The organism is Massilia phyllosphaerae, assembly GCF_034659755.1.
GTDB lineage: Bacteria > Pseudomonadota > Gammaproteobacteria > Burkholderiales > Burkholderiaceae_D > Telluria > Telluria phyllosphaerae.
Map to the genome: position 1 here is coordinate 1,535,666 of NZ_JAXSQX010000001.1, position 57,671 is coordinate 1,593,336.

The following is a 57,671-nucleotide window of genomic DNA, read 5'->3' on the forward strand; positions in this document are numbered from 1 at the left end:
GCGCACCGCCGTGAACAGGCCGACGAAGATCGAGATCTTGATCGACTCGTACAGGAACAACTGGGGCAGCGCATCGTGGGTATAGGTCTCGCCGGCCAGTCCATACACGCCGTGGCGCAAGCCGAAGGCCAGCGGCACGAAGGCGATCCAGTACATCGGCAGGAACAGCGCCTGGCGCGCGAACCAGCGCAGCGGGGTGGCGAGCAAGTGTGCATCGCCGCGCGACAGGCGCAACTGTACCAGTGTCAGCAGCGTGCATACCAGCGCCGACGAGCCTTCCCACAGGACCGGCTTCCACAGTTGGAGAATGTGGCCGTTACGGATGAAGTCCTGGACGGCGACCCAGATCTTCATGGTCCAGAACAGGACCCAGGCGGAGGCGAAGACGAGCTTGGGGTATGGGGTCGGCATGCGAAAATCATGGGCCATGCGTGGTGGCTTGTCAAAAAAGCTTTCCTGTTCGATATAATCTGTCGCATTTCGCGCGACAGCGCGGAGGCCATGCCGTTAGAATCGGCCTCATCCATGATCTGAATGACAACTCCATTGACTACAATGCTCAAGACCGGCTTGCCCGCGGTCGCCGGCCTTGTCAGCGCCCTCATCGCCATCTGCGCGCTGGCCGGCTGGGCGCTCGGCATCGGTTACTTAACCTCGGTCTTCCCCGGCCTGCCCACCATGGTGCCGATGACGGCGCTGCTGACCCTGCTGGCCTGCGCATCGCTGTGGCGCCTGCGCGAGAGGAGAAGCCGGCGCGCGCGCGTGTCGGCGGTGCTGCTGACGGCGGCGTCGCTGGCGATCCTGCTGGTGCACGCGACCGGGGCACCCTTGCCCATCTTCGTGCGCGGCAGCGCGGCGGGTGCGCGCGGCCTGTCCTCGCCGGTCACCGCCCTCATGTTCTGCGCGCTCGGCGCCGGCCTACTGGCGATGGGTCGCCCGCGCCACGTGCGCCACGGCCAGGTGCTGGCGCTCGGGGTGCTGCTGCTGGCGCTGCTGACCCTGGCAGGCTACGTGTTCCGCGACACCTTCCTGTATCAGCTGCTGCCCGGCAAGGGCACCTCGATCCTGACCACCACGGGCCTGATCCTGCTGTCGATGGCGGTGCTGGCCCTGCGTCCCAAGGAAGGGATCATGGTGGCGCTGGCGGGGCCGGATCCGGGCGCCTGGATCGCGCGCCGCCTCCTGCTGTCGGCACTGACCATGCCGCTGCTGCTGGGCATGGCCGTCGCGGTCATGCTGCGGGTGAAGGCGATCGACGTCCCCACCGCGATCGCCTTCCTGGTATGGGGCATGGTAGTGCTGTTCACCGTCGCGGTGTGGCGCTTTGCGCTGATGCTGTACCGGATCGAGGTGGCGCGCCGCCTGGCCGAGCTGGAACGCCAGACCGCGCTCGCATCGCTGCGCGAGGCCGACGCCAACAAGGATGACTTCGTCGCGCTGCTGGCGCACGAGCTGAGGAATCCGCTGGCGCCGATCCGCGCCGCGGCCGAGCTGCTGCGCATCAAGAACGGCGCCGATCCGGCCCAGCTGCGCCGCACCGCCGACATCATCGCCCGCCAGAGCGACCACATCGCGCACCTGGTCGACGACCTGCTGGACGCCTCGCGCGTGCGGCGCGGGCTGATCACGCTGACCCGGGTGCCGGTCGACCTGCACCGGGCCGTGTGCGATGCCATCGAGCAGATCAAGCCGCTGGTCGCACAGCGGCGCCACGCGCTGCAGGTCGAGCTGGGCAAGGTCCGTCCGTCCGTGCTGGGCGACCACAAGCGCCTGGTGCAGGTGGTGGCCAACCTGATCGGCAACGCCGCCAAGTACACGCCCGAGGGCGGCACCATCCGCGTCGAGATGCGGCCGGGACCGGACAGCGTCGAGGTCAGCGTGGCCGACAACGGCATCGGCATCGATGCCGCGCTGCTGCCGCGCGTGTTCGATTCCTTCATGCAGGCCACGCGCACGGCCGGACGCGCCGACGGCGGACTCGGCCTCGGGCTGGCGCTGGTGCGGCACCTGGTCGAGCTGCACGAGGGCCGGGTCGAGGCGCACAGCGCCGGAGCCGGGCAGGGCAGTACCTTCATCGTCACCCTGCCGCTGCTGCAAACCTGAGCGTCGTCCCCCTTCAATTCTCGATCTCGTCCTCGCCCGGCTTGCGCCCGCGCCCGCGGTCCAGCCCTTCCTGCATGCCGTCCACCTCGCGCATGAACTGGTCGATGCCGTGGTCGGGACTGACCCGCACCTCGGGCGGCAGCAGCACCCACATATAGAGTTCGTCGGAAAAGCGTCCGCTGCGCTGCACGTTGGCGACAAGGATCAGGCCCGAGCCGAGTACCGCCATCGCGGCGCAGATCCAGCGGTAGCGCAGGCGGTGGCCCGGGCGGATGGTACACAGGTGGAAATAGATCACGCCGGCCAGCAGCAGCGTCGCCGCGTGCGAGGCGTAATGGGTGAAGCCTTCGAGCGACAAGGCGTAGCCCAGCAGGCTGGCCAGCAGCGCGCATAAAGTCAGCGCCAGCAGGCCGCAGCCGAACACGAACAGGTGGCGTCCGAGGCGCGCGTGGCGCCCGAACAGGCGGTTGGCGAAGGCCCAGGCGCCGCTCCACAGCAGCGCCGCGCCGAGGCCCCAGGCCAGCGCCTCGAAGTAGCGCACCAGCTCGAAGTACTGGATGTCGCTCAGCCAGCGCGCGAACAGAGTGGTGGCGCCTACCAGCAGCGTGCCGGCCGCGCCCGGCAGCGCGCCTTCCCAGCGGTGCAGGGTGCGGTCCGCCAGTTCCGGCGCGACTTCGAAGCCGGCCGCGCGGATGCGCAGCGCGGTGTGGCCGATGCGCACCACGGTGTCGCCGTCCAGCGCCAGTGCGGCGTGGCGCCTGCCGCGGTGGTGGATGCCGTTGCGCGAGCCGAGGTCGCGCAGCACCAGGCGGCCACCGGCGTCCAGCTCGGCCAGCGCGTGGGCGGCGGCGGCGTAGTCGTCGTCGAGGATCACGTCGTTGCCGTAGCCGCGCCCGAGCCGGATCGGCAGCGCGTCGACGCGATGGCGCTGCAGCACTTCGCCGGCCCGGGTCAGGATCTCGACGAACCAGGGACCGGTTGCCGGCGGGGCACTCGCCGCCGCTGCGCCGGCCGCAGCGTCGGCTGCCGCAGGATCGCCTGGCGCAGGATCGCTTGGCGCAGGATCGCTTGGCGCAGCATCGCCTGGCGCAGCATCGCCTGGCGCGACCGAAGCGATCGGCGGCCCGTTCATCGCCGCGTGCTCCGCCCGAGCGCGGCCAGGAAGGCGCGCGTGGCCCGGGTGCCGTTTTCGTAGGAGACGCCGGCCAGGTCGAGCCGGCTCTGCAGGCTGGCCTGGCCGTCGTCGCTGCTCGCGGTGAGCAGGGTGAAGTTGTACAGGCCCGCGAACTTGCGGTAGGCGCGCACGCACAGTACGGCGCGCAGCGGCAGGGTGGCGGTGTGCACGAACTGTTCGCTGCAGGCGGGCCGGGTCAGGCGCGTGTCGCGGGACGAGCCGATGCGGTCGACCCGGAACCGGCTGCTGGCCAGCACCGAGAACTGCAGCGGCTGCAGGCTGGCCGAGCGCAGGTACTGGTGGCTCATCGACACGTGGCCGGTCTGCTGGGTGTCGGAGACGTAGATCGCGGCTTCCATCGCGCAGCTGACCGCGTCCACGGTGAATTCGGCCTCGGCGCGGAAGTTGGAGCGCCCCCAGCAGCGCAGCTGCTGCGATTCGCGCACCGGCACCCGGTACGGTCCCATGGCCTTGAGCGACAGCGGCTCCGCCAGCAGGCGGTCGATCATCGCGCGCTGGTGCGCCAGCAGCTGCTGGGCGATCAGCGGGTTGAAGTTCTTCGGCGGATGCGCCTGCCGCGCAACCCGGGCCAACAGATCCTTGGCATACTTCACCGGCACCAGGAAGCTGACCGATTCGCCGTCGCGGCGCTTGGACACGTTGATGCCGGCCACCATGCCGCTCGCGGTCACGCTGGGGCCGCCGCTCATGCCGGCATTGATCGGGCCGGTGAAGATCAGCTGTTCATAGAAGCTGCGCGTGATGGCGCCGTTGTACGCGCCTTCCGAGATGGCGAACCCGAGGTCGAGCGGATTGCCGAGCGAGTACAAGTACTGGCCCTGGGTCAGCTGCACCGGATGCTCGGGCACCTTGAAGAAGCCGCTGCCGGCACGGTCGACCCGCACCACCGCCAGGTCGTGCAGGACGTCGACCGCCATCAGCTCGATCGGCCCGCCCTTGCCGTCGGTGTCGACGTATTCGCCGATGTAGACGTCGGGATCGAGCGCCATCTGCGACACCACGTGGTAATTGGTCAGCACCAGGTTGCCGGTGCCGATCAGGAAGCCGGAGCCGACGGTGGACTGGCTGCGGCCGTTGCGCAGCAGCATGCGGATCTGCAGCAGGTCGGCGCGGGCGGCGGCGTACAGCTGCTGGGCGGCACTGGAAGGCGTCGGCAGGGTGGCGCTGTCGTCGGTTTCGCCGGGGCCGGGCGCGGGCGGCGTGGTGGCGGGTGGCGTGGCCGGCGGGGTTGCCAGCGGCGGTGCGGCCGGCTGGACGGCGGGCCGGGCGGGTAAAGCAGGTGCGGCCGCCACGATGCCGAAGGCGATGGCCGCGCAGGCGGCGGCACACAGCGCCAGGACAGCGGAGAGCGGGGCAGGACGCATACCATCCTTCGTCGGCAAGATGATCCGTGATCATCTTGCCACGTTTGCGCCAAACCCCGCGCCGGGCTATCCGGTCCGGACTTAGAGTTCGCCGTCCAGTGCCGGCTCCGCCGCCGGGGTCATCATGTGGCCCAGCTTGGCCTGCTTGGTGTCGAGATAGCCGGTATTGAAGGCGTTGCGGTTGACCAGCAGCGGCACGCGGTCGGCGACCTTGATGCCGAGCTTTTCCAGGGCCGCGATCTTGCGCGGGTTGTTGGTCATCAGGCGCACCGCTTCGATGCCGAACTGTTGCAGCATCGGCAGCACCAGCTCGTAGTTGCGGGCGTCGGCGTGGAAACCGAGCTGCAGGTTGGCTTCCACGGTGTCGGCGCCGGCTTCCTGCAGGCGGTAGGCGCGGATCTTGTTGACCAGGCCGATGCCGCGGCCTTCCTGGCGCAGATAGAGCAGGATGCCGCGGCCTTCGGCGGCGATCTTCTTGAGTGCACCTTCCAGCTGGGCGCCGCAGTCGCAGCGCTGCGAGAACATCACGTCGCCGGTCAGGCACTCCGAGTGGATACGCGCCAGCGGCGGTTCGCCGTCCTTGATGTCGCCGAGGGTCATGGCCAGGTGTTCCTTGCCGGTGCTGTGTTCGACGAAGGCGTGCAGGGTGAACTGCGCCCACGGCGTCGGCAGCGTGCACGAAGTGACGTAGTCGAGCAGGGCGGCATTGTCTGGAAGGGCGGCATTGTCTTGCATGGCGGTGTTCCCGAAACGAAGTGGTGCGATATGGAGTAACCGGAGAGTTTACCGGAAATCGGACATGGCCGTGCGGAGCAACGTTATTACTGTAAAGATATTAACTATGTGCATCAGTGCTGTGCTACGCTGGCGCCCAGCATGTCGTCCTGCCAGTTTCATTCTATGCCGACCGTCCCGACCTTCTTCCACCGCCTGCTGCCGCGCGCCCTGGGTGCCTGGATGGCGCTCGCCTTTGCCCTTCTGTCCATCGTGTTTACCCTGGTGCTGAGCGCCGTCATCGAGCGCAAGGCCACCGAACAGGTGAAAAGCGGCATCGGCTACAGCCTGGCCGACCGCGCGGCCCAGACCTCGGACAAGCTCGAGCGCGGCATGTTCGAACGCTACCGCGAGGTCGGCCTGATCGCGCGCCGCCACGACCTCGGCGCCGACGTCCCGCTGGCGCGCCGCCGCGAGACGCTGGAACGGGTGCAGGCCAGCTACGGCTACTACAGCTGGATCGGCCTGGCCGGGATCGACGGCCGGGTGCAGGTGGCGGCGCGCGGCATGCTGGAAGGCGTCGACGTGTCCAGGCGGCCGTGGTTCGATAATGCGCTCAAGGGCGACCATGTCGGCGACGTGCACGAGGCCGTGCTGCTGGCGAAGCTGCTGCCGCACCAGGCCGAACCCTGGCGCTTCGTCGACGTCGCCTTTCCCTATCTCGACGAACGCGGCAACACCGTCGGCGTCCTCGGTGCCCACCTGTCCTGGCAATGGGCGCGCGACGTCGAGCGCTCGGTCATGGCCGACGTCGGCGCGCGCAGCAACGTCGAGGCCCTGATCGTCGACGCCGGCGGCAGCGTCCTGCTGGGGCCGCCGGACAGCGCCGGCCGCAAGCTGTCGCTCCCGAGCCTGGAACTGGCGCGCGGCCAGCCCAGCAGCGGCAAGGTGATGAGCGGTTACGTGGTCGAGCGCTGGCCGGACGGCAAATCCTACCTGGTCGGCTATGCGCGCGGCCGCGGCTATGCCGATTACCCGGGCCTGGGCTGGACCGTGCTGGTGCGCCAGGAGGTGCTCGACGCCTATGGCCCGGTACGGCGCCTGCGCGAATACGGCCTGATCGCCGGGGTCTTGCTGGCGGCGCTGTTTTCGCTGGCCGGGGTACTGGTGGCGCGCCGCATCACCCAGCCACTGGGCGAGCTGGCCGAGTCGGCGCGCCGCATCCGCGCCGGCGAACCGGTCAAGCTCGGGACGGAGAACGGCCGCTACGTCGAGGTGCAGGCGCTGTCCGGCACGCTCGACGCGCTGGTGGCCGACCTGATGCAGCAGCGCAAGGAGCTGAAGGAACTCAACGCCACGCTGGAGCAGCGTGTCGAGCAGCGCACGCGCGAGCTGGAACAGGCGCTGGTGACGGTCCGCGCCGGCAAGCAGCGCATCGACACCATCCTCGGGACCGTGCAGGATGCCTTCGTCGCGATCGACCTGCAGGGCCGCGTGGTCGACTGGAACGCGGCCGCCGAAGCCATGCTCGGCTGGCAGCGCGACGAGGTGCTGGGCCGCCTGGCCGTCGAACTGATGGTGCCGGCGCGCCTGCGTCCGAACGCGCTGGCGGCGCTGCAGCGCTTCCGCGATACCGGCGAGCTCGAGATTCATGGCCACCGCGTCGAACGCGTGCTGTGCCGGCGCGACGGCAGCGAAGTCGAAGTCGAAATGACGGCGGCCATTGCCGGTACCCCGGAAGGGCCGTTCTTCAGCATCTTTGCCCACGACATTTCCGGGCGCAAGCAGGTCGAGCGCATGAAGAACGAGTTCGTCTCCACCGTCTCGCATGAGCTGCGCACCCCGCTGACGTCGATCAGCGCGTCGCTGGCGCTGCTGGCCGACGGCATGGCGGGCGAGCTGCCGGCCGATGCGCAGGGCCTGGTCGGCATCGCCAACGCCAGCTCCGAACGCCTGGTGCGCCTGATCGGCGACGTGCTCGACCTCCAGAAGATGGACGCCGGCCGCATGGAATCCGGCCGCGAAGTCCAGCCGGTCCTGCCGGTCGCGGAAGGCGCGGTGGCGTCGATGGCCGGCCTGGCCGCGCGGGCCGGGGTGGCGCTGGCCTGCGAAGCCGGCCCCGGTGCCGCGGCGCTGCGTGCCGGCATCGATCGCGACCGCATCGTCCAGGTGCTGGCAAACCTGCTGTCGAACGCCGTCAAGTTTTCGGAAGCGGGGACGACGGTGACGACACGTGTCGACGGCGGCGACGGCCGAGTGCGCCTGTCGGTGGCGGACCAGGGCAGCGGCATTCCGGAAGCCTTCCGCGAGCGCGTGTTCCAGCGCTTCGCCCAGGCCGACGGCACCAATTCGCGGCGCAGCGGCGGCACCGGACTGGGGCTGTCGATCTGCAAGGCGATCGTCGAGGAGCATGGCGGGACCATCCGCTTCGACAGCGTGGCGGGGCAGGGCACCACCTTCGTGGTCGAGTTGCCGGCGGCGTGAGCGCGTCCGGGCGCCGTCTTCAGCTGCAGGTGGCGGTGCTGGCCGCGGCGCCGAGCGCGATCACCGGCGCCGACTGCGGTGTCCGGCTCTGGATATACACGAGGTAGCACTGCTCCGCCGCGGCGCTGCCGGCCAGGTCCTTGGGTACGATGACCAGTGTACCGGCGTCTCCGGCGTGCACGGCGTAGCCGGGTGCCAGGCCGGCCGCTTCCGCCAGTTTTGCGTCGGCGCCGGGGTAGCCGTTCACCATCGGCAGCGGCACGTCGCCATAGGTTTGCACGCTGCCGGCGCGGATCGCGAACTGGCCGTGCGCGATCGCGGACACGCTCGACAGCGAACCCTGCGCAATCTGGAGCGAAGCATAGCGCGCTTCACCGGCGAGCGCCGTCAGCCGCGGCACAGCGGTGGCGGTGACGACGCCGACGACACCGAGAACTGCGATGAGTTCGATCAGGGTAAAACCGGAGGGGCCGCGTTGCGGCCGGCGGACGCTTGGCATCGGCAGGCTTTCACAGGAAATGATGGTTATCAATAAGATAACATCAAACCGTGTACGGCATTGCACGATTGTCCAACATTAAAACGTTAAATATTTACTCAAAGAAAAAGGTGCCGGCATATTCGACTGTGCTGGCACCTTGCTGTTCGGTCGATATATTGCTTCGACCGGTCCGCTATTTACTCAATGATTCATTTGGCAGCGCGACGCTTCTTCATGGACGCCATCAGGCCCAGGCCGCCGAGCACCATGGCGATGCTGGCCGGCTCAGGCACTTCGCCCGGCACCGGATCGGTACCCGGGCCAGGACCGGCGTCCAGGTTGGTCACCGTCAGGGTATAGCGGCCCGGACCGCCGAACTCGGTCATGGCAAACGAGCCGGTCAGGAAAGTGATGATCCCTTCTTCGGAGCCAGTGTAAAGTTGCTGGCTATCGGTCAGGAGCAGATCCATATCGTTGTAGTAGTCATAGATTTCCATGCCGCCGCCTTGGTCGCCATTGTAGAAATACAGATCGGCCAAGTTGAGCAAGGATCCAGGGAAGTTACCATCAACGTCGTAAATCACGAAGCCGACGCCGTTCGCGCCATCATCGGGAGTGCCCGAGGAATTCAGCTGCCAGCTGGCAGTGTAGTCGCCGGTCACATTGAATTGATACAAGGCCGCATTCGCGACGCCTGCCGAAAACAGCGCAGCAACGAGAACTGCTTTTTTGAAACTTTTCATCAGATTCAGCGACATTGTAAAACCCCTTGTGGATGGATGAGCACCACGGGTATGCAATTGTCGTGCCTGAATTACAATATTTACCTAGGTTATTGATTTCTTTTGGAAAATTAATAAAGTTCAATTTTCTATAGGCACGGTATGTAAAATTCACCGACAGGACATAAAACAATGTTACCTAAAATCGTCTCAGGCCCTGCCGGCCGCGCCATATAGGCGTTCGAATTCCGGCAGCGGCACCGGCCGCCCCAGCAGATAGCCCTGCAGCGCATCGCAGCCGCAATCGACCATGAAGTCGCGCTGGTCTTCGTGTTCCACGCCTTCGGCCACCACCTCCAGCTTGAGCTTGCGCGCCAGCGCCACGATCGCCTCGACGATGGTGGCGCTGTTGGTACCGGCGTCGCGCACGAAGCTGCGGTCGATCTTCAGCGAGGCCAGCGGGAAGCGCATCAGGTAAGCCAGCGATGAGGTGCCGTTGCCGAAGTCGTCCAGGGAAAAGCAGATGCCCTGCGCGCGCAGCGCCTGCATGCGCTCGCTCAGTTCCTGCATGTTTTCGGCGAATACGCTTTCGGTCAGCTCCAGGCACAGCCGGTCGGCGCTGGCGCCGCTGGCGGCCAGCAATGCTTCCACGCTGGTCGCGAAACCGGGGTCGCGCAGCTGGCGCACGCTGATGTTGACCGACAGCTTGACCAGGCCGAGCAGCGGGTCGCCGGCCCAGCGCGCCAGCGCCCGGCAGCTTTCCTCGAGCATCTGCTGCCCCAGCGGGATGATCAGGCCGCTGGCTTCGGCCTGGCCGATGAATTCGTGCGGTGACACCAGGCCGTGCTCGCCGTGCTGCCAGCGCGCCAGCGCCTCGGCGCCGATCAGGCGGCCTTCGGTATCGAATTGCGGCTGGCAATACAGCACGAACTCGCGCTGCGCCAGGCCGTCGCGCAGCGCCTTGTCGAGGGCGGCCTGGCGCTCGGCGGCAGCCTGCATGCTGGGGTCGAAGAAGCGCGCGGTGTTGCGGCCGTCGCCCTTGGCGCGGTACATGGCGAGGTCGGCCTGGCGCAGCAGCTGGTCGATGCCACCCGCGCTGCCGTCGAACAGGGTGATGCCGATGCTGGGCGTGCGCGGACTCGGACTGCCGGGCAGGTCGTAGGGCTGGCCCAGCAGCGTCAGGATCTTGCGCGCCACGTGGTCGGCGTGCGGCGTTGCTTCCGCGGTGCCGGCGCCGAGGTTCTCCAGTACCACGACGAATTCGTCGCCGCCCAGGCGCGCCAGCTGGTCGCTGTCGCGCAGTGCCTGGCGCAGGCGTTCGGCCACCTGGCGCAGCAGCATGTCGCCGACGTCGTGGCCCATGGTGTCGTTGAGCAGCTTGAAGTTGTCGAGATCGATGAAGAGCAGGGCGCCGTACTGGCCGGAGCGGCTGTGGCGCGCCAGCGTCTTGTCGAGCTCCTCGATCAGGAAGCGGCGGTTCGGCAGGCCGGTGAGCGGATCGAAATACGCCAGTTCGTAGATGCGTCGCTCGGACTGCTTGCGCTCGGTGAGGTCGGTGTTGGTGCCGGCCATGCGCAGCGCGCGGCCAGCCGCGTCGCGCAACACGACCCCGCGTGTCAGTACGTGCACGTAATGGCCGTCGCTGTGGCGCAGGCGCAGTTCGATGCTGTAGGCACTGCGCCCGCCGACCAGGAGATCGGCCATGAAGGCGGTGACGTGGGGCAGGTCCTGCGGGTGCAGCAGGCGGCGCCAGGTGGCACGGTCGAGCCGCAGTTCGCCGGCGCGGTAGCCGAGCATCTCCCACCAGCGCTCGGAATAATAGGTTTCGCCGCTTACCAGGTCCCAGTCCCAGGGCGCATCGCTGGAGCCTTCCAGCATCAGGCGCAGCCTTTCCTCGGACTTCAGCAGGCGCTGCTGGGATTCCTTCAGCTCGGTGCAATCGGTGAAGCAGACCACGGCACCCCGCAGCTTGCCGTCGTCGTCGATCTCGGGATAGGCATTGCAGATCATCCAGCAGGGCGCACGCTGGCCGGGACCGGAACCAGGCAGCGGCGGCAGGCCGACCACCCTGCCGGTGACCTTTTTCCCGGTGCGCAGCACCTGGTGGACCGGATAGTCATCGGGCGCCATTGGCCTGCAGTTTTCGTCGGTCAGGTGCCAAACCGCAATATCGGTACGTACGCCGATCAGCTCGTCCTCGTTGCGTCCCAGCAGCGCGGCGGCCAAGTGGTTGGCCATGACGATGCAACCGTCGATGTCGTGCACCGTGACGCCGGACGGGAAGAGTTCGAGCACGTCGTCGAAGCGCCGCCTGAGGTCGTCCGGCAGAGGAGGCGCCTTGCTTTCTCGCTGGAATTGTAGTCGCATACGCAGGGTCCGCTTTTTGAACATACTAGCAGTTACCTGCCGAAGCGGGCGCAAGCCAGCCGTGTGCGGACATGCGTAATGGATGAGACCGCCGTAGCGTGACGGCGGGCGGCGCTTCAGGCGGGCTGGTCGAGGTAGCGGCGCAGGCGCGCCAGCAGTTCCAGCGGCTGGAAAGGCTTGATGATGAAGTCGTTGGCGCCGGCGTCGAGGGCGCGTACGGTGTCCTGTTCGCCGTTCTTGGCGGTCAGCATCAGCACCGGCACGCTTTCCCAGCCCTCGCGCGCGCGGATCAGGCCCAGCACTTCGAAGCCGTCGACGAAAGGCAGCATCACATCGAGCAGGATCAAATCGGGCAACGGGCTGGAGACGATGTGCTGGACCGCGGCGCGGCCGTCGCCGGCGTAGATCACTCGGTAACCCTGGCGCTCGAGCATGAAGGTGAGGACCTGGGCGATGTGGACGTCATCCTCGACCACGAGGATGGTGGGTGTGGCGTTCATGATTTTGGGAACGAAAAATTGCTATGAGGATTGATTATCACACGCAATTTAACGTTTTACCCGCAGCCACGCGAATTTGTGGCGTGCATGTGACGGTTGCCGACACATTCTCGGCCCATCACATGCGCGCTGATGGTGCGGTCGGCAATTAGCGCGGCAGGTCGAACAGCAGCACTTCGGCGTTATCGGCCTGGGCCAGCTCGACGCGCGCCTCGTCGCTCAGCTTCAGCGCATCGCCACCCTTCAGGGCCACGCCGTTGACGCTGACCTGGCCGCGTACCACGTGCACATAGCCGAGGCGGCCGGCCGCCAGCGTGTGCTCGACGCGGTCGTCGCCGGTCAGGACGGTGGCGTACAGCGACGCATCCTGGTGGATCAGCACCGAGCCTTCGCGGCCGTCGCTGGAGGCGATCACACGCAGCTTGCCCTGCTTATCGGCCAGCGGAATGTTCTTTTCCTGGTAGCTCGGCGCGATGCCTTTCACGTTCGGCTGGATCCAGATCTGCAGGAAATGCACCTGTTCGGTCTTGGAACCGTTGAATTCGCTGTGGCGCACGCCGTTACCCGCGCTCATGCTTTGTACGTCGCCGTAGTGCAGCACCGAGCCGGTGCCCATGCTGTCCTTGTGTTCGAGCGCGCCGTCCAACACGTAGGAAATGATTTCCATGTCGCGGTGGCCGTGCGTGCCGAAGCCGGCGCCGGGCGCGACGCGGTCTTCGTTGATCACCAGCAGCGGACCGAAGCCGCTGTGACGCGGATCGTAGTAGTCGGCGAAGGAAAAGCTGTGTTTCGATTGCAGCCAGCCGTGATGGGCGGCACCGCGTTCTTCACTTTTGCGAACTTCCAGCATGATCTGCTCCTTTATCTGTCTATCGGGTTGTGGATGTTTTCGAATGCATGGATGGCAGTATAGGCGCGTCGGGCGGGCTTGAAAAACGAGTTGTTTTGCGTCCTATCATCGAAAAAATCGAATGCCATGACACGCTTCAGCGCCGCAGCGGGTCGAGCAGGCCGCGCAAGGCGTTATGGTCGAGTTCGTACATGAGTTCGAGCAGTTCGCCCAGCTCGCCCTTGGGAAAACCTTCGCGCGCGAACCAGCCCAAGTAGTGGCCGGGCAGGTCGGCGATCTTGCGGCCTTCATATTTACCGAAGGGCATCTCGCGGGTCAGCAGCAGGGTCAGGTGTTCAGGCTTCATGGCAGATGGATGGCAGATGGATGGCAAATGAGTGGCAGATTCGGTTGGAAGGCGTGACTTTAGCAAATCGCCCAGGCGCGGTAGCATGGGCGCGGGAGGCACGATGTCATGAATACCGATTTCAATCTCGAACGTTTCGTCGACGCCCAGGCCGGCGTCTACGACCAGGCCCTGGCGGAACTGCGCGCGGGCCGCAAGCGCAGTCACTGGATGTGGTTCATCTTTCCCCAGATCGCCGGGCTGGGGCAGAGCAACATGGCGCGCCGGTACGCGATCGCCTCGACCGACGAAGCCGCCGCCTATCTCGCCCATCCGCTGCTGGGGCCGCGCCTGCGCACCTGCGCCGCGGCCGTCGCCGCGCACGACGACCGCCCGGCCGACGCCATCTTCGACTATCCCGACAACCTGAAATTCCACTCCTCGATGACGCTGTTCGCCGACGTGGCGCCGGACGAAGCCGTATTCCAGACCTGCCTCGACCGCTTCTTCGACGGCGCCGGCGACCCGGCTACGCTCGAGCGGATCTGATCAGAGATCGGCGGACTGCGCGGCTGCCTGCGCGTTTGTTTGCGCGATCACCTGCGTCGTCATCTGCGCCACCCGCCGCGCGAGCGCGTCGAGCGGGAAGGGCTTGACCATCAGGCCGGTGCCGGGATCGAAACTGCCGTGTTCGACCAAGCGCGCTTCGGCGTAGCCGGTAATGAACAGCACCTTCAGTCCGGGACGGGCCAGGCGCGCCGCCTCGGCCAGCTGGCGGCCGTTCATGCCCCCGGCCAGGCCGATGTCGGTGACCATCAGGTCGACCGGCGCGCCGGTGCCGAGCAGGCGCAGGGCGGCAGCGGCGTCGCCCGCCTGCACCACGCGGTGGCCCTGCTGCGACAGGGCTTCGGCCATCAGGCCGCGCAGCGGCGCCTCGTCGTCGACCAGCAGGATGCGGACCGCGGCCGGGCGTTCCGCGGCCACGGCCGCCGGCGCCGACGGCGCGGCCTGCGCCGCACCCAGGTGGCGCGGCAGCAGCATGTGCACGGCGGTGCCGCGGCCCGGGGCCGACTCGGCGCTCACATGCCCGCCCGACTGGCGCGCGAAACCGTAGATCATCGACAGCCCGAGGCCGGTGCCCTGGCCGATCGGCTTGGTGGTATAGAAGGGATCGAAGGCCTTGGCCAGCACCTCGGGCGCCATGCCGGTGCCGGTATCGGACACGCTCAGCAGCACATAGTCGCCCGCCGTCAGCTCGCTGCGCGCGGCCTGCCCGGCATCGAGCACGCTATTGGCCAGCGCGATGCGCAGGCGGCCGCCGTCCGGCATGGCGTCGCGCGCATTGATGCACAGGTTCAGCAGGGCGTTCTCGAGCTGGTTGGGGTCGACCAGGGTCGGCCACAGCCCGGGGGCGTGCTCGACCTCGAGCGTGATGGCAGGGCCGATGGTGCGCCGCACCAGGTCGAGCATGCCGTCGACCAGGCCGGCCGGATCGAGCGCGCGGGCGTCGAGCGGCTGGCGCCGCGAAAACGCCAGCAGGCGATGGGTCAGGGCGGCGGCGCGCCGCACCGCGCCCTGGGCAATGCCGACGAAGCGGTCGAGGTCGTCCAGCTTGTTGCTGCGCACGCGCAGCGCCAGCAGCTCCAGGCTGCCGCCGATGCTGGCCAGCAGGTTGTTGAAATCGTGGGCCAGGCCGCCGGTGAGCTGGCCCACGGCTTCCATCTTGAGGCTCTGGCGCAGCTTTTCCTCGGTGTCGAGCAGGGCGGCCGCATGTTCGCGCTCGAGCGTGACGTCGCGTCCGACCGCCACCACCAGGTCGTCGCTGCGGCTGGCATTCCAGGCGATCCAGCGGTAGCTGCCGTCGCGGTGGCGGTAGCGGTTCTGGAAGTTCGGCGCCAGCCGGCCGTCGTCGTCGAGGGCGGACAGGGCCCCCTGGGTCGGCGCCAGGTCGTCGGGATGGACCAGGTCGAACAGGTTGGCGCCGACCAGTTCCTGTTCTTCCCAGCCCAGGATCGCGCGCCAGGTCGGATTGACCGCCGCGATCGGGCCTTCGGCGCGCGTCACGAGCATGATGTCGCCCGACAGCCGCCACATGCGGTCGCGCTCGGCGGCGCTTTCCTCGGCCAGCTGCTCGAGTTGCAGGTTGAGGGCGCGCAGCGCCTTGGCGGCATCGATGCGCGCCATCTCGGCCCAGGTGCGGTCGGCCACGCCGCGCACGAACGCGATCTCGTCGGCGGCCCAGGCGCGCGGCCGGTCCTGCTGCGCCAGGAACACGCCGACCGCGCCGCTGGCATCCAGCACCGGCACGTTCAGCAGCGCGCGCACCGCCAGCGTCTGGAACACGTCCCAGTGGGCGGCGGTGCGCGGGTCGGTGCGGACGTCCGCGATCGCGACCACTTCGCCGCGCTGGAGGTCGGCGTAATAGCTGCCGTAATGGCGGAACGGATGCACGCCGACCATCGACGGCACCGCCGGCCCGGCGCGCCAGTCGCGCACCACCCGGGTCGTGGCGGCCACCGCGTTGATGCGCCCGAAGCCGGCCTGGGTCACCCCGAGCGTCGCGCCGACCACCTCGCTGGCGATGGCGGCGGCTTCGTCCGCATTGTTGACCATGCGCAGGCGGTCGCCCAGCCCGAGCAGGGCGGCCTGGCGCAGTTCGCGCTGCTTGCGCGCGGTGATGTCGACGGCGGTGCCAAACCACTCGCGGATGGTGCCGTCCAGGGCCAGCAGCGGTACCGCGCGCGACAGCGTCCAGCCGGACGTGCCGTCGGCCAGGCGCACCCGGTGCTCGTGCTCGAACACGCCGCGGGTGCGGATCGCCTGTGCGATCGCCCTGCTCACGCCCGGCTGGTCTTCCGGATGAACATAGTCGCCCAGCCAGGTGCTGGACGCGGCCGCGGTATCGGCCGGCACGCCCTGGCCTTCGAGCCGGTGCATCCGGGTCCAGTCGGCATTCATCCGGTACACGATGCTGGCGCCGGCAAAGGTGCGGAAGCGCTCGTCATTGAGCAGCAGCGCCTTGGTGGCGCGCACGTCGGCGGTGACGTCGAGGGCGGTCTTGACTATGCCGCGCACCTCGCCCTCGGCCCATGCCGGACTGTAGCTGAGGTCGACCCACATCTCTTCGGGCGCGCCGCTGCGCTCGACGACCAGGCGCTTGCGGTTGAAAACGCGCGTCTCGCCGCGCAGCACGTCCGGATACACCGAGCTGATGAAATCCTGCAGCTCGGGCCAGGTCGGCCGGTGCGGCTGTCCCAGCGCGTGCGGATGGCGCGCGCCGCAGATCGCCGCGTAGCTGTCGTTGTATACCTGGATCAGATCCGGTCCCCACAGCACCGCCATCGGCAGCGGCGAATGGACGACCAGGTCGACCAGCGTGCGCAGCGCCGCCGGCCAGCTTTGCAGCGGGCCGAGCGGGGTGGCGGCCCAGTCATGGGTGCGGATCAGCGCGCCGAGCACGCCGCCGCCGACGGGCCAGGCAGGATAGGGAGGAGGAAGTTCCGACATGCGCCGAAGGATGGAAAAAAGAAACGGAAAGCAACATACATGTAGTCGAACTGAGGAATTTGACGAGAAATCTGTCCCATCCGCGCATGATTCCTCGTTTGGCGCGCCGAGCCCGGCCGCCATGTTGCGTATAATCCGCAGATAGCTTGTCCATCAATCATTACACAACAACATCATGGCTTCATCTTCCGAAAACATCAGCATGGCGGTGTTCTGCGACTTCGAGAACGTCGCGCTCGGCGTGCGCGATGCGAACTACGAGAAATTCGACATCAAGCTCGTCCTCGAACGCCTGCTGCTCAAGGGCAGCATCGTGGTCAAGAAAGCCTATTGCGACTGGGACCGCTACAAGAGCTTCAAGGGCACCATGCACGAAGCGAACTTCGAACTGATCGAGATCCCGCACGTGCGCCAGTCCGGCAAGAACTCGGCCGACATCCGCATGGTGGTGGACGCGCTCGACCTGTGCTACACCAAGGCCCACGTCGACACCTTCGTCATCGTCAGCGGCGACTCCGACTTTTCGCCGCTGGTCTCCAAGCTGCGCGAAAACGCCAAGCGCGTGATCGGCGTCGGCGTCAAGCAGTCGACCTCGGACCTGCTGGTCGCCAACTGCGACGAATTCATCTTTTATGACGACCTGGTGCGCGAAGTGCGGCGCGCCGCCGCCAAGCGCGACGAGCGCAAGGCCCAACCGCAGGCGCAGGCGCCGCAGCAGGGCCGCCGTCCGTCCGACGAAAGCAACCGCAAGAAGGAAGAGATGGAGGCGCGCAAGCTGCAGGCGCTGGAAATGGTCGTCGAGACCTTCGATGCGCTGGTCTCCGAACGCGGCGATACCGGCAAGATCTGGGCTTCGCTGCTGAAGGACACGCTGAAGCGCCGCCGCCCGGACTTCTCGGAAACCTATTTCGGCTTCCGCACCTTCGGCAACCTGCTCGAGGAAGCGCAGACGCGCGGCCTGTTCGAATTCGGCCGTGACGAAAAATCCGGGACATATGTATACCGCAGCGCCGCCACCCAGCCGGCCGAGACGCTGGCCGGGGTCGACGCCGAGCAGGCCGAGCCGACCGCGCCGGAAGCGGCCGATGGCGCGCTCAATGGCATCGGTGGCGGCAACGGCAACGGCAACAGCAGCGGCGAGCTGCCGCTGGAGCAGGCCGTGGCCGAGGCGCCGGCGTCGAATGGCGCCGCGTCCGGCGGCCGCGAGCTGCGCCGCCGCGGTGGCCGTGGCCGCAAGGGCGGCCGCGAGCAGCAGCCAATCCAGCAGGCAGGCGAGGACGCCGCGGCCGTGCCGGCGACGGCGGACGCCGACAGCGCTTCCGCGACCTGGCCGGCGCCGACGCCGGACCTGGCCGAAGCGCCGCCGGTCGAACTGTCGCCGATCGCCGCGCTGGCCGATGCCGCTTTGGCCGCCAGCGCCGCCGCGGTGACGACGGCAGCCGACGCTGCAGATGCGCCGGCGGCCGACGTTGCCGATGTACCGTCTGCGGCCGCTGCAGCCGACGTTGCTGCCGACGCTGCCGCCGAGCCGGCGCCGCCGGTGAAGGAACGCCGCCGTACGCCGCGCAAGCCGGCTGCGCGCAAGGCGTCCGCCGCGCCGGTGGAAGAAGCGGCGGCACCGGTGGAAGCCGCGGCGGACACGCCGGCCGAAGCCACGGCCGCCACCGCCGAGACGGCGCCGGACGATGCCGCGGTGGCGCTGGATGCCGCTGCGGCGGTCGAGGCGGCGGGTACGGCGACGGCCGAGGACATCGCAGCCGAGGACATCGCCGCCGATGGCGAGGACGCCCAGGGCGACAAGCCGGCCCGCAAGAAGCAGACCCGTGCGGCGTACAAGGCACCGTCGCGCAAGGCGGCGCCGCGGGCGCGGCGTCCGGCCAAGCCGAAGACGCCGGTCGAGGGCTGAGTCAGGCACCGTCGTTCCCCGCATTGCCGGAAACGACTCCCCGCCTGCGCGGGGACGACGGGGTGGAGGTTCCAGCGCTATCCGCACCGGCATCCGCGCGCCAGCCCCGCGCGCACGTATGCCATAATGACAACGCCGGGATGCCTGTGCGCCCGGCTTGATCGGCGTGCAACTTCCAAGGATCCATCATGCGTACGCTCACCGGACTGCTCCCCAGTGTCGCCTTGCTGTTCGCGGCCGCCATCGCCCATGCCCAGCCGGCGCGGGTCCAGGCGGCGCTGTCCGCTTCCCATCCGCTGCTCGGCATCTGGACCCTGAGCATTCCCCAACTGTCCTGTTCCGAGACCTACCACTTCCGCGGCGACGGCACCGTACTGGTCAAGAGCAAGGAAGAGGTGTCGGAAAGCGAATTCACGATCACCGAAAAGCCGAGCACCAAGGGTTTCTACAAACTGGAAGACAAGATCGTCAAGGACAACGGCAAGCAGGACTGTTCCGGCGAGATCACCGAGGTCGGCTCGCGCGTCACCAATTACTTGCGCTTCCACCCGTCCGGCGCGCGCTTCGTGATGTGCGAGGACGAGTCCATGGAAACCTGCATCGGACCGTTCGAGCGGGCGCCGGCCCAGGGGATCTGATCTTCTAAGCATCTTTCTTCGCTTCTTTCTTCGCTTCTTTCTTCGCTTCTTTCTTGTATATTGCTGGGCGATTCGACCACCCTGGAAACCTGATGTCCCCGGCTTTACTTTTCTGCATCCTCATCGGCTACTTCGCGCTGCTGCTCGGCGTCGCCTGGGCCACGGCGCGCAACGCCGACAACGACAGTTTTTTCATCGGTAACAAGAGCAGCAACTGGATGCTGGTCGCCTTCGGCATGGTCGGCACAACCCTGTCCGGCGTGACCTTCGTCAGCGTCCCCGGCGCGGTCGGCGCCGACGGCTTCGGCTACCTGCAGGTGCTGATCGGCTACGTGATCGGCTACATCGCGGTGGTCTACCTGCTGCTGCCGCTGTACTACCGGATGAAGCTGACCTCGATTTATCACTATCTCGAAGTGCGCCTGGGACGGCGCGCCTACCAGAGCGGCGCCGGCTTCTTCATCCTGTCGCGCCTGTTCGGCGCCACCGCGCGCCTGTACCTGGTGGTGGCGGTGCTGCAATCGATCATCCTCGACAGCCTCGGCATCCCGTTCTGGCTGACCACCTTCGTCATCCTCGGCATGATCCTGCTGTACACCTACCAGGGCGGCGTCAAGACCATCGTCTGGACCGACACCCTGCAGACCAGCTGCATGCTGTTCGGCCTGTTCGCCTGCGCCGCCTTCCTGCTCGGCCAGCTCGATCTGTCGGTGCCGCAGGCGCTGGCGCAGATGCAGGAGCGCGGCCTGGCGCGCGTGTTCACGCTCGATGCGAACGCGCCCGGCTTCTGGCTCAAGCAGATCGTGGCCGGCGCCTTCATCACCATCACCATGACCGGCATGGACCAGGAAATGATGCAGAAGACGATTTCCGTGAAGACCCTGAAGGATTCGCAGAAGAACCTGCTCAGCCTGACCGCGGTGCTGGTGGTGGTGCTGTGTTCCTTCCTGTTCCTGGGCGGCCTGCTGTACCTGTATGCGCCGCTGGCGGGCGTGAGCGCGACCGGCGATAAAATCTTCCCGGCGACCGTCATGGGCCATTTGCCGGCGGCGGTGCAGATCATCTTTTTGATCGCGCTGATCTCGGCGCTGTTCCCGAGCGCGGACGGCGCCATCACGGCGCTGACCTCGACCTTCTGCATCGACATCCTTGGCATCCAGCGCCGCTCCGGCATGAGCGAAGCCGCCCGCATGCGCCTGCGCCACCACGTGCACCTGGCGTTCGCGCTGCTGTTCCTGGCGCTGGTGATGGTCTTCAAATGGCTGAACGATCCGAGCATGATCGGCGTGGTGCTGAAGGTGGCGGGTTATACCTATGGCCCGCTGCTCGGCCTGTTCGCCTTCGGCATGGTCACCACGCGGACACTGAACGACCGCCTGGTGCCGGTCGTGACCATCGGTGCGCCCATCCTGTGCGCCTTGCTCGAACATTACCAACAACTTGTGTTGGGCAGCTATCGCCTTGGCCTGGAATTGCTTATCCTGAACGGTGCGCTCGTATTTGCCGGGCTGTTCGCGATTTCGCGCCGCGCCACGGCACGGCCCGCGGGCGGCGCCGTCGCCGCCAACACCCCATTCTGAAAACCTGACCGGAGTCCAGATGTCCTTCAAGCCCTTGTCCACCCTGCGCCGCGGTATTGGCTCGCTCTGGCGCGGCCTCGACGCCACGCGCCGCTTCGTGCTGAACCTGATCTTCCTGCTGGTCCTGATCGTGCTGTTGATGGCGATCTTCGGCAGCGGCCTCAAGCCGCTGTCGCCCAAGACCGCGCTGGTGCTCGACCTCAAGGGCGAGCTGGTCGAGGAGCGCGCCGGCAGCGTGCGCGATTCCGTCGTGGCCGGCCTGAGCGGCAACGCGCGCCGCGTGGTCCAGCTGCGCGACGTCCTGTCGGCGCTCGACCACGCCGGTAAGGATGACCATATTAATACCGTCGTCCTGCTGCTCGACCAGCTCGATGGCGGCGGCCTGGCCTCGCTGCGCGAGATCGGCGCCGCCGTCGACCGCGTCAAGGCCAAGGGCAAGACCGTGGTGGCCTGGGGCGGCAGCTACGACCAGAAACGCTACCTGGTGGCTTCCCACGCCAGCGAGGTCTACCTGCACCCGATGGGCATGGTGATGATCGAAGGCTTCGGCCGCCACCGCAACTACTACCGCGACGCGCTCGACAAGGTCGGCGTCACGGTCAACCTGATGAAGGTCGGCACCTATAAAAGCTTTGCCGAGCCCTACATCGGCAACGGCCCGTCGCAGGCGGCGCAAGAGGCCGACAGCTTCCTGTACAACGCGCTGTGGGCCAACTACACGGGCGAGGTCGAGAAGGCGCGCAAGCTGCCGGCGGGCAGCCTGGCCAAGGGCATCGATGAACTGCCGCAGCGCATGGCCGCGGCCAACGGCAACGCCGCCAAGGTGGCGCTCGACTGGAAGCTGGTCGACGGCCTGAAAACCCGCGACGAAGTGCGGGCCATGCTGATCAAGCGCGGTGTCTACGACGACACCAACAAGACCTTCCGCCAGATCGGCTTCGACGACTACGTGGCGCACTACCCGGACAAGAAGCTGGGCGATGCGGTGGCGGTGGTGGTCGCCGCCGGCGACATCACCGAAGGCATGGGCGGCCCCGGCATGGTCGGCGGCCTGTCGACCTCGAACCTGATCCGCGCCGCGCGCGAGGACAAGGACGTCAAGGCGCTGGTGTTGCGCGTGAATTCGCCGGGTGGCAGCGCCTTCGGCTCGGAACTGATCCGGCGCGAGCTGGAACTGACGCGCGCCGCCGGCAAGCCGGTGGTGGTGTCGATGGGTGACGTGGCGGCTTCCGGCGGCTACTGGATCTCGATGGCGGCCGACGAAGTGATCGCCGACCCGTCCACGGTGACCGGCTCGATCGGCGTGTTCGCGATCCTGCCGACCGCCGACAAGGTGGTCGACAAGCTCGGTATCCACACCGCCGGCGTGACCACCACCTGGCTGGCCGACGCCTACAATCCGCTGCGCCCGCTCGATCCGCGCTTCGGCCAGCTGATCCAGTCCAGCATCAATCATATTTATGACGAATTCACGACCAAGGCCGCGATCGCGCGCCGCACCTCGCCGGAAAAGATCGACGCGGTGGGGCAGGGCCGGGTCTGGACCGGCGCCCAGGCCAAGGAACGCGGCCTGGTCGACCGCCTCGGCAGCTATGGCGATGCGCTGCGCTCGGCCGCCCAGCGCGCCAAGCTGGGCGACGATTTCCGCATCGTCTATGCCGAGCAGCCGGCGTCGCTGGCGGAACGCTTCCTGGCAAGCCTCGGCCTGTCCGACGTGCAGGCGCTGAACGTGCAGGTGAAACTGGGCCTGGTGCCGGATCCGGTGAGCGCGGCGGCCCTGTCCACCGCCGCCTCGACGATGAACGCCGCCGGCATCACGCGCGACCTCGGCTGGCTGTCGCAGGTGGCCGAGCGCCGCCAGCCGTTCGCGGCGGTGACGCACTGCCTGTGCGAAGCGCCCTGAGTTTGTAACGTCTTGTAGGCCGGCATGCGGATGCCGGCGCGACGGGCGCGGAATCTTCCGCGCCCGTTTTGTTTTGAATGTCCGCCTTTGTGGCGCGATCCGTGTTCAACCGTGTAAAGACGCGCGCCGGCTTTGTATCCGGATGTTTCGCAGGGTGGCGATGTTGCCGACTTCTGTACGATCTGAAACATAAACACGGCACGACGCATGGTAAAGTCGAGGGAACTTTTATTGTGCTTTTGAACACTCGGCCGTCAAGGACAAGAATGAATTCGACCGTTACCCCGGACAAGGACCAGACCACCACCACCCCAAGGCGTTCGCGCCGCTCGCGCATCATCGGCACCATCATCGCGCTCCTGGCGATGGCCGGACTCGGCTGGCTGGCCTGGCACCTGACGCACCAGGATCCGCAGGCCGGTCCCGGCGGCGCGCCCGGCGCGGGCGGGCAGGGTCGCGGCGGTGCCGGTGGCGGCGGCGGCCGCGGCGGTCCCGGCGGACGCGGCATGCCGGCCACCACGGTCGGCACCGGCAAGGCCGAACGCGCCGACATCCCGATCCTGCTCGACGCCCTCGGCACCGTGACCCCGGCCGCGGTGGCGACCGTGCGTCCTCAGGTCGGTGGCGTGCTGCAGAAGATCAACTTCACCGAAGGCCAGCTGGTCAAGGAAGGCCAGGTACTGGCCACCATCGACCCGCGGCCGTCGCAGATGGCCCTGCTGCAGGCGACCGGCCAGCGCCAGCGCGACGAAGCGCAACTGGAAAGCGCGCGTGTGCTGCTCAAGCGCTACCAGACCCTGCTCGAGCAGGACTCGATCGCGCGCCAGGACGTCGATACCCAAGCCGCGCTGGTCAAGCAGCTGGAAGGCACCGTCACCACCGACAAGGCGGCCGAAGGCATCGCCCGCATCAATCTCGGCTACACCCAGGTGCGCGCGCCGATCAGCGGCCGCGTCGGCCTGCGCACGGTGGACATCGGTAACCTGGTGAATTCGGGCGACACCAACGGCATTGCCGTGATCACCCAGCAGTCGCCGATCGACGTCGAATTCGCGGTCCCGCAGGACAACCTGCCGATGCTGCAGCAGCGCATCAACGACAACGCGACGCTGCCGGCCACCGCGCTCGACCGCACCCGCACCGACACCCTGGCCAGCGGCCGCTTCATGGCGCTCGACAACCAGGTCGATACCCAGACCGGCACCGTGCGCGCCAAGGCGCGCTTCACGAACGATGCGCTGAAGCTGTTCCCGAGCCAGTTCGTGAACATCCGTTTGCAGGTCAACCTGATCAAGAACGCGGTCACGGTACCGGTGACGGCGCTGCGCCACGGCTCCAGCGGCGACTTCGTCTACGTGCTGAATCCGCAGGAACGCACGGTGGCGCTGCGCACCGTCAAGCGCGGCCAGGCGACCGCCGAGCGCGTCGAGATCACCAGCGGCCTGCAGGGCGGCGAGACCGTGATCACCGAAGGCGCCGACCGCCTCAAGGATGGCGCCAAGGTGACGCTGCCGGGCGACCGTCCGCAGGGCATGGGGGCCGGCGGCCGCCGTGGCCAGCATGGTGGTGCCGCGGGCGCGGGCGCGCAGGGCGGCACGGCGCCGGCGGCGCCCGGCGCGACCCCGGCCGCGGCGGAAGGTACGCAGCCGCAGGGCCAGCAAGTGCAGGGCCAGCAGGGCGGCGAGCGCCGCCAGCGCCGCCAGCAGCAGGAGGGTGCAGCGCAATGAGTGTAATCCGTACGGAGGTGCGCGCATGAGCCCATCCGCACCCTTTATCCGCCGTCCGGTCGCCACCTCGCTGCTGATGCTGGCGATTATCCTGGCCGGCCTGGTCGGGTATAAATTCCTGCCGCTGTCGGCGCTGCCGCAGGTCGATTTCCCGACCATCCAGGTGCAGACGCTGTACCCGGGCGCCAGCCCGGAAGTGATGGCGCGCACTGTGACGGCGCCGCTGGAGCGCCAGTTTGGCCAGATGTCCGGCCTGTCGCGCATGAGTTCCACCAGCGCCGCCGGTGTGTCCGTGATTACCCTGCAGTTCAGCCTCGGCGAGACGCTCGACGTCGCCGAGCAGGAAGTGCAGGCCGCGATCAATGCCGGCGGCTCGCTGCTGCCGACCGACCTGCCGGCGCCGCCGGTGTACGCCAAGGTGAATCCGGCCGACGCGCCGGTGCTGACGCTGGCGATCACCTCGGACACGATGCCGCTGACCGAGGTGCAGAACCTGGTCAACACCCGCCTGGCGCTCAAGATCAGCCAGGTCAGCGGCGTCGGCCTGGTCACGCTGCAGGGCGGCCAGCGCCCGGCGGTGCGGATCCAGGCGAACACCGATGCGCTGGCCTCGTACGGCCTGGGCCTGGACACGCTGCGCACCGCGATCACCAACGCCAACGCCAACAGCGCCAAGGGCAGCTTCGACGGCCCGGCGCGCGCCTACACCATCAACGCCAACGACCAGCTGGTCACGGTGCCCGACTACAAGGGCTTGATCGTCGCCTACCGCAACGGCGCGCCGGTGCGCCTGTCCGACGTGGCGCGCGTGGTCGACAGCGCCGAAAACGTCAAGCTGGGCGCCTGGGCCAACATGAAGCCGGCGATCATCCTCAACGTGCAGCGCCAGCCGGGCGCCAACGTGATAGCCACCGTGGACGCCATCAAGGAGCGCCTGCCGGAACTGCAGGCGAGCCTGCCGGCCAACATCAGCCTGAGCGTGCTGTCCGATCGCACCACCGGCATCCGCGCCTCGGTCGAGCACGTGCAGATCGAACTCGTGCTGGCCGTGGTGCTGGTGGTGCTGGTGATCTTCGCCTTCCTGCACAGCCTGCGCGCCACCATCATCGCCAGCCTGTCGGTGCCGATCTCGCTGATCGGCACCTTCGGCGTGATGTACCTGCTCGGCTACTCGCTGAACAACCTGTCGCTGATGGCGCTGACGATCGCCACCGGCTTCGTGGTCGACGACGCGATCGTCATGATCGAGAACATCGCGCGCTATATAGAAGAAGGCGAAAAGCCGATGGCGGCGGCGCTCAAGGGCGCGACCCAGATCGGCTTCACCATCATCTCGCTGACGGTGTCCCTGATCGCGGTGCTGATCCCGCTGCTGTTCATGGGCGACGTGGTCGGCCGCCTGTTCCGCGAATTCGCGGTGACGCTGGCGATCACCATCCTGATTTCCGCCGTGGTGTCGCTGACGCTGGTGCCGATGATGTCGGGACGCTGGCTCAAGGCCGAGGACAAGTCCCACGAGAGCAAGTTTGCCCGTAAATTCCAGGGCGGCTTCGACTGGGTCATCAAGCACTACGACACCAGCTTGAACTGGGTGCTGGCGCGCCAGGGCCTGACCCTGCTGGTGGCGCTCGGCACGCTGGTGCTGACCGCGCTGCTGTGGACCTTCATCCCGAAAAGCCTGTTCCCGACCCAGGACACCGGCCAGCTGCAGGCGCGCGTCGAAGCGCGCCAGGCGATCTCCTACCAGGCGATGGCCGAGATGCAGCAGGCCGTGGCGCGCGAAGTGCTGGCCGACCCCGACGTGCTGTCGCTCAGTTCGACGGTGGGCGTGGATGCGGCCAACAACACCATGCTGCACACCGGCACCATGCTGATCAACCTGAAGGAAGACCGCAGCAACCAGGAAGACCTGATGGAACGCCTGCGCCGCCGCGTGGCCCAGAACGTGGCCGGCGCCACGCTGTACCTGCAGCCGACCCAGGACCTGACCATCGATGCCGAGAGCGGCCCGACCCAGTACCGGCTGTCGATCGAAGGCGCCGACACCAAGACCGTGACCGAGTGGGCCACCAAGCTGTCGCAGGCGATGGCGCAGCGCAAGGAACTGCGCAACGTGGTCACCGACGCCGGCGCCACCGGTGCCGCTGCCTACGTCAACATCGACCGCGACAGCGCCTCGCGCCTGTCGGTGACGGCCTCCAACGTCGACGACGCCCTGTACAGCGCCTTCGGCCAGCGCATCGTGTCGACCATCTTCACCGAGACCAACCAGTACCGCGTGATCCTGGAAGCCCAGCAGGACGAGCAGATGTCACTCGACTCGCTATCCAACCTGCAGCTGCGCACCGGTTCCGGGTCGCCGACGCCGCTGTCCAGCATCGCCTCGATCAGCGAGCAGGCGGCGCCGCTGCAGATCACCCACGTGGCGCAGTACCCGGCCACCACCGTCGGCTTCGATACCGCATCCGGCGTCAAGCTGGGCACCGCGGTCAGCGCGATCCGCGAAACGGCCGAGCAGATCAAGCTGCCGGCCTCGGTGACGCTGACCTTCCTCGGCGCTTCCGGCGCCTACCAGAACTCGCTGTCGAACCAGCTGTGGCTGATCCTGGCGGCGGTGGTGTGCGTGTACATCGTGCTCGGCGTGCTGTACGAAAGCTATATCCACCCGCTGACCATCCTGTCGACGCTGCCCTCGGCCGGCGTCGGCGCGCTGCTGGCGCTGATGGTGACCGGGCAGGGGCTGGGCGTGATCGGCATCATCGGCATCATCCTGCTGATCGGCATCGTGAAAAAGAACGCGATCATGATGATCGACTTCGCCATCGAAGCCGAAAGGGACGAGGGCAAGGACCCGCGCACCGCGATCCACCAGGCGGCGATGCTGCGCTTCCGCCCGATCATCATGACCACCCTGGCTGCGCTGTTCGCCGCCATCCCGCTGATGTTCGGCTGGGGCGAGGGTGCCGAGCTGCGGCGGCCGCTGGGCCTGGCCATCTTCGGCGGCCTGATCGTGAGCCAGATGCTGACCCTGTTCACCACGCCGGTGATCTACCTGGCCTTCGACCGCCTGGCACGCCGCTGGGGCGGCCAGGAGCCGGCCAAGCCCTCGGGTCCGGGTTCGGCGACCACGCCTCAGCCCAAGGCGCCGGCGGGACAAGGCAATGAAGCCGCGCTGCTGAAGCCGCCGGTCAATGCACGCGAGGCCGACGCATGAATTTGTCGAAGCCCTTCGTCCAGCGGCCGATCGCGACCGTGCTCCTGACCCTGGGGCTGGCGCTGGCCGGCATCGGCGCCTTCTTCGTGCTGCCGGTCTCGCCGCTGCCCCAGGTCGACTTCCCGTCGATCTCGGTCAGCGCCAACCTGCCGGGCGCCAGCCCGGACACCATGGCCAGTTCGGTGGCGACGCCGCTGGAACGCAGGCTGGGCGTGATCGCCGGCGTCAACGAGATCACCTCGAACAGCGGCAACGGCTCGACCCGCGTCAGCCTGCAGTTCGACCTGAACCGCCAGATCGACTCGGCCGCGCGCGAAGTGCAGGCCGCGATCAGCGCCTCGCGCGCCGACCTGCCGTCGACGCTGCGCAGCAACCCGACCTACCGCAAGGCCAATCCGTCGGACGCGCCGGTGATCATCCTGGCGCTGACGTCCAAGACGCGCAGCCCGGGCCAGATCTACGACGAAGTCTCGAACCTGGTGCAGCAGAAGCTGGCCCAGGTGAAGGGCGTCGGCGACGTCGAGATCGGCGGCGGCTCGCTGCCGGCGGTGCGTATCGACCTCAACCCGTACCAGCTGAACCACCACGGCGTGTCGAGCGAAGACGTGCGCGCCGCGATCCAGGCCAGCAATCCGAACCGCCCGAAAGGCGCGCTGGAGGGCAGCGGCATGCGCCTGCAGATCTATTCGCAGGCGAACACCCCGACCAACGGCCGCACCGCGGCCGACTACCGCGGGCTGGTGGTCGCCTGGCGCAACGGCGCCGCGATCCGCCTGCAGGACATCGCCGAGGTCACCGACAGCGTAGAGAACATCAATACCCTCGGCCTGTTCAACGGCCAGCCGGCGGTGATCGTGCTGGTCACGCGCCAGCCGGGCGCCAACATCATCGAGACCGTCGACGGCGTGCGCGCGCTGATGCCCTCGCTGCAGGCGCAGCTGCCGCAGGACGTGAGCCTGCAGGTGGCGTCGGACTCGACCAACTCAATCCGCTCGTCGCTGCACGAGATCGAGCTGACGCTGATGATCTCGATCCTGCTGGTGGTGCTGGTGGTGAGTGTGTTCCTGCGCAGCGTACGCGCCACCGTGGTGCCGGCGGTGGCGACCGTGGTGTCGCTGCTGGGCACCTTCGGCGTGATGTACCTGCTCGGGTTTTCGCTGAATAATCTGTCGCTGATGGCGCTGACCGTGGCCACGGGCTTCGTGGTCGACGACGCCATCGTGGTGCTGGAAAACACCAGCCGCCACGTCGAAGAGGGCATGGACCGCATGAAGGCGGCCCTGCTCGGCGCCCAGGAAGTGGGCTTCACGGTGCTGTCGATCAGCCTGTCGCTGGTGGCGGTGTTCATCCCGCTGCTGTTCATGGGCGGCCAGGTCGGGCGCCTGTTCCGCGAATTCGCCGTCACCCTGTCGGTGGCGGTGATGATCTCGCTGGTGATCTCGCTGACCACCACGCCGATGCTGTGCGCGCTGCTGCTGAAACACGGCCAGAAGCCCGAGCGCAAGCCGGGCGTGCTGGCAAGGTGGTCGGAAGCCGGCTTCGACAAGATATTGAAAGGCTACGAGCACGCGCTCGACTGGGCGCTGGACGCCAAGCTGCTGGTGATGCTGATCCTGGCCTTCGTGGTCGGCCTCAACGTGTTCCTGTTCTCGGCCGCGCCCAAGGGTTTCTTCCCGCAGCAGGATACGGGCCAGATCAACGGCGGCATGCGCGCCGACCAGAGTATCTCGTTCCAGGCCATGCAGGGCAAGCTGTACCAGCTGGTGAACACGATCAAGAAGGATCCGGCGGTGGACACCGTGGTCGGTTTCACCGGCGGTTCGCGCGCCGGCGGCGGCTTCATGTTCGTCAACCTGAAGCCGGCCAGCCAGCGCGCCAAGGGCGAGAGCGGCCAGGCAGTGATCGCGCGCCTGCGCCCGCAACTGGCCAAGATCACCGGCGTGCAGCTGTTCCTGAACCCGGTGCAGGATTTGCGCATGGGCGGACGCCAGAGCAACTCCACTTACCAGTACACGCTCAAGAGCGACAACCGCAACGACCTGAAAGCCTGGGCGACCAAGCTGGCCGACGCCATGAAGGGGCAGAAGGCCTTGACCGACGTCGACACCGACCAGGCCGAGAACGGCGTCGAGACCTATGTCGAGATCGACAAGGACAGCGCGGCGCGCCTGGGCATCAGCGCCAAGGACGTCGACAATGCGCTGTATAACGCCTTCGGCCAGCGCCAGGTCGCCAACATCTACGACGAGCTGAACCAGTACCACGTGATCATGGGCGTGGCGCAGAAGTATGCACAGTCGCCGGAGGCGCTGGACGACGTGTACGTGCCGGCCGGGTCGACCGCGTCCTCCGCGACCACTAATACCACCGCCGGCGCCAGCGCGGCCAGCGGCACCGGCACCACCACGGGTGGGGCCACTGCCTCCACCAGCGTCGCCTCGAGCACCGGCAGCAGCGGCGGCACGCCGACCAGCCCAAGCAACCTGACCGCGGCGCGCGACCCATCCAGCGGTGCGGCGCTGGCCACCAGTGTGCGCAACATGGTGCCGCTGTCGGCCATCGCCCGCTTCGCCGAGCGCTCGACCCCGAGCTCGGTGAATCACCAGGACGGCGAACTGGCGACCACGATCTCGTTCAACCTGGCCCAGGGTTCCTCGCTGTCCGACGGCCAGGCCGCGGTGCGCCAGGCCGAAGCCGACATCGGCATGCCGGTCAACGTGCGCGGCACCTTCCAGGGCCAGGCCAAGCAGGCGGAGGAATCGAACAAGCAGCAGCCGCTGCTGATCCTGGCGGCGATCGTCGTCATCTATATCGTGCTGGGCATCCTGTACGAGAGCCTGATCCACCCGATCACGGTACTGTCGACGCTGCCGTCGGCCGGCGTCGGGGCGGTGCTGGCGCTCTTGATGTTCCATATGGAGTTCTCCATCATCGCGCTGATCGGCGTATTCCTCCTGATCGGCATCGTGAAAAAGAATGCGATCCTGATCATCGACTTCGCGCTGGAAGCGGAGCGGGCGAGGGGGCTGTCGGCCACCGAGGCGGTGCGCGAAGCCTGCCTGCTGCGCTTCCGCCCGATCCTGATGACGACGCTGGCGGCTGCCCTGGGCGCCTTGCCCCTGGCAATCGGCTTCGGCGAAGGCTCGGAACTGCGCCAGCCGCTTGGCATCGCCATCATCGGCGGCCTGCTGGCCAGCCAGCTGCTGACGCTGCTCACCACGCCGGTGGTCTATGTCTACATGGACAAGCTGCGCAGCCGGAAGCCGGACGAACACGAGCTGGTGCGCCACTCTATCGAGCCCCAGCCTTCGATCACCACGAATTCATGAACAAGAACAGACCAAGCATGCGTGTAACCCGATTTGTCTTACCCTTCCGTCCGGCCCTGCTGGCGCTGGCGGCTTCCGTATTTGCCGCCGGCTGCTCGGTGAGCCCGACCTACCAGGTGCCCACCACGCCGGCGCCGGCGCAATTCAAGGAAATGCAGGGCTGGGTGCCGGCGGCGCCCGCCGATGCGCTCGAACGCGGGCCGTGGTGGACCCTGTTCGGCGATCCGGTGCTGAACGACCTGGCGTCCCAGGTCGAGGTCTCGAACCAGAACGTGGCGGCGGCCGTGGCGGCGTATGCCCAGGCGCGCGCGCTGGTGGCCGAGCAGCGTGCGTCGCTGTTCCCGAGCGTGACCCTGAACGGCTCCGGCACTCGCTCGGGGTCGCGCGGCGGCGGCGGTGCGGCCACGGTCGACGCCAACGGCAACATCATCGGCGGCAGCAGCGGCGGCGACGTCCGCAACAACTTCCGCCTGTCGATCGGCGGCAGCTGGGAGCCGGACGTGTGGGGCCGCCTGCGCGCCGGCGTCACCGCGGCCAGCGCCCAAGCCCAGGCCAGCGCCGCCGACCTGGCGGCCGCGCGCCTGTCGGCCCAGGGCGAGCTGGCCCTCGACTACGTGTCGCTGCGCTCGGTCGACGCCCAGCGTGAGCTGCTGAAGACCACCATCGAGGGCTACGAGCGCGAACTGCGCATCACCCAGAACCGCTACAACGTCGGCATCATCCCGCATTCGGACGTGTACCAGGCCGAGACCCAGCTGGCGACCGCGCGCAGCGACGAGCTGTCGCTGAGCAGCCAACGCGCCCAGCTCGAGCACGCGATCGCTGTGCTGGTCGGCAAGGCGCCGGCCGAGTTCTCGCTGCCGGCGGCACCCTGGAACGTGACCGTCCCGGACGTCCCGGTCGGGGTGCCGGCCACGCTGCTGCAGCGCCGTCCGGACATCGCCAGCGCCGAACGCCGCGTCGCCGCCGCCAATGAGCAGATCGGCATCGCGCGCTCGGCCTACTTCCCGGACGTCGGCCTGAGCGCCAACTACGCGACCGCGGCGAGCCGCATCGGCGACCTGCTGAACGTGTCGGCGGCGACCTGGTCGTTCGGCCTGTCGGCGGCCCAGACATTATTTGATGCAGGGGCGACCCGCGCCCGCGTCGAGAGCGCGCGCGCCGCGCACGAGCAGGCCGCGGCGAACTACCGCCAGACCGTGCTGACCGCCTTTGCCGACGTCGAAAACCAGCTGACCGCCACCCGCGTGCTGGCCCAGCAGCAGGACCTGCGCCGCCAGGCATCCGAAGCCGCCGACAAGGTCGAGCAGCAGGTGCTGAACCGCTACCGCGCGGGCCAGGTGAGCTACACCGACGTGGTGACGGCCCAGATCACGGCCCTCAACGCGCGCCGCAACCTGATCCAGTCCCAGGCCGACCGCCAGACCACGGCCGTCGCCCTGATCCAGTCGCTCGGCGGCGGCTGGCACGCGCAGCCCTGACCCAACGCAAACCGGGGTCAGAGCACAATCATCAGGAGATTGGAAACTTCGGGGTCAGAGCACAATCAGTACAAGATTGCGCTCTGACCCCGAATTTATTTCCAAAAACCGGGCTCTGACCCCGGTTTGCGGTTTGTCAGCCGGGGCGCTTGGCCCAGCGCGCGGCCAGGATCGCGCACACCATCAGCTGGATCTGGTGGAACAGCATCACCGGCAGGATCACCATGCCGAGCGCGCTCGGGGCGAACAGGACTTTCGCCATCGGCACGCCGCTGGCCAGGCTCTTCTTCGAGCCGCAGAACACGATGGTGATTTCGTCTTCCTTGCTGAAGCCCAGGCGACGGCTGGTCCAGGCCGCCAGCAGCAGCGCCACCGCCAGCATCGCGCCGCACACCAGGCCGAGCGTGACCAGCGCCGACAGCGACAGCTTGTGCCACAGTCCCTCGTTCACCGATTCGCTGAAGGCCGTGTACACGACCAGCAGGATCGAGCCCTGGTCGACGATCTTCAGCATCGGCTTGTGGCGGTCGACCCAGGCGCCGATCCACGGCCGCATGAACTGGCCCGCCAGGAAGGGCAGCAGCAGCTGTTCGACGATGGTGAGGATCGCGTCCAGCTGCGAGCCGCCGGCGGCGCCGCGCGCGATCAGGGTGCCGACCAGCAGCGGCGTGACGAAGATGCCGACGAAGTTCGAAGCCGAGGCGCTGCACACCGCGGCCGCCACGTTGCCGCGCGCCACCGAGGTGAAGGCGATCGACGACTGCACGGTCGAGGGCAGGGTGCACAGGAACAGGATGCCGACGTACAGATCCGGCTGGAGCACGGTCCCGGACAGCGGCTTCATGACGAGGCCCAGCAGCGGGAACATGACGAAGGTCGAGGCCAGCACCAGCAGGTGCAGGCGCCAGTGCGTCAGGCCGTCCACCATCGCCTCGCGCGACAGCTTGGCGCCGTGCAGGAAGAACAGCAGGCCGATGGCGAAGCTGGTGATCTTGCCGAGGGCGACCGCGGTCGGGCCGCTGCAGGGCAGGAGGCTGGCCAGGGCGATGGTGCCGAGCAGCCACAGGGTGAAGGTGTCGGGCGCCAGGCGGCGCAGGGTGGTGGTGGTCTGTTCTAGGAAGCGGGGCATGGAGTTCCGGCGGGGCTGCTGGCGTGTTGAACCCGTCATTTTATCTGCATTCGCTTGGCGTCGCAGAAAGGGGGGGCCACCCCGGGGCCACCCCGGGGCCGCCCGCCGCCGCGTTCCCGATTCGCTCACGTCCGTGAGTCTTTTCGTTTGTCGTCTCCAAGCGATTGACCCCTGTGTATTTGGATTCAATACTGGAATGCGAAACCAACAAGAACCAGGAGACGAAAATGCGGAAACCTCGATCGACACCCGTGCTGCGCGCGGGCGTGCTGTTCACCATGCTTGCCTGCGCAAGCCTGCAAGCCCAGGCGGCCTTCAGCGTCACCGCGACTAAGGACGCCAGCGACAAAGTCGTCAGCTATACCATCGATACCAATGCCGGCCTGGTGTTCAAGGTGCGCGGCTTCCCGACCGACACCAGCACGACCTCGCCGGGCGACCTGGCCAGCCTGGTGTACAACGGCGTCGAATACCAGGATGCGGGCAGGGGTACCCAGGTCAATACCGGCTACGACTACATTTATACGGACCAGACCGGCGTCAGCGTCAAGGCGGAAGTCGTCGACGCGAACGGCAATGCGACGCCGGTCGCCCTGCCGGCCGCGGGCCAGAGCGCGGTGACGGCGGCCAGCGATTACATCAAGGTCACGGTGACGACGGTGGGCGGCGCGACAGGCGTGCTGACCCACTACTACCTGGTGAAAAAGGGCGACGCCAGGATCTACATGGGCACCTATTTCACCGCCGAGCCGACCGGTTCGGCCCTGGTGCGCTTCATCGCCCGCATGCGCATCGCCGCGCTGCCCAACGGCACACCGAGCGGCACGCCGGGCGGGCTGGTGGTGAATGCCGATCCGAACCGTCCGCCGTCCTGGCCCGACGATTTACGCAGCACCAACGGCGCCATCGAGTCGGGCGACATCTTCGGCATCCCCAGCGGCCCGAATGCCGGCGAAACGCGTTCCAAGCATTACTCCAACATGCGCCTGAAGGACTGGGCGTACATCGGCGGCACCGGCCCGAGTGTCGGCATATGGATCGTGCGCGACAACAACGAGGGCGGCTCCGGCGGTCCCTTCTATCGCAGCCTGCTCAACCAGATCACCAGCACCAATAACGAGATCACCTACATCGTCAACTACGGCGAGGGCCAGACCGAAGGCTTCCGCCTGAACCGCCTGAACGCCTACACCATGAGCTTCACCAACGGTGCGGCGCCCGGTCCGGTCGACACCACCTGGTTTTCGAAGATGAACCTGCTCGGCTACGTGCCGCCGACCGCGCGCGGCAATGTGTTCGTGCCGGCGATCTATGGCCGCAATACCGCTTATCCTTATACCGTCGGGTTCGCCAGCGCCGGTGCCCAGTACTGGGCCGATGCCGCCAGCAACGATGGCCATGTGAATGCCGATGGCATGATCCCCGGCACCTACACGATGACGGTGTACAAGAACGAGCTGGCCGTCGCCAGCTCCCAGGTCAGCGTCACGGCGGGCACCACCAACATCGTGCCGGCCGTGACCATCGTCGCCGATGCGCTGGCCAACAGCGACGATCCACGCGGCAAATGGCACCTGGCGAAAGGCGATCCGAGCCTGACCCAGGCCCTGTTCCGCATCGGCGAGTGGGACGGCACGCCGCGGGAATTACTGAACGGCGACAAGATCACGATCATGCACCCGTCCGACGTGCGCATGAGCCCGTGGTTCGACACGGCCAGCGTGGCCAACCCTTACCAGGTCGGCGTCGCGACCCCGCGCGCGCAGATGCCGGCTTACCAGTGGAAGGGGTTGACGGGCGCGCCGAACGGTCCGGTCACGGTGAATTTCACGCTGAAGCCGAGCCAGATATCGGCAACGTCGACCTATCGCTTCCGCATCGGCGTGACGACCGCCCAGGCCGGCGGCCGGCCGCAGATCGCCGTCAACGGCTGGACCTCGCCCTTCGTCGGCTCGCAGTCCGGCGACGTGTTTCCGCCGGCCCAGCCGTCCACCCGCACCATGACGGTCGGCAGCTATCGTGCGCGCAACATCACCTACGACTACACGATTCCGGCGAGCGCCCTGGTGGCCGGCCAGAACACGCTGAAAGTCTGGGTCGTCAGCGGTTCGACCAGCAGCTCCAGCTGGCTGACGCCCGGCTATGCGTTCGATGCCCTCGACCTCATCAAGATTGACTGAGCGCGCTTGCCTGAGCATCCCCGCTCTCCCTCGATCCCGGGAGAGCATTCTTTCATGATCCCTATTTCAGCAGAGCCCACCGTGCACCTCAAATCCCTTCGCCTGACCGCCGCCGCCATCTTCGCCCTTGGCAGCGCCGCTACCACCCAGGCTGCCGTCGTCACCACCTACACCAGCCCCCAGGTTCCGGTCGCCATCTGCGATACCTGCACCGTCACCTCGACGCTGACTGTCGACAGCCACGGCCGCATCCTAGACGTCGACGCGCTGCTCGACATCACCCACAGCTACGATGCCGACCTGGTGCTGCGCCTGAGCCATGGCGCCACCACCGTATTGCTCGCCAACCGCCAGGGCGGGTCCGGCGGCGCCAACTACACCGGCACCGTGTTCGACGACCAGGCCGACATCGGCATCGACGCCGGCTATGCGTATGCGCCCTATACCGGGTCGTTCCGGCCCGAGGAGGCGCTCGCCGCCTTCATCGGCCAGGACATCTTCGGCGACTGGACGCTGACGGTGACCGACAGCGAAGCGGGCGATGCCGGCACCATCGACGCCTGGGGCATCAGCGCCGCCGTGCCGGAGCCGGCCAGCCTGGCGCTGGTCGGCCTCGGCCTGCTGGGCCTGGCCGTACCGCGCCGCCGCAAGGCTTGAGCGGCGCGGCCGGGCAGGGCAGTCCATGGCAAAGTGGCGGCGTGGCGCCGTGGTTTTGTGCGACAAATGTATTTCCCGGCCAGGCGAGAGCCGATATACTCGACCTCGCTTTTTACTCAACCGGGGTACAACCTTGTTCAAATCGATCGTCCTGCCCGTCGCTCTGATGGGCGCGTTTTCCGCCGCCCACGCCGACGAGGGCCAGTGGCAGCCGCACCAGCTGCCGCAACTGAAGTCCGAACTGAAGCGCATCGGCATCACCATTCCGGCCGAGAAGCTGGCCGACCTCTCCAAGCACCCGATGAGCGCGATGGTGTCGCTGGGCGGCTGCTCGGCCTCGTTCGTGTCGCCGGATGGCCTGATCGTCACCAACCACCACTGCGCCTACGGCGCCGTGCAGCGCAATTCGACCCCGGAACACAATTACATCGTCAATGGCTACCTGGCCAAGACCCGCGACGCCGAACTGGCCGGCGGTCCCAACACGCTGGTGTACGTGACCGAGAAGGTCGAGAACGTGACCGAACGCGTGTTGAAGGGCCTGGCGCCCAACCTGTCGGGCAAGGAACGCCACGAGCAGGTGGAAAGCCGCATCAAGGCGCTGATCGCCGAATGCGAGAGCGATAAAGCGTACCGCTGCTCGGTGCCGGCCTTCCACCGCGGCGGCGAGTACTACCGCATCCGCCAGCTGATGATCCGCGACGTGCGCCTGGTGTACGCGCCGGCCGACAGCGTCGGCAATTTCGGCGGCGACATCGACAACTACGAATTCCCGCGCCAGGCCGGCGACTTTTCCTTCCTGCGCGCCTACGTCGGCAAGGATGGGCGCCCGGCCGATCCGTCGCCCGACAACGTACCGTATCACTCGAAGGACTTCCTGGTCGTCTCCGCCGAAGGCCTGAAGAACGGCGACCCGATCCTGCTGGCCGGCTACCCGGGCCGCACCAGCCGCTACAAGCTGCCTTCCGAAGTGCGCTTCGCGCGCGACGTCGACTATCCGGCCAAGGTCGCATCGATCACCGCCGACCTGTCCGTGATCGCGGCAAGCACCATGGGCAACCCGAACTACGACGTGCGCTATGCCAGCGTGGCCAAGAGCCTCAATAATGTGCTGAAGAAGACCCAGGGCCTGCTCGACGGCTTCGCGCGTACCGACATCGCCGCCATCAAGGACGTCCAGGACGGCCAGTTCCGCGGCTGGTACAAGCAGCACGGTAAAAATGGCACGCTGCTGGCAGACCTCGACGCCGCCATCGGCGCCGACATGGCGACCAGCCGCCAGGAAGCCGCGTGGGCGGAAGCCACCCACAGCGATCTCCTGAAAAGTGCGCGCACCCTGTACCGCCTGTCGCTGGAACGCCAGAAGCCGGACGCTCAGCGCGAAGCCGGCTACCAGGAGCGCGACCTTTCCTTCATCAAGGCGCGCCTGAACCGCCTCGAGCAATCCTTCGTCGCCAGCGTCGACCAGGCCCGCTACACCGCGGCGCTGAACCGCTACGCCAAGATCGATCCCAAGGCCCGTCCGCAGGGACTCGACGGGCTGCTGCCGGCGCCGGCAGCCGTCCCGGCGCTGTACAAGTCGACCGAACTGGGCGACACCGCCAAGCGCCTGGCCTGGATCGGCAAGGACCCGGCCGCCTTCCGCAACTCGCAGGACCCGTTCATCCAGCTCGCCGTGCGCCTGCAGGACGTCGCGATGGCGCTGGAAGACCGCCGCAAGGAAGTCGACGGCAACCTGGAACGCGTGATCCCGCAATACATGGAAGCCGTGATCGCCTGGAAGAAGTCGCAGGGCAAGCCGGTCTACCCGGACGCCAACTCGACCCTGCGCGTGACCTACGGCACCGTGGGTGCCTACCAGGCGCGCGACGGCGTGATCAAGGGGCCGTTCTCGACCGTGCAGGGCATCCTCGAGAAGAACACGGGTAAAGAACCGTTCAACGCGCCGGCCAATCTGCTGCAGGCGATCCGCGACAAGCGCTGGGGCGTGTTCAAGGATCCGGTACTGGGCACGGTGCCGGTCGACTTCCTGTCGAGCGCCGACACCACCGGCGGCAATTCGGGTTCGGCGGTGATGAACAAGCGCGGCGAGCTGGTAGGCCTGAACTTCGATTCGACCTATGAATCGATCACCAAGGACTGGTACTTCGACCCGGCCATCACGCGCGCGATCCACGTCGATATCCGCTACATGCTGTGGGTGATGAAGGAGGTTGATCATGCCGACAACCTGCTCAAGGAAATGACGGTCAAGTATCCGAAGCAATAATCGGCGTCGCGGCGTGGAAATGGCCGCGCCATAAACCAACGTCGTCCCTGCGCAGGCAGGGACCCAAGTTCTGCGTGCGCTAACGAAATGCGTGCAACTTGGGTCCCCGCCTTCGCGGGGACGACGTTCATAAGCAGCTGACTTCCGGCATTGACGGCGTATTAGCTCACCGGAAACCAGATATCGAACCGCGTCTCCCCAGCCCCACCCGCCGCCAGCGACCACGTACACCCATGCCGGCTCAGTACCTCGCGCACGAACATCAGGCCGATCCCCTGGCCCCCTTTCTTGGTGCTGAAGAAGGGCGTGAACAGCTGCCGCACCGGCGTCGCTTCCAGCAAGCCGCCCGAATCCACCACCGACAGCCGCACGCGCCGGCCTTCGTCGGCCAGCTCGAGCCGGATCGCGCCGCCTGAGGTCCCGTGCGCCGCATGCCCGGCATCGATCGCCTCCACCGCATTCTTGACGATGTTGAGCAGCGCCTGCTCGATCAGCTGCACGTCGAGCGCGAGCGCGGGCACGGCGTCGCACTGGGCCCAGCCGAGCTGGATGCCGCGGCTGGCGCAGGCGTCCCGGTTCAGCCACAGGATGTCGTCCATGACCTCGCGCAGCGCCGCCGGGCGCAGCACCGGCGGCGGCATCTTGACCACGGTGGTGAAGCGGTCGATGAATTCGCCCAGGCTCACGTTGCGGCGCTTGACCGCCAGGATCGCGGTGGCGAAATCGTCGGCGTCGGACGCCGCCAGCTGGTTGCGGTAGGTCAGCAGCGAGTCCAGTACCGAACGGGTGGCGGCCACCGTGTTGTTGACTTCATGCGCCAGCACCCGGATCAGGCGCGCGTAGGTGGCACGCTCGGAGTCTTCCAGTTCGGCGGTCAGCTCCTCGACCATCAGGAAGTGGCGCGCGAAGCCGCGGTCGAAGAACTGGCCGCGCTGGGCGCGGTAGCGGCGACCTTCGAGGTCGGTCAGCAGGCGGCTGTCGCCCAGCGGCAGCGCATCGAGCTGGGCGACCAGCTGGCGGCTGCGCTCGCGTGCGCGGGCGTCGAGCGCGGCGCTCCAGGCGCCGCCGCCCTCCTGCCAGTGACGCAGCGGCTGGCCGAGCGGGCGTTCCAGGCCGAGCAGGCCGGCGGCGCTCGCGTTCAGCAGGCTGATGGCGCCGTCGAAGTCGAACACCAGCACCGCGCCCGGCGTCGCTTCCAGCAGGCGGTCGAGGAAGCCCTGCTGTTCGCCGATCGCCAGGCGCTCGCGGTGCAGCGCGGCGAGCATGGTATTGAAGACGCCGACCAGGTCGTCGAGTTCGTGGGTGCCGGGCGCCGCCAGCCGGTTGGCGTACTGCTGGTCCTGCAGCAGGTCGTGGAAGCGGCGCGTGTAGCCGAGCGGTTCCAGCGCGCGCCGCACCAGCCGCCAGCCCAGCGCCAGGCTGGCCAGCAGCGCGGCTTCGGCCAGCACGAACCACAGCGGCTGCGCCGGCAGCAGCAGGATGGCGCAGCCGAACAGCGGCAGGTGCAGCGCCACCAGGTAGAGCCCCAGCCGCTTGCCCAGTCCGACCTCCAGGCCGATGCCGAACATTGCATCGAGCTTCATTCGTCCTCGTCCACGCCGCCCAGGCCGTGGCGCTCGAGGCGCCGGTACAGCGCCGTGCGCGACAGGCCGAGGGCCTTGGCCACGCGCGAGATGTTGCGGCCTTGCTGTTGCAAGGCCTGCTCGATCATGTGGCGCTCGACCTGTTCCAGCGTCATGCCGTCGACCCCGAGGCGGGCGCCGGGCGCGCCCTCGTCGACCGCGCTGGTGGCCAGGAAGTCGGCCTGGCCCAGCTGGTCTTTCCCGGACAGCAGCACGGTGCGCTCCAGCGTCTGCTTGAGCTGGCGGATGTTGCCCGGCCAGGGCTGGGCCGCCAGCCAGTCGAGCGCCGCCGGCGCCAGCACGATGCCGCCCAGGCCGTAGCTCTCGGCCACGCCGGCCACGATGTGGCGCGCCAGCAGCGGGATGTCGCTGCGCCGTTCGCGCAGGGCGGGAAGGCGGATCGTGATCAGGTTGAGGCGGTAGAACAGGTCTTCGCGGAAGTCGCCGCCGGCCACCAGTTCCGCCAGTTCGCGGTTGGTGGCCGAGACCACGCGCAGGTCGGCCTGCTCCGACCGGCTGGCGCCGACCGGCTGGTAGCGCTGGTCCTGCAGCACGCGCAGCAGCTTCACCTGGTCGCCGCGCTGCAGTTCGCCGATCTCGTCGAGGAACAGGGTGCCGCCGGAGGCCATGGCGACGTGGCCCTTGCGGTCGCTGCGCGCATCGGTGAAGGCGCCGCGCACGTGGCCGAACATCTCGCTCTCGAACAGCGTCGGTGTGATCGCCCCCATGTTGATCTTGACGATGGGCTGGGCCGCGCGCGGGCTGTTGCGGTGGATGGCGTCGGCCACCAGTTCCTTGCCGGTGCCGCTCTCGCCCAGGATCAGTACCGGCGCGCGCGTGCGCGCGACCTGGCCGATGGTCTCCAGCACCTTGAGCAGCTTCGGGTGCTCGCCGACGATGGCGCCGAAGTCGAAGCGGGCGTCGAGGGCCTGGCGTGTCGACTGCGGCGTCGACTGCGGGGCTGGTGTCTCCTGCATGGCTGCCTGCAGCGTCGCCTCCACCAGCGCCACCAGCTGGCCATTGTCCCAGGGCTTGGTGAAGAAGTTGGCGGCGCCGGCCTTGACCCCGCGCACCGCCAGCCCGATCGAGCCCCAGGCCGTCATCAGGAGCACCGGCAGCGCCGGATGGCGTTCCTTGATGCGCGCCAGCAGCGCCAGGCCTTCCTCGCCGCTGGTCTGCAGCGAAAAATTCATGTCCTGCAGGACCAGGTCGAATGGGCCGTCGTCCAGCAGGTGCAGCGCCTGGCGCGGGTCGTCGGCGCAGCGCGCGTCGAAACCCGCCTGCTTGAGCAGCAGGGCAAGCGACACCTGGACGGCGCTGTCGTCGTCGACCACCAGCACGCGCCGCCGGCGCCTGGATTCCATATAAACGGTATTCAATCTGGGATGGCGTGTTATTCGTGGTGCAGTGCTTCGGCCGGGCTGAGACGGCTCGCGCGCCAGCCCGGGTACAGGGAACACAGCAAGGATAGCAGATAGATCACCACCATCGACAGCCCGGCGGCCCCCAGGAACACCGGCCAGTTCATCATCTGGCCCAGTGCGCCGGTGAGCGGCAGCTGCACCAGCAGGATCAGGCCGAGCACGATGGCGACGGAACTGAGCAGCAGCTGCTCGGCGACGATCTGGCGGTAGATGTCGCCGGCGCGCGCGCCGATCGCGCGGCGCAGGCCGATCTCGGGAATGCGGCGCGCGGTGTTCTGCCACAGCACCCCGAACAGGCCGAACGCGACCATGGCCAGCATGAAGGCGGCGATCACGCCCAGCACCGCCAGCGGGATCAGGAGGTCCCTCATCTGCGACGCGCGCATGGCCGCCAGCGGCGCGATCGTGTACGACCAGTCGTTGCGCACCAGCTTCAGCTGCCGGTTCAGGCTGGCCTCGAAGCCGCGCGGCGTGCCCGGCGCGACCTTCAGCACGATGGTGCGCACGCGCGACTCGCCGGCGAGCGGCGCGAAGCGGGTCATGATGAAATTCACCGGAACCATCAGCGGGCTGCGGTGGCGGAATTCGTCGACGATGCCGACTACCTTGATCGTGCGCTTGCTGTCCTTGTCGGTGAACTCGCGGCCGAGCGCTTCCTGGCCCGGGAACATGGCCGCCGCCAGGCGCCGGTTCATGACCGCCGGGACGACCGGGGAACCTTCGTCGGTGGCGGAAAACCAGCGCCCGCGTACGACCGGGATCGCCAGTGCGGCGGCCACGCCGTCGCTGGCTTCCAGGATGTTGGTGGCTACCTTGGCGCCGGTCTGCGGCGATTGATAGGCGTTCATCCACGTCGAGTTGGTGTAGGGCGAGTACGAGACGAAGCCGACCTCGCGCACCTCCGGCAGCGCCTTGAGGTTGCGGCGCAGCGTGTCGTAGATGTCGGCCGGGATCGCGGACGACTTGCTGTCGCCGGTGACGATGGCCACCGACCAGACGTCGGTGCCGTCGAAGCCGGCCGGCTCGCGGTACAGCTGCATGTAGCGCAGCGCAAAGGCGGCGATGCCGAACACGACGGCGAAGGCGAGCAGGATCTCGAGGCTCAGCATCAGGTGCCTGGACTTGCGCTTCCAGGTCAGTTTCAACAGGTGGCGCAGCATCATGCGGCTCCTTTCAGGGCGTGGACGGGGTCGAGGCGCGACATCTTCCAGGCGGGGATCACGCCGGAGAGCAGGCCGAAGATAAAGGCCAGCAGCATGCCGCAGCCGAACACGGTGGCATTCAGGTGGACTTCAAGGTAAGGGATCAGTTGCGAGGCTTCCAGCCACCACAGCGCGAGGCGGGTGCAGGCCAGGCCGAGCAGGCCGCCCACCAGGCACAGCAGCACGTTCTCGACCACCAGCTGGCCGACCAGCTGCAGGCTGGTGGCGCCGAAGGCCTTGCGCACGCCGATCTCGGCGCTGCGCTCAAGGATGCGGCCTGTGTTCAGGTTGACCAGGTTGAGTGCCGGCAGCAGCATGAACAGCAGCATGCCGCCGCCGATCATCGCCAGCAGCGTGCCGGCGCCGGAGTCGGCCACGCCCTGGTTGCTCAGCAGGGCGCGCGCGAATACATCGAGCTTGCTGTCGGCCCAGAACTGGGTGATGGAATAGACGTGCGGGTCTTCCGTCACGAAGGCCTTCGCGGCACGCTCGACCGCCTGGCGGATGCGCGGCAGGTCGGCCGGGTCGCGCGCCAGCAGCATCGCGGCGAAGTTGCCGGTGATCTCGTTGCGGTAGTCGCTCGAGGGGAAGGTGGTGAGCGGCGCCCACATGTCGGCATAGGCATTGATCTGGAGCGCATCCTCGACCACGCCGATGACCCGGAACTGCTGGCCGCTGGCCGCAATCGATTGGCCGACTGCGTGGCCAATCGCGCCGGCGGTGCCGAACAGCCTGCGCGCGGTGCTGGCGTTGATCACCGCCACCATGCGCCCGGCCTGTTCGTCACCGGCGTCAGGCAGGCGCCCGGCCAGCAGCTTGAAGTCGAGGATCTTCCAGTAATCGGCGTCGACGCGCCGCAGATCGAGTTCGCTGACGCGGTCGCCCTGGTAGACCGATACCGAGGCCGGCGTCGTGAAGGCGGACATGCGTTCCACGCCCGAATGCGGATCGCGACCCAGCGGCTTCAAGGCTTGCTCGACCGCCTTGTAGCCCATCAGGGTGGTGCGCCAGGTCTCGCTCTTGGCGCCCTCGCTGCGGATGCCGTACACCTGCAGCATGCGCGCGCTCCTGCCTTCGACACCGGAGGGGAAGAACGCGGTTTCCAGCAGCGCCGTGATCACCATCAGCACCACCAGCGTGAGCACGATGCAGGCCAGGTTGATGGCCGTGAACAGCTTGCGGCGCATGAAGACTTTATAAGCGGTGAGCAGGTAGTTACGCAGCATGGAGGCGCTCCGGCGTTACCAGCTGGCCGTCGAACACGCGCACGATGCGATTCACGCGGCGCGCTTCCTGTTCGTCGTGGGTGACCATCACCACCGTCGTGCCCTCGGCGTTCAGCTTGAGCAGGATGTCCATTACCTCGGCGCCCATCTTGCTGTCCAGGTTACCGGTCGGCTCGTCGGCCAGCAGCACCTGCGGCTGGCCGACGATGGCGCGCGCGATCGCCACGCGCTGTTGCTGGCCGCCCGACAGCTGGTTCGGGTAGTGGTCCATGCGCGCCGAGAGCCCCACCCGTTCCAGCGCTTCGCGCGCCAGCCGGCGCCGTTCGCTGCTTTTTCCATCGCTGCCGCTGCGGTAGAGCAGGGGCAGCTCGACGTTGTCGATCACGCGCAGGTCCGGGATCAGGTGGAAGCTCTGGAAGATGAAGCCGAAGGTCTGGTTACGCAGCTTGGCCAGCTGGCGGTCGCGGTAGCGGGTGATGGCGACGCCGTCGATCTCGATACTGCCCTGGCCCGGCCGGTCAAGCAGGCCGATGAGGTTCAGCAGCGTGCTCTTGCCGCAGCCGCTCGGCCCCATCATGGCCACGAATTCGCCGCGCGCGACCTGCAGGTCGATGTCCTTCAGGGCCAGCGTCTCGACCTTGTCGGTGCGATAGGTCTTGCTGACCTTGTTCAATCTGATCATGTAAATCTCCTAGTTGGCGATGCGGATGCTGTCCAGGTCCTTGAAGGCACCCGTGTCGGATATGATGAAGCGGTCCCCCGGCCAGGCCCCGGCCGCCACTTCGATGACCTTGCCGTCGCTGGCGCCGAGTTCCAGCGTGGTCTTGCGCGCCATGCCGTCCCGTACCGCGAAGGCCGGCTGGCGCCCGCGGCCGTTGAAGGCGGCGCCGTTGTCGAGCACCAGCACCTGCGCGCGGTGCGCGGTGACGACGTTGACGTCCACCCGCATCTTGTTGCGCAGGTTCGGGTTGCGCGGGCTGGCCAGGTCGACCAGCAGCTTGATGCTGCCGTTCTGGATTTCGGGGAAGATGGTGTGCACGGTCCCGGCCAGGATTTCGCCGTTCTGCTCGACGCGCACCGGCTGGCCGGCGGCGAGCAGGCGCGCGTGGAAGTCCGACAAACTGGCTTCGACCCGGTAGTTGTTCAGTTCCGAGACCCGCGCCACCAGCTGGCCGGCGGCGACGCTGGCGCCTTCCTCCTCGAGCACCCAGGTCAGCATGCCGGCGAAGGGCGCGCACACGCGGGTCTGGGCCAGCAGCTGCTCCTGCTGCGCGATCTGCTTGTGCAGGATGGCCTGCTGCAGCTTGGTGGCGGCGACGGCGCCGGCGGTGGCGCGGCGCGTGTCCTCGACCAGTTCGCGCTGCTGGCGCAGCTGGATCCCGGTGCGTTTGACGTTCAGCTCCGCGGTGAGCAGGTCTTCGCCGGAGACCAGGCCGCTGGCGCGCAGCTTCTGGTTGCGCTCGTGGCGCACGCGCGCCGCCTGCAGGTCGATTTCCAGCAGCTCGATGCTGCTGTTCGTCTGCTTCAGTTTCTGGTCCATCTCGAGGCCGAGGGTGGCGACGCGGTTGTCCTGCTGCGCCAGTTGCTCCTTCAGCGCTTCCAGTGCCAGCCGGATCGCGCGGTCGTCGAGTTCGAGCAGCAGGTCGCCCTGGCGCACCTGCTGGCCCGGCTTGGCGTGCACACGCGCGACCCGGCTCGCGCCCGGGCTGGCCACCACTTCCTCGTGCACCGGGATGACCACGCCGGCGGCGTTGATCGTGTTGTCGACGTCGCCGCGCCGGACTTCGGATACCACGATCGCGCCCGCATCCACGCTCGGGCGCAGTACGCGGTTCAGGCCCCAGGCGCCGGCGCACAGAAACGCGAACAGGCAGGCGGCGCCGGCGATGTGGTGCAGACGGCGGCGGCGCAGGGTCTCGATCGGGATGGCATGGTCCATGGGGCGGTACGTCGAAGTGGCTATGTGTCCTGTATTGCAAGCGGCGTGCCAGGCCGTGTTCCCCCGTGAAACGGCGGGTTTGCCGGCCCTGTGCTGCCCGGCGCCGGGCAAGGGTGTCCGGAAGCGGACAGCGGCGCGGATACCGGTGCGAGCTGCGGCGCCTTGCATAAAGCCGCCGCAGCTCGGATAATCGCTGACCCATCCGATACGGCGCCCGCATGAACGACAGCCTCCTCATCCTTGGATTCAAGACCACGCCGCTGGAACTGATTTCCTTCGCCCTGTCGATCGCGACGGTGCTGCTGAACATCCGCCGCTTGCACTGGGCCTGGCTGTTCGCGATCGTCTCGTCGGCCATGTACGGCATCGTGTTCTTCGATGCGCGCCTGTACGGCGATGCCGGCCTGCAGGGCGTGTTCATCGCGGCCTCGCTGTGGGGCTGGACCCAGTGGCTGAAAGGTGGACGCGGCAGCCTCGACGCCGCTGCCGGCGCGCCGCTGGTGGTCACGCGCATGGACCGCGCCGGCTGGACCAGGGCCCTTGCCGGCTGGGCGCTCGGCTACCTGCTGCTGTGGGCCTTCCTCGGCCATGCCACCGACACCGACGTGCCGGGCACCGACGCCTTCCTGACCGCCGGCAGCCTGCTCGGCACGCTGCTCACGGCGCGCAAGAAGGTCGAGAACTGGCATGTCTGGATCGTGGTCGACGTCATCTACGTCGGCCTGTACGTGCACAAGCAGCTGTACCTGACGGCCGTGCTGTACGCGCTGTTCGTCGTGATGGCCGCGGCCGGCCTGCGCACCTGGAGCAGGGCGGCGCGCGAGGGCGCGCAATGACGGCGCCGGCCGCGCCGCGGCGCATCGCTATCCTCGGCGCCGAATCGACCGGCAAGTCGACCCTGGCCGACGCGCTGGCGCGCCGCTACGGCACGCTGTGGGTGCCGGAGTACCTGCGCGAGTTCGTCGACGTGCACGGCCGCGTGCCGCATGAAGACGACCAGCCCGGCATCGCGCGTACCCAGCTGGCGCGCGAGGATGCGATGGCGGCGCGGCCGGCCGCGCGCGGTTTCCTTTTCTGCGACACCACGCCGCTGATGACAGCGGTCTACAGCCGCATCTACTGGGGCCGCGTGCCGCCCGCGCTGCTGGCGCTGGAAGCGGCGCACGACTACGCGCTGACGCTGGTGGCGGCGCCGGACCTGCCGTGGGTGCCGGATGGGCTGATGCGCGATTCGGACGAAGTGCGGCAGCGGGTGCATGCGCAACTGGTGGCGGTGCTGGCGGCGCGGGGGATACCGTATGTGCTGGTGGAGGGGGAGCTGGAGGAGCGGGTGGCGCGGGTTGAAGGCCTGCTTACTCAAGTCCGTGCAGAGTAAGCTTGCACGTCGCCCCTGCGGAGGCAGGGGCCCAATTCTGCCGGCTTCCCCGTATCGCATGCAGAACTTAGGCCCCTGCCTTCGCAGGGGCGACGGCGGCGGGGTAGCGGAAGAGAAGCTGTCCGCGTACCGCCAGCAACTTACAAATCAAACTGCGCCGACAACCTGAACGTCCGCGGCGCCCCCGCCAGCAGGTAACCGCCCAGCGAAGGCGTCACGTCGCGCCAGTAGAACTTGTCGAACAGGTTGTCCACGCGCGCACGCACGGTGACCTGCGTCGCGCCCAGCTTCAGCCCGTACGAGGCGCCGGCGCCGAACACGTGGTAGTCCGGCACGAACACGGTGTTCTGGACGTCGAAGGCCTTCTTGCCGGCATACTGCCAGATGCCGTCCACCTTCAGGCCCGGCACCGCCGGCACCGCGTATTGCAGCCACGCGGTCGACTTGAAGGCCGGGACGTCGGTGACGCGCTTGCCGTCGATGCCGGCCTGGCCGGTGCCGTCCTGGCGCGTGTTCAGCGCCATCAGCGACACGCCGTAGTCGAAGGCGCCGGTCCGGCCGTCGGCCGAGACCTCGAGGCCGCGATGGGTCTCGCGCCCGCCGCGCACGAAAGGATGCAGGCCGTTGATGGTCTGGAACGGATCTTCGTACTCGAGGCCCTGGCGGATCTGGAACAGCGCAGCCGACAAATTCAGGCCATTCGACAGCGCGCCCTTGAGGCCGAATTCGGCCTGGCGCGAACGGGCCGGCGGCAGCACCTGGTATTGATTACTGGTCATCATGGGCGCGATGCCGCCGTGTTGCAGGCCATGGCTGAACGAACCGTAGGCATTCCAGTCGCGGCCGATGCGGTAGACCAGGGCCACGCTCGGCAGCGTGAAGCTGTTGTCGGCATGGACGTAGTCGCCTTTGTCGCCGATGTCCTCGTCGAACTCGCTGCGCTTGATCTGCACGTGGCGCAGGCCGCCGTGCAGGGTGAAACCCTGGCCCAGGGTCACGATGTCCTGGGCGAACAGCGCGCTTTCCTGGTCGCTGCGGCGCTCGAACACCCGGCCCGTGCTGAATATCGCGGGATCGGCCTGCGGCGTCACGCGCGGCGTCCAGATGTTGCTGGAGCCGACCAGTTCGTAGACGTAGTCGCCGAAGCTGTCGTGGCGCTCGTTGTAGGAAGCGCCGACGGTCAGCGCATGGCGCAGCGTGCCGGTGGCGAACTTGCCCTGCACCATGGCCTGCACGCCCCACGGGCTCTTGCGCTCGCCCACGCTCTGGTAATCGTACACGTCGTAGTCGCCGTTCGAGCAGTAGCCCGGGTAGTAGCCGTCGCCCTCGTTGCTGCAGCCGTAGGGGAAGGCGGTGTAGTCGTCGCGCTTGAACCAGTGCTTGTTGGCCGAGGCGGTGGCGGTCCAGCCCGGCGCCAGCTTGTACTCGAAGCGCAGGCCGAGGTTGGTGTCGCGCGTCTCGACCGGCTTGGTCCAGGGCTGGTCGTTCAGCAGCGTCTTGGCGGACACGTTGGTCGGCAGCACTTCGCCGCGGATCAGCTGGTAGCCGGGCGCCGTGATCTGCGACTTGCGTTGGTAGTCCATGTCCAGCTGCAGCAGCGCATCCGGGGTGATCTGCCAGTCGAAGGCACCGGAGACGAACTGGCGGTCGCCGTTGGCGCCGCGCACGTAGGGATGCAGGTCGGCGGCGGCGGCATTGATGCGGTAGCCGAAGCGGCGGTCCTCGAAGCGGCCACCGATGTCGGCGCTGCCGTACAGCGTGCCGCGCTCGCTGACTTCCACCGTGGCCGAGCGCAACGGCTTGTCGGTAGGGCGCTTGGTGACGTAGTTGACGATGCCGCCCGGGGCGGCGATGCCGGCGGTCAGGCCGGCCAGGCCCTTCAGGATCTCGACGCGCTCCTTGTTCTCGAGCGGGATCTGGGTGTCGCCCGGGATCGCGAAGCCGTCCTTGCGGTAGCTGTAGTTGTTGTCGAGCGTGAAGCCGCGGATCGAGAACTGTTCGGCGTAGCCGACCGCGTTGTAGGCGTCGCTGACCGAGGCGTCGAAGCGCACGGCGTCGGTGGTCGAGCGGATCGACAGGTCCTGCATCTGGGTGCGGCCGATCGAGATGATCGAGGCCGGGGTCTCGAACAGCGAGGCTTCGCCGAAGCCGCCGACGCTGGCGCGGTCGAGGGCAATGAAGCGGTTACCGGTGACGACGACTTCGTTGACCGGCTGGCCGGCGTCGGCCTGGGCCGTGGTTTGTGCCGCAGTTTGCGCCGACACTGCAAAGGCCTGCATCAATGCGCAAGCCAGGATCGAATGCTTCAGTGGATGGTTCATGTGTTTGCTCGTTTCGCGCGCCGTCCGGCTGCGCTGCTTTATCAAAGCCGGAGCCAACGGGGGAAGGGCAAACAAGATGGGAACTGCGTTGCGCTTTCCTTCGCTGGCATTATCCAGATCAGGTACGAAGGGTATCTCTCACCCGGAAGCGAACTTCCAGGACCCCTAGCGAAGGCGCGAGTGTGCGCCTATGTAGTACTTATGTCAATAGACGTAAAAGCGGCGAATTGGTTCCTACGCCGTTTCCAGCACCGGCGCCGGGTGCGCGACCTGCACGCGCGCATGCAGCAGGTGGCGCTGCAGCGTGGCGCGCGCCGCATCGCCGATCACGCGCCAGTGCTCGCGGCGCTGGGCCGCGCGCTTGCGGTGCTTGGACGGCATGTCGGCCAGCGGCTTGACGTAGAAGGGCAGGCCGATGACATAGCCGCTGCCGGTCTCGGCGCCGCCGAGGATCTTCCAGAAGCCGTCGTAGGCGTTGGCGAAGTGCTTGTCCGGGTCCGGGTCGTAGGCGATGTGGGCGTCGCTGCGGATCGCCATCACCTTGTCCATGCCGAGCGCCATGGCGATGCCCTGCATCGCGGCAAAGCAGAAGAAGCTGGGCGAATTGTTGGGGAACACGCGCTCGAAGGCGTCGAAGGCGGCACCGGAATCGGCCCAGCGTCCCTGGTTGCGGGCGATGAAGGGCACCACCGGCATGTCCAGCCCGACCATGCGGCCGTCGAGCCAGCTGAAGGACAGGCGGTGCAGGCACCTGCCGTCGGCCACCAGGGCCACGGTCAGGTCGCCCTCGGCATTGCTGCGCGAAGCCATCTCGAGCTGGATCATGAAGCTGCTCAGCTGGCCATCCACCTCGGCCTCGTGCTGCCACAGCGGCAGGCCGCGCGCACCGTACACGGCCTGCAGGTAGGCGTCGTTGAAGGTGGTTTCCTCGAAGCGGTAATGGCTCAGCACGGCCTGCACGCGGCGGCGCGGCGACAGGCCCTTGATCAGGTAGTCGCGGTGGCTGAGATGGTGGAAGGGGTCGTCGTTGGACCGCCCGGCCACGTGGCGGCGGTAGACGCCGAGCCGGCACAGGTCGCGGTGGGCGCGGTAATAGGCCAGTACGCGTGCGCTGCGCGCGATGGACAGCAGCCAGGAGGCAAGGCCGGCCTCGCGACGGCGGGCCATCCAACCCTTGGTGAGATGAGCGAAAATCATGGGCGCTCCGGAATCGCTTTCGTTATCGGGTGTGTTTATCTTGTCGCACCGGTGGCGTAGCCACGGTGAGATTGCTCAGCGGGAAAAATGCGTTCAGCAGGTCAAGATCGGCACCATCGAAGGTGGATTCCGTGCGTAATGTTTGTTGTGGACATGTCTCTTGTTATTAATTTTTTGTCAGGCGTCGTTGCCAAGCCGAAGACTAGCACGATTGCCGCGCCGAACATTCGGAATCATGCTCAATAATTGAGTCAGACCGAACAACACGAGGAGGCAGCGATGGCGTATGAACTTTTTTACTGGCCCACGATCCAGGGCCGCGGGGAATTCGTTCGCCTGGCCCTGGAGGAGGCCGGTGTCCCCTATGTCGACGTGGCGCGCGGACCCGGCGGCATGGCGCGCATGATGGCGGCCATGGACGGCCCCGACCACCCGTCCTTCGCGCCGCCTTTCCTGAAGGCGGGCGAGCTGCTGATAGGCCAGACCGCCAACATCCTGCTGTTCCTGGGGCAGCGCCACGGGCTGGCGCCGGAGGACGAGCAGGGCCGGCTGTGGGTCAACCAGATCCAGCTGACCATCGCCGACCTGGTGGCCGAGGCCCACGACACCCACCACCCGATCGCGACCTCGCTGTATTACGAAGACCAGCGTCCGGAAGCCAAGCGCCGCGCGGCCGATTTCATCGAGACCCGCATCCCGAAATTCTTCGACTGGTTCGAAGGCATCCTGGGCCGCTCCGAACCGAAGGATTACCTGCTGGGCGAGCGCGTGACCTATGCCGACCTGTCGCTGTTCCAGCTGGTGGCAGGCCTGCGTTACGCCTTTCCGCAGGCGCTGGCGCGGATCGACGCCGGCTACCCGCTGCTGAGCGCCCTGCACGACCGGGTGGCGCAGCGGCCGCGCATCGCGGCCTACCTGGCGTCGAAACGGCGCCTGCCTTTCAACCAGGAAGGCATCTTCCGCCACTACGACGAGCTCGACCAGGTCGCGCGTCCCGGAGCCGGGCACAGCGCCGGCTGAGCGCGGACGATGAGGCGGGTGCGCCCGGCGGCGGCGCGCCAGCCCCGATGTTGTTTCGATCACGGCGCTACGGTAGGATCGTTGGGTTGCAATCGCGCCATCCATTTATCGATCACCACCGAGGGTCCATGAAACAACGCCGCCAATTCCTGATCAACGCCCCGCTCGGTCTGCTGGCCGTGGCCGAAGCCGTCCGCGCCGAACCGCTGCCGCAAGACGGCGCCACGCCTGCACCGGCAGCCCCTGCGACTACCCCCGGCGCCCCGCCCACCTTTGGTGCCACTCCCGGCTTCGGCCCGCAGGTCACGCCCGCCACCTTCGCCGAAGCCGAAAAGCTGATGCAGGTGACGAACACGCCGGCGCAGCGCGCGATGATGGCGGGAAGCTGGCGCGTGTCGCTGGCGTCGACGGTGGAACGGCGCACCGGGCCGCGCAAGGTGGCGCTGGCGCCGCACCTGGCCCCGGCCACGGTGTGGAAGCCGCTCGATGCCGCCGGCGGCAGCGGCGCAGGCATCAATAAAACCGGACGCTTCGTGCGCAGCCGCATCAACCCCGGCGCGCTGCCCGCGCGCGACGAAGACATCGCCCATTCTCCGGTGACCAGGCTGGCGCGCTGGATCGAGACCCGCGCCATCACGTCCGAGCGCCTGACCCGCATCTACATCGAACGCATCAAGCGCCTCGATCCCAAGCTGCGCAGCGTGATCACCCTGACCGAGGAACACGCATTGACGCAGGCGCGCCAGGCCGACCGCGAGATCGCCGCCGGCAAGTACCGCGGCCCGCTGCACGGCATTCCCTACGGCGTCAAGGATCTGCTGGATACCGCCGCCATCCGCACCACCTGGGGTGCCGAGTTCTACCGCGACCGGGTGCCGCAGCGGGATGCGGCCGTGGTGGCGAAGCTGAACGCGGCCGGCGCCGTGCTGGTGGCCAAGCTGAGCCTCGGCGCACTGGCCCTGAACGACATCTGGTTCGGCGGCCAGACCATGAGTCCGTGGCTGCCGGAAGAGGGCGCGTCCGGCTCCAGCGCGGGGCCGGGTGCCGCCACCGCCGCCGCGCTGGTGGCGTTCTCGATCGGCAGCGAGACCGGCGGCAGCATCATCAGCCCGTCGATGCGCTGCGGCGTGACCGGCCTGCGCCCGACCTACGGCCGGGTGCCGCGCACCGGCGCCATGACGCTGTGCTGGTCGCTCGACAAGCTGGGCCCGATGACGCGCAGCGTCGAAGATGCGATGCTGGTGCTGCAGGCGATTTCGGGCACGGACGCGGGCGACGTCGCCGGCGTGCCGGCGCCACTCGATTTCGACGCCGGCGCCGGCGTCAAGGGCCTGAAGGTCGGCTATTTCGCCGACTGGATGAAGGAAGCGCCGGCCACCGACGTTGACCGCGCCGCGCTGGAGACCATCAGGCGCCTCGGCATGGCCGCTGTGCCGGTGACGCTGCCTGACTGGCCCTATCAATCGCTGAACACCGTGCTGTTCGCCGAAGCCGCCGCCGCCTTCGAAGAGATCACGCTGGACGGCCGCGTCGACCAGCTCAAGGCGCAGGTGCCGGATGCCTGGCCCAACCTGTTCCGCGAGGCGCGCTTCCTGTCGGCGGTGGACTTCGTGCAGGCCGACCGCCTGCGGCGCAAGGTGGCGCTGGAGATGGCGCGCATCTTCCGGCAGGTCGATGTGCTGCTGGTGCCGTCGCTGCGCGACGAGATGCTGACCATCTCGAACAATACCGGCCACCCGTCGCTCACGCTGCGCACCGGCACCGTGGAAGTGGGGCAGGCGCGCAGCGACTGGGCGCCGAACCCGGCCCAGCCGCTGCCGACCTTCGCGCCGCCGCGCCGCGTGCCGCACGGCGTGACCCTGATCGGCCGTTTGTTCGACGAAGGCACCATCGCCCGGGTCGGCCTGGCGCTGGAAAAGGAAGCCGGCGTGGCGGCCGAGCGCCCGCCGGGTTTCTGAACATGTTTTTCTATCTATATTGTCGAGGAGGCCAGCATGACTGAACATCAAGATCCGATCCTGCGCATCGCCGCCTTTTCCGATGGCGGCGTGGGCGGCAACCCGGCCGGCGTTTGGACCGGTGCCGCCTTGCCGCCGGCGGAGGTCATGCAGCGCCTGGCGCATGCAGTCGGTTTTTCCGAAACCGCCTTCGCCGCGCCAAGCGACGGCGGCTGGCGGGTGCGCTACTTTTCGCCCGCGTCCGAAGTGCCCTTCTGTGGCCACGCTACCATCGCGCTGGGCGCGGCGCTGGCCCGCGCCCACGGCGACGGCGTGTTTGCCTTGACCCTGAACGCGGCCGCGATCACGGTCGAGGGTCGGCGCGACGCGGGCGACGGCGCGGGTGGCCTGGTAAGCGCAGCGCTGCAATCGCCGCCCACCTCCAGCCGCGCCGCCGATCCGGCACTGGTGCAGGCCGCGCTGGCGCTGTTCGGCTATACCGAAGCCGATCTCGACCCGCGCATCGCGCCCGGCTTTGCGCATGCCGGCGCAGACCACCTGGTGCTGGCGCTGGCCAGCCGCGCCAAGCTGGCCGCGATGCGCTACGACCTTGAGGCCGGCCGCGCGCTGATGGCGGCATACGGGCTGACCACGATCGTGCTGGCCTGGGCCGAAACCGATCGCCTGTTCCACACTCGCAATCCATTCGCGATCGGCGGCGTGTATGAAGACCCGGCCACCGGCGCCGGCACCGCCGCGCTGGCCGGCTACCTGCGCGATATCGGCTGGCCGCACGGCGGCACCATCGACGTGGTGCAGGGCGAGGACATGGGCATGCGCTCGCGCTTGCATGCCGACATCGGCGCGCTGCCCGGCAGTTCGATCCGGGTGTCCGGAACGGCGCGTTTCATGGACTGATGCGCACTGAAGCGGTGCAGTAACATGCAGTTCGTTGAATAGAAGGCAAAAGGGATGTCTTTTCGACCTTTAGGATTCTTTTAGAAGGTTGATAATTATCAACACACATCTCTGTTGTCATCTTATTCAAGGACTGCCCCGCCATGGAAATGAGCACCGCACACATTCTGTCTTCCCTGCCCACGGAGCGCCTGCCGTTCACGATCCGCCGGGTCGACAACGAAGACAGCCTGCGGAAGGCGATCGGCATCCGCCATGCCGCCTACGCACGCCATGTGCCGGAATTCGCGCGCACCCTGGCCGCCCCCGAAGCCTGCGACTACGAAGACGACGTCATCGTGCTGCTGGCCGAATCGAAGCTGGACGGCACGGCGCTCGGTACCGCCCGCATCCAGACCAACGCCTACCGTCCGCTGCACCTGGAGCAATCGATCGAACTGCCGGAATGGCTGCAGGGGCGCCGCCTGGCCGAAGTCACGCGCCTGGGCGTGTCCGAGGGCCGCATCGGCCATGTGGTCAAGGTCGCGCTGATGAAGGCTTTCTTCCAGTACTGGGAGCTGAGCGGCACCGAGTACGCGATCGCCACCGGCCGCGCGCCGATCGACCGCCAGTACGAACAGTTGCTGTTCAGCGACGTGTTCGGGCCGGGCGAGCGGATCCCGCTGCGCCACGTCGGCAATATTCCGCACCGTGTGATGGCCTTCGAAGTCGCCACCGCGGAAGCGCGCTGGAGCGAAGCGCGCCACCCGCTGATGAAGTACGTGTTCCACACTAACCACCCGGACATCCAGATCGGCGAGTTGCGGCCACGCCACAAGATTGTGCCCGCGGCGCGTCCGAATGCAGTTATGGAACGGGTTCCAAGCTTCGCTATGGCCTGACGGCAATATATTGCATGACGGAATTATTGTGAGCCTGTATCCTTTAGGTCGATGCTGCCGGCGGTTCGCCGGCGCCTGACAGCCTGATCGATACCCATGTTCCAGCCTTTCCAGCCGTCCCCACCCACGCACAAGCCGATGTTCCTGATGGCGATCCACCGGGGCATCGAAACCACGATGCGCCTGCTGTCGGTGTATTGCGTGCCGGCCGGGGTGGCGCTGGCGTCGATCCTGGTGCTGATGCTGTGGAACAGCCACTTCACCGGCGGCGGCGGCCAGCCGCTGACCTTCCGCGCCGTTTCCGACCACGACGCCACCTTCGTTCCTTCGTCCGCGCTGCGCGAACTGGCGCAGTCGCATCCGGTCGATGCCTACGACACCCACCTGTCCGAGGCGCCGGTCTGGTTAATCTTCCATGCGCGTGACCTCGGCGGCATCCCGGATGCGGTCGAATTCCCGTCGCGCCATATGGTCGCGCTGCGCTGCTGGGATGTCGCGACGCTGAAAATGCTGGGCAGCGCCACCCGCGGCGGCACCGATGGCGCCCTGGGCGACGCCAAGGCCGGCTTCGCGCTGAACCTGCCCGGGACGCGCGGGGACGTGCTGTGCCGCGCCAGCTTCTCCGGCCCGGCCCACCTGACGCTGCTGCAATGGCCGGCCGACCGGCTGGCGCTGTCGACCCAGCAGTTCCACCGCCAGTCCGGCCTGCTGGACGGCGGCATGATCGTGCTGAGCCTGTTCATCCTGGTCACCGCCGTCATCAACCGCCAGGTGCTGTACCTGCAGTTCGCGGGCTGGCTGATCCTGAACCTGCGCGTGGCGGCGCTGTCGGCCGGCTGGGACACCCAGTGGCTGGGCCAGGAGGTGCCGGTCGAGTGGCTGCTGCCGAGCCGCGCGCTGACCATGGCGCTGTACGCGATCGCCACCCTCACGCTCTACATGACGCTATTCGGCGCCGACCTGCTGCGCACCCGCTTCGCGCCGCTGCTGCGCGTGGTCCAGTGGCTGGTGCTGGCGTTGCTGCCGTGCGCGATCTGGCTCCCCTACGGCGGCTTCCTGCCGGTGATGTGGATTATCGTGGCCGGCAGCCTGTCGCTGATGATCCTGGGCCTGGTCAGCGTCATGCTGCGCTCGCAGTCGCACGTGGCGATGTGGTTCGCGGCCTCCTTTACCGTCACTTTCCTGTCCAGCCTGACCGAGGTGTTCGCGGCGGCGCTGGGCGTGCGCGAGCTGCTCGGCGTGGCCAACAGCGTGACCGCGGCGCTGACCTCGAGCATGCTGGCGGCGCTCGCCGTGGCCGAGCAGATGCGGGTCGAGACCGAGAAGCGCCTGGAAGCGCAGGACAAGCTGCAGCACGCCTACGAGGCGATGCCGGTCGGCCTGTTCACGCTCGACATGTACGGCCACTTCCTGAGCGCCAACCCGGCCATGCTGAAGATGCTCGACGTCGCCGACGGCAGCAAGTTCGTACCCGGGCGCACCGCCTGGAAACAGTTCTTTGCCGAGAGCTTCTGGGTAGCGCTGCACGAGCAGGTGCACATGCAGAGCGAGGCCGAGATGCAGGTCACCAGCCGCGACGGCAGCCGCTGCTTCATGGTCAGCGCCACGCTGGCACACGGCCGCATCGAAGCGGTGATGCAGGACGTGACGGAAAAGGTGAAAGCCACCGAACAGCTGCGCTTCATGGCCGACAACGACGCCCTGACCAAGGTCTTCAACCGGCGCGGCATCGAGAAGGTGTTCGAGGACGCGGTGCAGCCGCTCGCCGGCGGCAAGCCGCTCAGCCTCGCCTACATCGACCTCGACCGCTTCAAGCTGATCAACGATCTGTTTGGCCACGCCGCCGGCGACGAAGTCCTGAAGCAGGTGTGCGAGCGGATCGAACTGATGCTGGGCGGCGGCCAGAAGATCGGCCGCGTCGGCGGCGACGAATTCGTGATCGTCATGCCGGATACCGCGGTGCCGCTGGCGACCCTGATCTGCC

41 protein-coding genes and 1 riboswitch (2 of these 42 running past the window's edge) are annotated in these 57,671 nt (G+C 67.5%); of the genes, 21 read left to right on the forward strand and 20 right to left on the reverse strand.

Features of this window, described 5'->3' with window-relative positions:
- Positions 1-411: the beginning of a sensor histidine kinase gene (locus tag U1H99_RS06940; RefSeq protein WP_323140981.1), read on the reverse strand. 720 nt of this gene lie to the left of the window's left edge; the window shows 411 of its 1,131 coding nt (coding positions 1-411); its start codon is at positions 409-411; its stop codon lies beyond the left edge, outside the window.
- Positions 412-534: 123 nt separating this feature from the next.
- Between U1H99_RS06940 and U1H99_RS06945 the strand changes: the two genes are divergently transcribed.
- Complete coding sequence (locus tag U1H99_RS06945; RefSeq protein WP_323140982.1) at positions 535-2,103, forward strand: sensor histidine kinase; 1,569 nt, start codon at positions 535-537, stop codon at positions 2,101-2,103.
- Between the two features lie 13 nt (positions 2,104-2,116).
- On the opposite strand, the gene U1H99_RS06950 is transcribed toward U1H99_RS06945, so the two are convergent.
- From U1H99_RS06950 to ribA, 3 genes are all read right to left on the reverse strand, one after another.
- Complete coding sequence (locus tag U1H99_RS06950) at positions 2,117-3,235, reverse strand: FHA domain-containing protein (RefSeq protein ID WP_323140983.1); 1,119 nt, start codon at positions 3,233-3,235, stop codon at positions 2,117-2,119.
- Positions 3,232-4,662 carry a S1 family peptidase gene (locus U1H99_RS06955; RefSeq protein ID WP_323140984.1) on the reverse strand — a complete coding sequence of 477 codons (1,431 nt, stop codon included), beginning with the start codon at positions 4,660-4,662 and terminating at the stop codon, positions 3,232-3,234. The genes U1H99_RS06950 and U1H99_RS06955 overlap by 4 nt, the downstream gene beginning before the upstream one ends.
- Before the next feature lie 81 nt (positions 4,663-4,743).
- Entirely contained in the window at positions 4,744-5,397 is a 654-nt protein-coding gene (ribA, locus tag U1H99_RS06960; RefSeq protein ID WP_323140985.1) for a GTP cyclohydrolase II, read from the reverse strand.
- A gap of 165 nt (positions 5,398-5,562) precedes the next feature.
- On the opposite strand from ribA, the gene U1H99_RS06965 reads away from it, so the two are divergent.
- Positions 5,563-7,860 carry an ATP-binding protein gene (locus tag U1H99_RS06965; RefSeq protein ID WP_323140986.1) on the forward strand — a complete coding sequence of 766 codons (2,298 nt, stop codon included), beginning with the start codon at positions 5,563-5,565 and terminating at the stop codon, positions 7,858-7,860.
- Between the two features lie 19 nt (positions 7,861-7,879).
- Here the strand turns inward: U1H99_RS06965 and U1H99_RS06970 are convergent, their stop codons facing one another.
- The 6 genes from U1H99_RS06970 to U1H99_RS06995 form a co-directional block, all read right to left on the reverse strand.
- Positions 7,880-8,359: a prepilin-type N-terminal cleavage/methylation domain-containing protein gene (locus U1H99_RS06970; protein WP_323140987.1), complete on the reverse strand. Its 480-nt coding sequence runs from the start codon at positions 8,357-8,359 to the stop codon at positions 7,880-7,882.
- A gap of 191 nt (positions 8,360-8,550) precedes the next feature.
- Positions 8,551-9,099, reverse strand: a complete 549-nt coding sequence (locus tag U1H99_RS06975) for a PEP-CTERM sorting domain-containing protein (RefSeq protein ID WP_323140988.1) — start codon at positions 9,097-9,099, stop codon at positions 8,551-8,553.
- Positions 9,100-9,273: 174 nt separating this feature from the next.
- The gene (locus tag U1H99_RS06980) at positions 9,274-11,430 is read right to left on the reverse strand and encodes an EAL domain-containing protein (protein WP_323140989.1); all 2,157 of its coding nucleotides are present in this window, start codon (positions 11,428-11,430) and stop codon (positions 9,274-9,276) included.
- A 116-nt stretch (positions 11,431-11,546) separates the two neighbouring features.
- Positions 11,547-11,930 carry a response regulator transcription factor gene (locus U1H99_RS06985; protein WP_323140990.1) on the reverse strand — a complete coding sequence of 128 codons (384 nt, stop codon included), beginning with the start codon at positions 11,928-11,930 and terminating at the stop codon, positions 11,547-11,549.
- Positions 11,931-12,078: 148 nt separating this feature from the next.
- The gene (locus U1H99_RS06990; RefSeq protein ID WP_323140991.1) at positions 12,079-12,780 is read right to left on the reverse strand and encodes a pirin family protein; all 702 of its coding nucleotides are present in this window, start codon (positions 12,778-12,780) and stop codon (positions 12,079-12,081) included.
- Between the two features lie 136 nt (positions 12,781-12,916).
- Complete coding sequence (locus U1H99_RS06995; RefSeq protein ID WP_141833583.1) at positions 12,917-13,126, reverse strand: DUF3820 family protein; 210 nt, start codon at positions 13,124-13,126, stop codon at positions 12,917-12,919.
- A 108-nt stretch (positions 13,127-13,234) separates the two neighbouring features.
- Here U1H99_RS06995 and U1H99_RS07000 point away from each other — a divergent pair, with 108 nt between their 5' ends.
- Positions 13,235-13,654, forward strand: coding sequence for a DUF1810 domain-containing protein (locus tag U1H99_RS07000; RefSeq protein WP_323140992.1), 420 nt, complete (start codon positions 13,235-13,237; stop codon positions 13,652-13,654).
- Here U1H99_RS07000 and U1H99_RS07005 read toward each other — a convergent pair whose 3' ends face one another.
- The gene (locus tag U1H99_RS07005; RefSeq protein ID WP_323140993.1) at positions 13,655-16,612 is read right to left on the reverse strand and encodes a PAS domain S-box protein; all 2,958 of its coding nucleotides are present in this window, start codon (positions 16,610-16,612) and stop codon (positions 13,655-13,657) included.
- Between the two features lie 175 nt (positions 16,613-16,787).
- Here U1H99_RS07005 and U1H99_RS07010 point away from each other — a divergent pair, with 175 nt between their 5' ends.
- The 8 genes from U1H99_RS07010 to U1H99_RS07045 all read left to right on the forward strand — a co-directional run bounded on the left by U1H99_RS07010 (position 16,788) and on the right by U1H99_RS07045 (position 32,390).
- Positions 16,788-18,518: an NYN domain-containing protein gene (locus U1H99_RS07010; protein ID WP_323140994.1), complete on the forward strand. Its 1,731-nt coding sequence runs from the start codon at positions 16,788-16,790 to the stop codon at positions 18,516-18,518.
- A gap of 188 nt (positions 18,519-18,706) precedes the next feature.
- Entirely contained in the window at positions 18,707-19,156 is a 450-nt protein-coding gene (locus U1H99_RS07015; protein WP_323140995.1) for a hypothetical protein, read from the forward strand.
- A 92-nt stretch (positions 19,157-19,248) separates the two neighbouring features.
- On the forward strand, positions 19,249-20,736 hold the full coding sequence (locus tag U1H99_RS07020; protein ID WP_323140996.1) for a sodium:solute symporter: 1,488 nt from the start codon (positions 19,249-19,251) through the stop codon (positions 20,734-20,736).
- 19 nt (positions 20,737-20,755) lie between these two features.
- The gene (gene sppA / locus U1H99_RS07025) at positions 20,756-22,639 is read left to right on the forward strand and encodes a signal peptide peptidase SppA (protein ID WP_323140997.1); all 1,884 of its coding nucleotides are present in this window, start codon (positions 20,756-20,758) and stop codon (positions 22,637-22,639) included.
- 266 nt (positions 22,640-22,905) lie between these two features.
- The gene (locus tag U1H99_RS07030) at positions 22,906-24,366 is read left to right on the forward strand and encodes an efflux RND transporter periplasmic adaptor subunit (RefSeq protein WP_323140998.1); all 1,461 of its coding nucleotides are present in this window, start codon (positions 22,906-22,908) and stop codon (positions 24,364-24,366) included.
- A 25-nt stretch (positions 24,367-24,391) separates the two neighbouring features.
- Positions 24,392-27,580 (forward strand): efflux RND transporter permease subunit, encoded by a 3,189-nt coding sequence (locus U1H99_RS07035; RefSeq protein ID WP_323140999.1) that lies wholly within the window; start codon positions 24,392-24,394, stop codon positions 27,578-27,580.
- On the forward strand, positions 27,577-30,909 hold the full coding sequence (locus U1H99_RS07040) for an efflux RND transporter permease subunit (RefSeq protein ID WP_323141000.1): 3,333 nt from the start codon (positions 27,577-27,579) through the stop codon (positions 30,907-30,909). The genes U1H99_RS07035 and U1H99_RS07040 overlap by 4 nt, the downstream gene beginning before the upstream one ends.
- A gap of 17 nt (positions 30,910-30,926) precedes the next feature.
- Positions 30,927-32,390, forward strand: coding sequence for an efflux transporter outer membrane subunit (locus tag U1H99_RS07045; protein WP_323141001.1), 1,464 nt, complete (start codon positions 30,927-30,929; stop codon positions 32,388-32,390).
- A 136-nt stretch (positions 32,391-32,526) separates the two neighbouring features.
- Here the strand turns inward: U1H99_RS07045 and U1H99_RS07050 are convergent, their stop codons facing one another.
- On the reverse strand, positions 32,527-33,519 hold the full coding sequence (locus U1H99_RS07050; RefSeq protein WP_323141002.1) for a bile acid:sodium symporter family protein: 993 nt from the start codon (positions 33,517-33,519) through the stop codon (positions 32,527-32,529).
- Positions 33,520-33,746: 227 nt separating this feature from the next.
- On the opposite strand from U1H99_RS07050, the gene U1H99_RS07055 reads away from it, so the two are divergent.
- The 3 genes from U1H99_RS07055 to U1H99_RS07065 all read left to right on the forward strand — a co-directional run bounded on the left by U1H99_RS07055 (position 33,747) and on the right by U1H99_RS07065 (position 38,625).
- Positions 33,747-35,699, forward strand: coding sequence for a rhamnogalacturonan lyase B N-terminal domain-containing protein (locus U1H99_RS07055; RefSeq protein WP_323141003.1), 1,953 nt, complete (start codon positions 33,747-33,749; stop codon positions 35,697-35,699).
- Between the two features lie 81 nt (positions 35,700-35,780).
- Complete coding sequence (locus tag U1H99_RS07060) at positions 35,781-36,356, forward strand: proprotein convertase P-domain-containing protein (protein WP_323141004.1); 576 nt, start codon at positions 35,781-35,783, stop codon at positions 36,354-36,356.
- Positions 36,357-36,489: 133 nt separating this feature from the next.
- Positions 36,490-38,625: a S46 family peptidase gene (locus tag U1H99_RS07065; protein ID WP_375341585.1), complete on the forward strand. Its 2,136-nt coding sequence runs from the start codon at positions 36,490-36,492 to the stop codon at positions 38,623-38,625.
- Between the two features lie 161 nt (positions 38,626-38,786).
- On the opposite strand, the gene U1H99_RS07070 is transcribed toward U1H99_RS07065, so the two are convergent.
- Genes U1H99_RS07070 through U1H99_RS07095 form a run of 6 tightly spaced genes read right to left on the reverse strand, consistent with a single transcriptional unit; the run spans position 38,787 to position 46,038 of the window.
- Positions 38,787-40,208: a sensor histidine kinase gene (locus tag U1H99_RS07070; protein ID WP_323141005.1), complete on the reverse strand. Its 1,422-nt coding sequence runs from the start codon at positions 40,206-40,208 to the stop codon at positions 38,787-38,789.
- The gene (locus U1H99_RS07075) at positions 40,205-41,611 is read right to left on the reverse strand and encodes a sigma-54-dependent transcriptional regulator (RefSeq protein ID WP_323141006.1); all 1,407 of its coding nucleotides are present in this window, start codon (positions 41,609-41,611) and stop codon (positions 40,205-40,207) included. The genes U1H99_RS07070 and U1H99_RS07075 overlap by 4 nt, the downstream gene beginning before the upstream one ends.
- Positions 41,612-41,640: 29 nt before the next feature.
- Complete coding sequence (locus U1H99_RS07080; protein ID WP_323141007.1) at positions 41,641-42,834, reverse strand: ABC transporter permease; 1,194 nt, start codon at positions 42,832-42,834, stop codon at positions 41,641-41,643.
- Positions 42,831-44,099, reverse strand: a complete 1,269-nt coding sequence (locus tag U1H99_RS07085) for an ABC transporter permease (protein ID WP_323141008.1) — start codon at positions 44,097-44,099, stop codon at positions 42,831-42,833. Before U1H99_RS07085 ends, U1H99_RS07080 begins: the two co-directional genes overlap by 4 nt.
- A complete protein-coding gene (locus tag U1H99_RS07090) occupies positions 44,089-44,781 on the reverse strand; it encodes an ABC transporter ATP-binding protein (RefSeq protein WP_323141009.1) in 693 nt (230 codons plus the stop codon). The genes U1H99_RS07085 and U1H99_RS07090 overlap by 11 nt, the downstream gene beginning before the upstream one ends.
- Positions 44,782-44,790: 9 nt before the next feature.
- On the reverse strand, positions 44,791-46,038 hold the full coding sequence (locus U1H99_RS07095) for an efflux RND transporter periplasmic adaptor subunit (protein ID WP_323141010.1): 1,248 nt from the start codon (positions 46,036-46,038) through the stop codon (positions 44,791-44,793).
- A gap of 218 nt (positions 46,039-46,256) precedes the next feature.
- Here U1H99_RS07095 and pnuC point away from each other — a divergent pair, with 218 nt between their 5' ends.
- Both pnuC and U1H99_RS07105 read left to right on the forward strand, forming a co-directional pair.
- The gene (gene pnuC, locus U1H99_RS07100) at positions 46,257-46,874 is read left to right on the forward strand and encodes a nicotinamide riboside transporter PnuC (RefSeq protein ID WP_323141011.1); all 618 of its coding nucleotides are present in this window, start codon (positions 46,257-46,259) and stop codon (positions 46,872-46,874) included.
- Positions 46,871-47,413, forward strand: coding sequence for an AAA family ATPase (locus U1H99_RS07105; RefSeq protein WP_323141012.1), 543 nt, complete (start codon positions 46,871-46,873; stop codon positions 47,411-47,413). Before pnuC ends, U1H99_RS07105 begins: the two co-directional genes overlap by 4 nt.
- Positions 47,414-47,553: 140 nt before the next feature.
- Here the strand turns inward: U1H99_RS07105 and U1H99_RS07110 are convergent, their stop codons facing one another.
- Both U1H99_RS07110 and U1H99_RS07115 read right to left on the reverse strand, forming a co-directional pair.
- On the reverse strand, positions 47,554-49,734 hold the full coding sequence (locus U1H99_RS07110) for a TonB-dependent siderophore receptor (RefSeq protein ID WP_323141013.1): 2,181 nt from the start codon (positions 49,732-49,734) through the stop codon (positions 47,554-47,556).
- A 78-nt stretch (positions 49,735-49,812) separates the two neighbouring features.
- Positions 49,813-49,911, reverse strand: a riboswitch (TPP riboswitch).
- Between the two features lie 57 nt (positions 49,912-49,968).
- The gene (locus U1H99_RS07115; protein ID WP_323141014.1) at positions 49,969-50,931 is read right to left on the reverse strand and encodes a DUF535 family protein; all 963 of its coding nucleotides are present in this window, start codon (positions 50,929-50,931) and stop codon (positions 49,969-49,971) included.
- A gap of 279 nt (positions 50,932-51,210) precedes the next feature.
- Between U1H99_RS07115 and U1H99_RS07120 the strand changes: the two genes are divergently transcribed.
- The 5 genes from U1H99_RS07120 to U1H99_RS07140 all read left to right on the forward strand — a co-directional run.
- The gene (locus U1H99_RS07120; protein ID WP_323141015.1) at positions 51,211-51,951 is read left to right on the forward strand and encodes a glutathione S-transferase; all 741 of its coding nucleotides are present in this window, start codon (positions 51,211-51,213) and stop codon (positions 51,949-51,951) included.
- A gap of 128 nt (positions 51,952-52,079) precedes the next feature.
- Entirely contained in the window at positions 52,080-53,909 is a 1,830-nt protein-coding gene (locus U1H99_RS07125; protein WP_323141016.1) for an amidase, read from the forward strand.
- A 36-nt stretch (positions 53,910-53,945) separates the two neighbouring features.
- On the forward strand, positions 53,946-54,806 hold the full coding sequence (locus U1H99_RS07130; RefSeq protein WP_323141017.1) for a PhzF family protein: 861 nt from the start codon (positions 53,946-53,948) through the stop codon (positions 54,804-54,806).
- 149 nt (positions 54,807-54,955) lie between these two features.
- Positions 54,956-55,687, forward strand: a complete 732-nt coding sequence (locus tag U1H99_RS07135; RefSeq protein WP_323141018.1) for a hypothetical protein — start codon at positions 54,956-54,958, stop codon at positions 55,685-55,687.
- Positions 55,688-55,783: 96 nt separating this feature from the next.
- Positions 55,784-57,671, forward strand: partial view of a putative bifunctional diguanylate cyclase/phosphodiesterase gene (locus U1H99_RS07140; RefSeq protein WP_323141019.1) — the 5' portion only. Its footprint extends 1,088 nt past the window's final position; the window shows 1,888 of its 2,976 coding nt (coding positions 1-1,888); the start codon lies at positions 55,784-55,786; its stop codon lies beyond the right edge, outside the window.

Excerpts from the sequence above, each read along its gene's own strand:
- U1H99_RS06945 (WP_323140982.1), top strand. The coding sequence starts at position 535 with ATGACAACTCCATTGACTACAATGCTCAAGACCGGCTTGCCCGCGGTC.
- U1H99_RS06950 (WP_323140983.1), bottom strand. The coding sequence starts at position 3,235 with ATGAACGGGCCGCCGATCGCTTCGGTCGCGCCAGGCGATGCTGCGCCA.
- U1H99_RS06955 (WP_323140984.1), bottom strand. The coding sequence starts at position 4,662 with ATGCGTCCTGCCCCGCTCTCCGCTGTCCTGGCGCTGTGTGCCGCCGCC.
- ribA (WP_323140985.1), bottom strand. The coding sequence starts at position 5,397 with ATGCAAGACAATGCCGCCCTTCCAGACAATGCCGCCCTGCTCGACTAC.
- U1H99_RS06965 (WP_323140986.1), top strand. The coding sequence starts at position 5,563 with ATGCCGACCGTCCCGACCTTCTTCCACCGCCTGCTGCCGCGCGCCCTG.
- U1H99_RS06970 (WP_323140987.1), bottom strand. The coding sequence starts at position 8,359 with ATGCCAAGCGTCCGCCGGCCGCAACGCGGCCCCTCCGGTTTTACCCTG.
- U1H99_RS06975 (WP_323140988.1), bottom strand. The coding sequence starts at position 9,099 with ATGTCGCTGAATCTGATGAAAAGTTTCAAAAAAGCAGTTCTCGTTGCT.
- U1H99_RS06980 (WP_323140989.1), bottom strand. The coding sequence starts at position 11,430 with ATGCGACTACAATTCCAGCGAGAAAGCAAGGCGCCTCCTCTGCCGGAC.
- U1H99_RS06985 (WP_323140990.1), bottom strand. The coding sequence starts at position 11,930 with ATGAACGCCACACCCACCATCCTCGTGGTCGAGGATGACGTCCACATC.
- U1H99_RS06990 (WP_323140991.1), bottom strand. The coding sequence starts at position 12,780 with ATGCTGGAAGTTCGCAAAAGTGAAGAACGCGGTGCCGCCCATCACGGC.
- U1H99_RS06995 (WP_141833583.1), bottom strand. The coding sequence starts at position 13,126 with ATGAAGCCTGAACACCTGACCCTGCTGCTGACCCGCGAGATGCCCTTC.
- U1H99_RS07000 (WP_323140992.1), top strand. The coding sequence starts at position 13,235 with ATGAATACCGATTTCAATCTCGAACGTTTCGTCGACGCCCAGGCCGGC.
- U1H99_RS07005 (WP_323140993.1), bottom strand. The coding sequence starts at position 16,612 with ATGTCGGAACTTCCTCCTCCCTATCCTGCCTGGCCCGTCGGCGGCGGC.
- U1H99_RS07010 (WP_323140994.1), top strand. The coding sequence starts at position 16,788 with ATGGCTTCATCTTCCGAAAACATCAGCATGGCGGTGTTCTGCGACTTC.
- U1H99_RS07015 (WP_323140995.1), top strand. The coding sequence starts at position 18,707 with ATGCGTACGCTCACCGGACTGCTCCCCAGTGTCGCCTTGCTGTTCGCG.
- U1H99_RS07020 (WP_323140996.1), top strand. The coding sequence starts at position 19,249 with ATGTCCCCGGCTTTACTTTTCTGCATCCTCATCGGCTACTTCGCGCTG.
- sppA (WP_323140997.1), top strand. The coding sequence starts at position 20,756 with ATGTCCTTCAAGCCCTTGTCCACCCTGCGCCGCGGTATTGGCTCGCTC.
- U1H99_RS07030 (WP_323140998.1), top strand. The coding sequence starts at position 22,906 with ATGAATTCGACCGTTACCCCGGACAAGGACCAGACCACCACCACCCCA.
- U1H99_RS07035 (WP_323140999.1), top strand. The coding sequence starts at position 24,392 with ATGAGCCCATCCGCACCCTTTATCCGCCGTCCGGTCGCCACCTCGCTG.
- U1H99_RS07040 (WP_323141000.1), top strand. The coding sequence starts at position 27,577 with ATGAATTTGTCGAAGCCCTTCGTCCAGCGGCCGATCGCGACCGTGCTC.
- U1H99_RS07045 (WP_323141001.1), top strand. The coding sequence starts at position 30,927 with ATGCGTGTAACCCGATTTGTCTTACCCTTCCGTCCGGCCCTGCTGGCG.
- U1H99_RS07050 (WP_323141002.1), bottom strand. The coding sequence starts at position 33,519 with ATGCCCCGCTTCCTAGAACAGACCACCACCACCCTGCGCCGCCTGGCG.
- U1H99_RS07055 (WP_323141003.1), top strand. The coding sequence starts at position 33,747 with ATGCGGAAACCTCGATCGACACCCGTGCTGCGCGCGGGCGTGCTGTTC.
- U1H99_RS07070 (WP_323141005.1), bottom strand. The coding sequence starts at position 40,208 with ATGAAGCTCGATGCAATGTTCGGCATCGGCCTGGAGGTCGGACTGGGC.
- U1H99_RS07075 (WP_323141006.1), bottom strand. The coding sequence starts at position 41,611 with ATGGAATCCAGGCGCCGGCGGCGCGTGCTGGTGGTCGACGACGACAGC.
- U1H99_RS07080 (WP_323141007.1), bottom strand. The coding sequence starts at position 42,834 with ATGATGCTGCGCCACCTGTTGAAACTGACCTGGAAGCGCAAGTCCAGG.
- U1H99_RS07085 (WP_323141008.1), bottom strand. The coding sequence starts at position 44,099 with ATGCTGCGTAACTACCTGCTCACCGCTTATAAAGTCTTCATGCGCCGC.
- U1H99_RS07090 (WP_323141009.1), bottom strand. The coding sequence starts at position 44,781 with ATGATCAGATTGAACAAGGTCAGCAAGACCTATCGCACCGACAAGGTC.
- U1H99_RS07095 (WP_323141010.1), bottom strand. The coding sequence starts at position 46,038 with ATGGACCATGCCATCCCGATCGAGACCCTGCGCCGCCGCCGTCTGCAC.
- pnuC (WP_323141011.1), top strand. The coding sequence starts at position 46,257 with ATGAACGACAGCCTCCTCATCCTTGGATTCAAGACCACGCCGCTGGAA.
- U1H99_RS07105 (WP_323141012.1), top strand. The coding sequence starts at position 46,871 with ATGACGGCGCCGGCCGCGCCGCGGCGCATCGCTATCCTCGGCGCCGAA.
- U1H99_RS07110 (WP_323141013.1), bottom strand. The coding sequence starts at position 49,734 with ATGAACCATCCACTGAAGCATTCGATCCTGGCTTGCGCATTGATGCAG.
- U1H99_RS07115 (WP_323141014.1), bottom strand. The coding sequence starts at position 50,931 with ATGATTTTCGCTCATCTCACCAAGGGTTGGATGGCCCGCCGTCGCGAG.
- U1H99_RS07120 (WP_323141015.1), top strand. The coding sequence starts at position 51,211 with ATGGCGTATGAACTTTTTTACTGGCCCACGATCCAGGGCCGCGGGGAA.
- U1H99_RS07125 (WP_323141016.1), top strand. The coding sequence starts at position 52,080 with ATGAAACAACGCCGCCAATTCCTGATCAACGCCCCGCTCGGTCTGCTG.
- U1H99_RS07130 (WP_323141017.1), top strand. The coding sequence starts at position 53,946 with ATGACTGAACATCAAGATCCGATCCTGCGCATCGCCGCCTTTTCCGAT.
- U1H99_RS07135 (WP_323141018.1), top strand. The coding sequence starts at position 54,956 with ATGAGCACCGCACACATTCTGTCTTCCCTGCCCACGGAGCGCCTGCCG.